Here is a 55,966-nt window from a genome sequence, read left to right on the forward strand (position 1 = left end):
CGCATCATCGACGAGCGCACGGGCTTGCCGTCGCTCTTCTCCAAGCAGCTGGCCGAGTCCACCGTGCAGACGGACCTCATTGGCCCGGTGGACTTCAAGGTGCTCACGGAGACGGGACGCACCGAGTACCTCACCGACGAAGGCATGCTGGGCTCCGAGCACGCCTTCCTGGACGAGGTCTTCGACGGCCGGGACATGCTGCTGCGCTCCATCCTCAACGTGCTGCACGAGCGGGAGCTGAAGCACGGACGCCGGGTGACGACGGGGCGCATCGAGTGCGTCGTCATGACGAGCAACCGGTATCTCTCCGAGGTACTGGCGCGCTCGCCGGAACTGCTCCTGGCCTTCGCGGACCGGCTGAGCTTCATCTGCTTTGTGCCCAAGTCGTTCGCTCGCCGGGAGAGCCGGGCGGCCATGCTGCAACGCTTCTCCCATGGCGCTCGGCCGGATTTGCGCGCGCAGCTGTCGTTGCAGCAGGTGGACCTGCTGCAGGACGCAGTGACGAAGGTGGTGGTGCCCAGCCACGTCATGGAGGGCGTGGAGCTGCTGGCGGATGCGCTGGAGCGCGCGCTGGCGGCCCAGGTGGCGAAGCTGCCGGACTACGTGCCGACGAAGTACTTCTCTCAGCGCTCAGTGGTGAAGGCGCTGTGGGCGCTGAAGGCCGCGGTGGTGAGGGACCAGATATACCGGCGCCCTGAGCGGGCGTTGGAGGCCACTGTCGAGGACCTGGATTCGCTGCGCTGGTTCTTCCTCCTGGGCGGTCCGCCAGCGGGGGAGACGGAGGCGCTGCTCAAGTCCGTGGTGGACCCTCGGGAGCGGGCGCAGCTCGAAATCGTCCGCCTGGAGCAGCGCGCCTTCGACGAAGCGCTGGCCAAGGTACGGCAGGAGCTGGGGGGCGGCGTGGAGCGCGAGGCGCAAGCGCTCGGGTCCTCCGAAGAGGTGAGTTCCGTCGAGTCCGTGAGCCGTAACTGGCAGCCCGGCGTCGTCTCCACCACCGCGCGGGCCTTGTTGGCCAAGCTGGTGCCCGGGCCTCGCCATGTGCAGAACCGGATGCCGTTGGTGGCGGCGGCGCGGGCCCTGGTGGCGGCGCAGGAGCAGCGGCTGGCGCGCGGCATGGCGGGGCACGGTGAGGGGCGGGGCGGCATCGCGCTGCTGACGTCGTTCGGCGACGTGCTGACGCTCTGTCGCGGCGTCCCCGAGCTGCGGCCGGTCTACGGGGCGTTGTGCGACGCCACGGCCCGCTTCCTGGAAGGGGCCCAGGAGATGATTGCCCTGTCCGCGGAGAGCGTGGACTTCGAGGACGGGCTCAAGCTGGAGGGCCTGGTCGGGCTGGCGGACAACCTGGAGGAGGAGCTTTCCCTGACGGCGGAGCTGGCGGGGCAGTTGTCAGAGGGCGCCCCCGCCACATTGGAGCGCCTGCGCACGGCCGATGCTGAGGTCCGGAGCCGGGTCGTGTCCGCACTGCGCCGGCGCGCGGTGTTCTCGTTCCAGGGCAACCTGGCCCGGGGACGTCGGGAGCCGCTTGAAGCGCTGGCGGGAGATTCGCGCCGCCTGACGCAGCTGGAGAACGCCCTGGCCGTCCTGGACCCCACGCAACAGGGCCTCAAGCAGGAGCTGCTGCTCCCGCTGGGCATTGCCTACGCCCGGGAGGTGCTGTCCTCCACGCCCTTCGAACGCATCGAGCAGTACGGGCGCGCGGTACAGTCGGTGGCGGAGAACCTCCGGCGCGAGGGTGTGTCCATCGACGCGGTGTTCGCCGAGTGCCGGGAGATTATCGAGTCCCGGCTGCGTGAGCATGCCCATGTCCTCACGCGCGAGGTGCCCAGCCCGCCGCCCGCGTCCACGTCGGTCCTCAATGGGGATGCCTACGTCTTCTACCGGGGCGACTTCGCGGCGAAGGCGCCTGATGGAGAGCTGGCCGCGCTGCTGGGGTTGGATGGGCAGCTGGCCGCGAACCACGGTGGCGCCGCGCCCGGCTTCCTGTCGGAGGCCGTACGTTCGGCGGTGGCCCAGGCGGAGCTCGGGTTCGTCCAGACGCGCGTCAAATACCTGCGGAGCTGGCTGACCCAGCTGCTCACGTCGCTTCCACCGCCCGAATCCATGACGGAGCGCGCGGATGCCGAGCGCACCGTGGACCGGCTGGTGCGCAGCCGCTTCCCGATGCTCGCGTTGAAGGAAGGCGAGTTGCTTCGGCTACGGGGTGTCCTCGCGCTACTGGGCACCATGCCTGGTGACCTGGGGGAGGGGGCTCGAAAGCTGGAGGGACAGCTGCGCGGCATCGACGAGGACTTCGGGCGCTTCAGCCGGCAGGTGCTGGCTCGGCGGTCCTCGCCATGAACCGGCTCTTCCTCGGACGACAGGTTGAAGCGGAGAGGGGACGCTGAGCGTGTTTGCCCGGCGCCTCGCGGACCTCCGGCAGCGGCTGGATGCGCTCCACCAGCCCGCGCCCGCTCGCGGCGGTTGGCGGGCGTGGACGCTGCTGGGGCGCCGTGCTCGCGGGCCCGAGGATGTCGCGCTGCCAATGCTGGCCTCGCTGGACCGGGACCTGGACCGGGTGGGCGTGCACACGTCGGCGGACGCACGGCTCCTCAAGGAGCTGGGCCTGCGGAAGGGCAGGGCGGGGACACTGGCGCAGGGGCTGCTCGACAGGGCCCATCAAGCGCTCGAAGAGGTGGAGCAGTGCCTGGTGCTCGTGGAGCGGGCCTGGCGCACGGGTGAGCCGCTCCCCGGCGCGGTCGCGGTGCTGGAGAAGGGCTTCATCCAGCTGGCGCGGGTGGTGAAGGTGGCGGACCTCTTCGCACGTCCTCCCTCGTTGGAGCCGGAGGATGACGACATTGCTCTGGAAATCTACGGGCGCACCGACGGGCGCACCTCGCGTCATGCGCCCGCCAGTGCTCGCCTGGCCGTGGCGGAGTTCTTCGCGGAGCGAGCCCGGGCCAACGCCGCCGACGTCATGCAGAAGCGACGGGACCTGGACCTGGCGCACGAGCTGCTTATCCGCCTGGGCGCGGACCACGACCGCGAGCGAGGCATGGTGCTGCGGCGTCAGGTAGCCGAAGCCCGCGAGCGGGTGCGGGCCGTTCCGGCCGTGCGTTCCATGGATGAGCTGCTGCGGCACGTGCGCCACACGGCTCGGCGCGAGCCCCAGGTGGCCTACCGTTCGCTGAAGGGGCTTTACGAGCGGGCCTTGGAGGCGGGGGACGCGGCGCTGGCGGACGTGGCCCGTGCGGCGCTGACGCCGCTGTTGCCGGCACCTCCTCAGCTGTCGTCGCTGATGGAGCGCGCGGAGCTCGATGGCCTGTCGCACTGGTTCGGCGAGACGCCCACCGCGCCTGACGAAGTCCCGGGCCCACCGAAGGCCGATGAGCTGCTGACGGACCTGGCCTTCTCACTGAAGCCCGAGCAGCTCTCCACGTTCGAGCTGGCGGCGGGCTGTGCCCGCTACTTCGACGTGGAGGACTCGCTGTCGGAGGAAATCGTCCTGGCGGATACGCGCACCGCGCGGGCGGTGCCTCGGCGCGTCCCATACCCGACGCAGACGATGACCTACGAGACGACGGGCAGCCTCCACGAGGTGAACAACTTCGTTCTGACGGACCCGCGGATGCTGCTGAGCGACCTGGCTGCCAGTCACCAGTTGGTGCGCGCGTACCTGGACGATGAGCCGCCTCCGCGCCCCCGGAAGGTGAAGCGCACCGCGGTGCGGGTCTACGTCTGCGACGCGTCGGGCTCCATGCACGGCGCGCGCGCCCGCTTCCGGGATGCCATAGTCATCGCGGAGCTCAACAACCTGCGCGTCAAGGCCCGCCGAGGCGAGCACTTCGACCCGCTGTACTTCAGCTTCTTCAACGACGTGCCCACCGAGCTGGCGCGCGTGGACTCCGCGATGGAGGCCACCCGGCAGCTGGAGAAGCTCTTCCGCGATTCACCCGCGGAGGGGCAGACGGACATCACGCTCGCGCTGATGTCCGCGTTCGACTCCATCCGCGCCGCGCAGGGGAGGGACCCTTACCTCGCTCGGGCCACCGTGGTGCTCATCACCGACGGCGAGGACCGCGTGGACCTGGAGCTCATCCGCCGCACGCGCGCGCCCATGGACGCGCTGGACATCGCGTTGAGCTTCGTGTCCCTGGGCGAGGAAAACCTGGACCTCCGCTTCCTCGTCCGTGAGCAACGAGCCGCCGGAGGCCGCGCCTTCTACCACCACCTCTCCGACGAGGAGATTCTGTGGGCGCGCACGGAGTTCGACACGCCCTGGCGCACGTTGCTGCCGCGTGACGTGCCGGCGTCCGGTGACGCGCTGGAACAGCTCACGCCGCACCTGGAGGCGCTGGAGGCTGTCGCCACCGGTCGGGCTGCTCCGCAGACCGTGGCGGTGGACGCTTCGTTCGATGCGCTCTTCCCGGAGAAGCCCGCGCTGCCCCCCGGGGCCGAGCCGCCCGGTGCTGACATCGCGCACCGCGTGGCGGACATCCTGGGCGCGCTCGTGGAGGCGGCCTCGCTGGCCCCCGCGGACCGCCGCGCGGCGGAGAGCCTGCTGCTGCTTCAACACCTGCTGGGTGTGTACGGATTGACCCCGGCGCGCTACCTGTCCGCGCTGTCCGTGGGTGGGCAGGCCACGGAGGAGGCGTTGCAGCGCGTGCGGCTGTTGTGCCGGCCCTTCGGGTAGGCTGCGCCCCACGCCCATGTTCTTCGGCCTGCTGAGGAGACGAAAGAAGGAGCCGTCACGCTTGGCGGACCCGCTGGCTGCTTTCGACCAGCTCATCGAGAACCTGGAGCGCCAGGCCGCCGAGGTCCGCAAGTCCGCGGCCACGCTGCTGGCGCTCAAGGCGGACCTGGTGCGCGCGGAGGAGCGCTATGCGCGCCGGTTGCTGGAGCTCACCTCGCGGCGGGCCACCGCGAAGGAGCGCGGTGACGCCCGGGCGGTACGCGTGCTGGAGAAGGACCAGGCGCAGGCGGAGGACCTCCTGGCCAGCACGCGTGATTCGCTGGAGCGGGCTGAGTCGGACGGGCGGTTGTTGCTGGAGGCCGCGAGCGAGCTGGGCGACCGCGTGGTGGAGCTGCGCCGCGAGCGGGAGAGCGCGTCCGCGCGGCTCACCGTGGGAGGGCTCGTCACCGAGGCCCTGCGCGAGCGCGTGGCCCGTTTCGACCAGGCGCTGGTGGTGGACGCGGCTCGGGATGAAATCGAGCGAGCGCACGCGCTGGCGGACATCTACCGCGAGGAGAAGTCGCAGGAGGAATGAGCGCGGCTTCAGGTCCGGCGCGCCGTCTGGTGCAGCTCCAGGACGATGTTGCCACCCTTGAAGAGCCGCACCGCGCCGGACGTCTGGCTCACGACCAGGGCGATGCAGCCCGTGGTGGACGTCATGCCAGCGGCGGCCGCGTGCCGCGCGCCCAACCCGAGCGGAATCTTCACGGCCTCATCCGCCGCGGACAGGTAGCGCCCCGCGGCCAGGACGACACCGTCCTCGCGGATGACGAAGGCACCGTCGAGCACGGAGAAGTTCTTGATGGCCTCGCGAATCTTCGGGTCGAGCACGTTCCGTTCCGCCTCGGAGAGGCCCTGGAACGGGTTGATGGTCATCTGCCGGCTCTTCTCCAGCACGGTGTTGTGGGCGCCAATGGTGATGATGGTGCCAATGGGGTGGCCCTCGAAGCCTTCCTGGCCAATCTGCAGCGCCAGCTGGATGAGGGCGTCCACCACCTGGGAGTTGAACTCGTCGCCCAGCTTCACGCCTTCAATGGCGACGCGGTCATCGAGCGAGCCGCCGATGCGCATCTGCATCAGCGTGTCCGGCGCGCGGCCCACCTTGCCCGTCATGCACAGGACCAGGTCACCTTCCTTGAAGGCTCCCTGGGACAGCGCGGACACGAGCGCCACTTTCACACGCTCGGTGCGGGAGTAGTCGTACGCGGGGATGACGAGCGCGCGGACCTTCTTGGCGAGGTGCTCCTCCGCCAGCTTGGGCATCGTGACGGCGTAGACGAGCTTCTTGCGAGCAGGCCGGCCGCGAAACTCTTCAGCGGGAATGGGCGTGTCGCAGATATAGAGGAAGTGATCGACTTCGTTCTTGCCGGCCAACGAGAGAGCCGAGCGCAGGAACTCCCGATCAAACTTCGTGTTCTCGGTCAAACGTCCCTCCCTTCACCCTCGGTCATACCCAGGTCAGCTTGACACTGGAAACCGCATGAATAAAGCTTTCGGGCCCTTTTTTTGGGGTGCAGGGCCCCAAAACCTCGCTGAACTGGAGCGAAGGCTGTGAACCAGAAAGATCTCAAGCGTTACAAGAAGATGCTCGAGGACAGCAAGGCGAGCCTGCTCGAGAGCGCCAAGAAGACCCTGGTGGAGGAGTCCAGTTTCGACACGGACGACCTTCCCGATGAGATCGACCTGGCGTCTTCCGAGTATGCGCAGTCAATGGTCTTCCGTTTGCGGGACCGGGAGAAGTTCCTGTTGCAGAAGATCGAAAAGGCGCTGGTCCGCATCGAGGACGGCACCTTCGGTATCTGCGAGCGGTGCGAAGAGGACATCTCGCCCAAGCGCCTGGATGCGCGCCCGGTGACGACCCTTTGCATCCGCTGCAAGGAAGAGCAGGAGAAGAAGGAGAAGTCCTACGGCTAAGCGCCGAGGCAGTGAGGGCCGCGCGGGGGATACCCCGTGCGGCCCTTGGCATTTCAGGCCGTGGGCGCTTGGATTTCCACGCGCAGCAGCTGACGGCCAATGAGGAAGTGGTCCCCGTTGTCCACGAAGGTGGGGCCCGACAGGCGGATGAAGGTGCCGTTGGACGAGCCCACGTCCCGGACCTGCAGCCGGTCCTGCCGCACCTGCAGCACGGCGTGCCGCCCGGACACGAAGCCGTCCGTGGGGAAGGTGAGGTCGCCTTGCTCGCGGCCCAGGAGATTGTCGCCTTCGCGCAGGGGGAAGGCGCCGCCTCGCAGGCCTCCCTCCAGCAGTTGCACCAGCCGCAGCCGGTAGCCGGGATCCGGTGAACCCCAGACCTGGGTTCCGCCCGGTCCGGTGGCCGCGGTGGGAATGGGCTCCAGCACCAGCCGCTGGCGTCCCAGTCGCAGCTCGCCGCCAGGGGACAGCTCTCGCTCCTGGCGCAGGCGGACGAAGACGCCGTTGGCGCCGCCTACGTCCTCCACGGCCAGCCGGATGCCGGAGAAGAAGAACCGGACCTGGAGCGGCATGATGAAGGGGTCGTCCGTGAGCGAGATGTCCGCCTGCTGGCCGCAGGTGAGGGTGTCGCGCTGCATGCGGACGACGGACTCGGGGCCGCCATCGGCGCGCACCACGCGGATGGAGACCTGCGGGCGCGAAGCGACGCTGGCGACGGCCATCACCATTGTTCCGGAGCGCAGCGGCGAGCCGCACGCCCGGCAGACGGAGGCGTCCCGAGGGTTTTCGGTGTCACAGCGGGGGCAGTATTCCATCGCGTCCATGGAGGGCTAGGGGTTTTACCAGGGCCGGGGGCCGGTTGCTCGACTTGCGTTGCACGCGGCTTGCCCCCCACCCGAGCGGCGTGATGAAGTCGGTGTCCCACCCCTTTGGGGATCGTTTCCTTGCACTGCCCCTCCTGCGGCGCTGACGCCCAAGAATCTTCCCGTTTCTGTCCCGCCTGTGGCGCGACCCTCGTGCGTACGCCCGATGCGGACGAGTACGTCGGCAAGACGATTGCCTACAAGTACCGGGTCGAAGCCCTCATTGGCGAGGGCGGCATGGGCAAGGTGTTCCGCGCCCGGCAGCTCTCCCTGGACAAGGTGGTGGTGCTGAAGGTGCTTCGGCACACGCTCCTGTCGGACGAGCGCACCGTGGCGCGCTTCCAGCGCGAGGCCAAGGCCGCCAGCCGCCTCAACCACCCCAACTCCATCAGCGTGCTCGACTTCGGCCAGGCCGAGGACGGGGCCTTGTTCATCGCCATGGAGTACGTGGCGGGGCAGGACCTGCACCAGATTCTCAGCCGCGAGTGGCCCCTGAACGAGGGGCGCGTGGTGCGCATCGTCAGCCAGGTGCTGAGCGCGTTGTCGGACGCGCACGGCGCCGGCGTCATCCACCGCGACCTCAAGCCCGAGAACATCATGGTGGAGCCGCGGCGCAACGAGCCCGACTTCGTCAAGGTGTTGGACTTCGGCATCGCGAAGATCACCGACTCCACGGACGACGGTCCGGCGCTCACCCGCGCGGGCTTCGTGTGCGGCACCCCCGAATACATGTCGCCCGAGCAGGCGCGGGGCTCGCAGCTCGACCACCGCTCGGACCTGTACGCGGTGGGCGTCATCCTCTACCAGTTGATGACGGGCTTGCTGCCCTTCGAGTCGGACTCGGCGGTGGGCTTCGCCACCAAGCACCTGACCGAGGAGCCGCCGCCGCCCACGCGCCGCCGGCCGGATGCGCGAATCTCTCCGGCCATGGAGCGGCTCATCCTCCGGGCGCTGTCCAAGAACCCGGCGGACCGGCCCGCCAGCGCCGAGGCATTCAAGGCCGAGCTGCAGGCCGTGGACAAGGAACGCCGCCGGATGGACTCGGCGCCGCGGCGCGCGGCCAACTCGTCGGCGGTGCTGGCGCCGTTGCCGCGCAAGTCCGCCGCCGGTCCGCAGAGTGATGTCCGGGATTCCACGCTGACCGGGTGGGGCAACGAAGTGACCATGGAGGCCACGGTGCGCGCCCTGCCGGGTGTGCTCGAGCCGTTGCCCGCGAACGCCGACGCGATGGCCGCCACGCGTGAGCATACGGACTCGCTGGTCCACACGCAGCCGGGTGCCGGCGGCAGCAGCGGGGTGGCGTTCTTCTTCAAGTCGCTGACCATCCTGCTGGTGGTCGCCGCGCTGGGCTTCTTCGCCTACTACTTCTTCACGGGCGCTGGCAGCGGAGGCGTGCAGGACCTGCCCTACGCGCTGCCCACGAATGCGCCGGTGCCAGCGGGGGCCAACAACTCCGCCGTGGGCGCGAGCCCCGACGTGCCGCTCTACGACCGGGCCATTGTCTCGGGCGCGCGCAACGTCGAGCGCGCGCTGGAGCTGGCGCGAGAGGGTGACAAGGCACTGCAGCGCGCGGACGTGGGGCTTGCGGCGACGAAGTACCGCGAGGCCTTCAGCCGCAGTGGTGACCCGGAGCTGGCCCTGAAGCTGGGCGAGGTCTACTGGCACCGGCAGAACCCGGACAAGGAAGAGGCCCGGGGCTGGTGGAATCGTCACCTGCGCGAGCAGCCCTCCTCCAAGGCGCGTGCCCTCATTGAGCAGCGCCTGAGCGGCACCTTGGCGCAGCCCACGTCGCCCTGACGGGTGAGCCCCGAGGGGCGGTGTCGGCCTGCCGCCCTGGGGCACGAAGCTTCATGGCTTCAGGGCACCGGGGCGTATGCCCCACGGCACAGCCTGCCCCGCGTCAGCCCAGCGTCTCCACCTGAAGCACGTGCTGTCCCAGGCGGACGCGGTCTCCCGGACGCAGCGGACGCTCGACGCCGCTCGCGAGGCGCACATAGGTGCCCAGGCCTCCGGACAAGTCCCTCAGCAGGGCACCGGTGGGCGTGGGGGACAGCTCGCAGTGGCGGCCCGCGAGGCCCTCGTCGCCGGGGAAGCTCAAGTCACAGTGGGCCAGTCCGATGGTGAGCAGCGGCGCCGCCGTCATCACCGCGCGTCCCGCCCGGCCACCGACGAGCATCTCCTCCACACCATAGACGGCCTGCCCCAGTGGCACCGGGGCGCCATAGATGACGGGTCGTCCCGTCACGGGGGGCTGGGGCTCCAGTCGGCCCGTGAAACGGAACAGCCGCTGGCCCGCGCTGAAGAGGGTGCGCGGGGTGAGGGCTTCCGTGCCCCCAACAGTGACGAAGACGCCCGAGGCGCTGGACTCGTCCCGCACGTACAGCGCGCCATCCTTCACCAGGAAGGTGGCGTGTAGGGGCGACACGAAGGCGTCGTCCGCGAAGAGGATGGCGCCGCGCTGGCGGCCCACGACGCACCCGGTGACAGGCAGCTTGTAGCGCTGACCCCGGGCGGAGCCCGCGATGACCGCGAGCCCGAACCGGGAGGCGGCCGGAGGGGCAGGGCGGGGCGCCGTGGTGGCCGCGCCGGCCCGGCCGGGCATCGCGCTGTCCGGAACCGGCGGGGGCGGACGGGTGGTGGCCGGGCCTGACGCGCCGCCCGTGCGGGCCATGATGCCCGGGGGCGCCGTGGGGGTGCGCTGCTGCGGCGGCCGTTCCACTGTCAGGCCCGCGGCGGTGGGGGGCGGCGTCCGGGCAGAGGGGCGCAGGCCCGGCGGAATGGCGCTGGGAGCGGGCGGAACCACCGGCTCCGCCACCTTGCCGCCGGGGAAATTGGACACCGCGACCGGCCGGCTGCCGGTCGGCGTACCCGGCCGGGCGACGGCCAGGGGCGGCTTCGTGGCGGCGGGTTCGCCGAGCGCCTGGCCGCAGAGCACACATGCAGCCGCGCGAGGTGAGTTGTACCCGTCACAGTTCGGGCAGACCACGGCGAGGGAGGACAGCAGGAGCTGTGACATGAGCGGAGGCGAATCTACGGGGCCGTAAAACACCGGGTCAACGAAAGCGAACGCACCAACTGGGGTGTCCCAGAGGGAGGTGACGTCCAGGTGTGGGGCAACGTTGCCCCTCCGTTGGTGCAAAGTTACGATTGCTCCTCATTCGATGATTCGCCTGAACGACATCCTCCAACGGGTTTCCCAGTACCACCCCGACCCCGACCTGGACATCATCAAGAAGGCCTACGTCTATTCGGCCAAGGTCCATCAGGGTCAACTTCGGAAGTCAGGCGAGCCCTACCTCGTCCACCCGCTCGAGGTCGCCGGCATCCTGGGCGAGCTCAAGCTGGACGAGGCGTCCATCGTCACCGGACTCCTTCACGACACCATTGAGGACACGCTGGCCACCGCGGAGGAGCTGACCGAGCTCTTCGGTTCGGAAGTGGCCAATCTGGTGGACGGCGTCACCAAGCTGTCCAAGTTCTCCGCATCCGCCAGCCTGTCGCAGGAGGAGAAGCAGGCGGAGAACTTCCGGAAGATGATCATCGCGATGGCGCAGGACATCCGCGTCATCCTGGTGAAGCTGGCGGACCGCACGCACAACATGCGGACGTTGGATCACATGTCGGAGGAGAAGCAGGCCCGCATCGCGCAGGAGACGCTGGACATCTACGCGCCGCTGGCCAACCGGCTCGGTATCTCCTGGATCAAGACGGAGCTGGAGGACCTGAGCTTCCGCTACGTCAAACCGCAGGAGTTCTTCGCGCTCCAGGAGAAGCTGAACAAGCGCAAGAAGGAGCGGGAGAAGTACATCGAGGACACGTGCGACCTCATCCGCTCCAAGCTGGCCGAGCGCGGGCTGAAGGGCGAGGTGAGCGGCCGCTTCAAGCACGTCTACAGCATCTACAAGAAGATCAAGTCACAGGGCATCGACTTCGATCAGATCCACGACATCATCGCCTTTCGCATCATCGCGCCCACCGCGCCCTCCTGTTACGAGGCGCTCGGTCTGGTGCACGAGATGTGGAAGCCGGTGCCGGGGCGCTTCAAGGACTTCATCGCGATTCCGAAGCCCAACATGTACCAGTCGCTGCATACGACCATCATCGGTCCGCTCAGCGAGCGCGTGGAGGTGCAGATCCGCACCTCGGAGATGCACAAGATCGCCGAGGAAGGTATCGCCGCGCACTGGAAGTACAAGGAGGGCAAGGCCGTCATCTCCAAGGATGACGAGAAGTTCGCCTGGCTGCGGCAGCTGATGGAGTGGCAGCAGGACCTGAAGGACCCGAAGGAGTTCCTGGAGACGGTAAAGGTGGACCTCTTCACCGACGAGGTCTTCGTCTTCACGCCCAAGGGCGACGTGCGCTCGCTGCCTCGCGGCGCCACGCCGGTGGACTTCGCCTACGCCATCCATTCGGACGTGGGCAACCGGTGCGTGGGCGCCAAGGTGAACGGGAAGATCGTCCCGCTCCGCTACAAGATGAAGAACGGGGACACGGTGGAGGTGCTCACCAGCCCCCAGCAGCACCCGTCCAAGGACTGGCTCACCTTCGTCAAGACGAGCCGGGCGCAGCAGCGCATCCGCGGCTTCATCAAGCAGCAGCAGCGGGAGAAGAGCCTGCAACTGGGACGCGAGCTGGCGGACCGCGAGCTCAAGCGCTTCCAGCTCAACTTCAACCGGTTGCTCAAGTCCGGCGAGATGAAGAAGGCCGCCGTGGACCTGGGCTTCCGCGTGGAAGACGACATGCTGGTGGCCATTGGCTACGGCAAGGTGACGCCGCAGCAGCTGTCGCACCGGCTCGTCCCTCAGGAGAAGCTCAACGCCGCGGAGGCGGGGACTCGCGGGGACGCCAACACCGCCGTCTCGGCGTCCTCCGGTGGAACGGGCAACTCGGTGCTGCCGGGCCTGTCCCGCGTCACCGACCTGGCGAAGCGGCTGGTGGGCCGCAGCAACCGCAGCGGCGTGCAGATTGGCGGCGTGGACGATGTCCTCGTGCGCTTCGGGCGGTGTTGCAACCCCGTCCCCGGAGATCCCATCGCTGGCTTCATCACCCGGGGACGGGGCGTCACGGTTCACACGGTCGGCTGTGAAAAGGCGCTGGCAACGGATCCCGAGCGGCGCGTGGACGTGTCGTGGGACGTCCGGGGCGACTTCAAGCGCCCCGTCACCTTGCGCATCCTCACCGCGGACCGGCCGGGCCTGCTGGCGGACATCACCAACACCTTCTCCAAGAAGGGCGTCAACATCTCCCAGGCCAACTGCCGGGCCACCGGAGATGACCGGGCGGTGAACACTTTCGAGGTCATCATCTCCGACCTCAAGCAGCTCACCGACCTGATGCGAACCATCGAGCGGCTTCAGGGCGTCTACTCGGTCGAGCGCATCTAACCGCCTTCGTCTTTCGTGGTAGAGCGCCCGGAAACCCCGGCGGCCCGATTCGGGCCGCTCTCACCCCGAGGTGCGCCGCATGGCTCGCAAGGCAATCCATTCCGACCAGGCCCCCAAGGCCATTGGCCCGTATTCCCAGGCGGTGCAGGTGGACGCCGGGAAGATGACCTTCCTCTCCGGTCAGATTCCCCTCGACCCCGCCACCATGGAGATGGTGCAGGGCGACGTCGTCGCGCAGGCGGAGCGGGTGATGGAGAATCTGAAGGCCGTGCTCGCCGCCAGCGGGCTGGACTTCTCCCACGTCGTACGCTGCACCATCTTCCTCATCGATTTGGGCGACTTCGCCCGGGTGAACGAAGTCTACGGCCGCTACTTCACCGGCGCGCCGCCGGCCCGCGCCACCGTGCAGGTGTCCGCGCTGCCGCGTGGCTCCAAGGTGGAGATTGACGCCATCGCCGTCTCCTGAAGCAAGGGCTGGAAAGACGAAGGCCGCCGGACTCAGAGGAGTCCGACGGCCTTTGTCGCGTCAGGGCACCAGGGCCCCAGCGGGAACTACTTCGAGTCGGCCACCGCGCCGCCGGTCTTCTTCAGCTCCTCGTCGATGACGCGCTTGAACGCGTCGACGGGCTGGGCGCCCACGAGCGTGCGGCCATTGATGAAGAACGTCGGGGTGCCGTTGGCGCCCACGCTGGACGCCTGCGCCATGTCGGCCTCGATCTGCGCGTTGAACTTGCCCTGGTCCAGCGCGGCCTTGAACTTGTCCATGTTCAGGCCCAGCTCCTGCGCGTACTTCTCCAGCGAGGCGCGGTCCAGCGCGCGCTGATTGGCGAAGAGCTTGTCGTGGTACTCCCAGAACTTGCCCTGCTCGTGCGCGGCCAGCGCGGCGGCGGCGGCCGGCTTGGCGTTGGCGTGGAAGGGCAGCGGCTGGTTCTTGAAGGCGACCTTGATCTTCCCGCCGTACTGGTCCTCCAACTGCTTCAGCGTGGGCACCACGCGGCTGCAGAAGGGGCACTCGAAGTCGGAGAAGGCGACGATGGTGACCGGCGCGTTGCTGGCGCCCTTCACCGGGGCGTTGCCCACGTCCACCTTCTGGACCGGGGGCTCGGCGGGGGCGCCAGGGGCCGCGGCGGCCGCCGTCGGGGCGTTGGCGACGTTCTCCGCGTTCAGCTTGGCGTAGAGCTCCTCGGGCTTGGTGCCGGCGGCGAGCAGCTTGTCCGCCTTGCCAATCTCCTCGTCGATGACGCGCTTGAAGGCCTCGAAGGGCTGCGCGCCGACGAACTCACGGCCGTTGATGAAGAACGTCGGGGTGCCGTTGGCGCCCAGGGCGCTGCCGGCGGCCATGTCGGCCTCGACCTTCGCCTTGAACTTGCCCGAATCCAGGGCGGCCTTGAACTTGGCGACGTTCAGACCCAGCTCCTGCGCGTACTTCTCCAGCGAGGCGCGATCCAGGGCCTTCTGATTGGCGAAGAGCTTGTCGTGGTACTCCCAGAACTTGCCCTGCTCGTGCGCGGCGTGCGAGGCCTCGGCGGCCACCTTCGCGTTCGGGTGGAAGGGCAGCGGCTGGTGACGGAACACCACGCGCACGTCCTTGGCGTAGCCGTCCTTGATCTTCGACAGGGTGGGGCCCACGCGGCTGCAGAAGGGGCACTCGAAGTCAGACCACTCGACGATGGTCACCTTGGCGGTGGCCGGGCCGAAGGAGGGCGAGTCCGAGGGGACCTCCACCTTGCGGACCGTGGCGGCGGGCTGCTGCTGCTGCTGCTGCGCCTTGGGCGCGGCGCGCTCGGAGCCCTTCTCGATGATCTTCGCGTACACCTGCGAGGCGGGCACGCCGCCCTTCACCAGGTTCTCCGCCTTGACCAGCTCCTCGTCGATGAGGGCCTGGAAGTTGGCGATGGGCTGCGCGCCCGACAGGAAGCGGCCGTTGATGAAGAAGGCCGGGGTGCCGCTGGCGCCCAGCTGGGTGGCCAGGGCCTGGTCGCGGGTGATGATGTCCTGGAACTTGGGGTTGCCCAGCTCGGCCTTCCACTTGTCCAGGTTCAGGCCCAGCTCCTTGGCGTACTGCTCCAGGGACGCGTCATCCAGCTTCTTCTGATTGGCGAAGAGCTTGGCGTGGTACTCCCAGTACTTGCCCTGCTCGCCGGCCGCCATCGCGGCGATGGCCGCGGGCTTGGCGCGCGGGTGGAAGGAGAGGGGGTTCTGCTTCATCACCACGCGGAGCTTCTTGCCGTACTGCTCCTGGATCTTCTCGATGGTGACGTTCGCCCGGCTGCAGAAGGGGCACTCGTAGTCGGAGAACTCGACCACGGTGATGAGCGCGTCGGCGCTACCGTGGGTCGGCGAGTTCTCGATGGGCACCTTGAACACGGTGGGATCCACCGGTCGGCGTCCACCGGGCGCCGGGGCGGCGGCAGGAGAGTTCGGTGCGGCCTTGGCGACTTCGGACTTCGTGGACGGGCCGGTGGTGACGCGGCCGCCAACGAACCCGAGCACCAGGCCGACCAGCAGGGCCACGATGACATTGGGCTTCATGAGTGGGTCTTGCTCCTTCGCCATGGGGCCGGCATTGTGGGCCCGAGCGGGTTTTCAACGAGGGCAGAGGGCGGCGGTCTTAACAGAGGGAATTCCAGACGCGCAAGCAAGCCGCTCTGGCCTTCCAGGGAGCCGCGCCCCCTCAGGGGCCCCAAAACTTGGGAGACTTCGGAAAAATTCCGTCAGAGTCTCGATCATGGACGCCGCCGTGCGCATCGACACTCGGGGGGCCTTGTGTCCCATGCCCATCCTGGAACTCGCCAAGGCCATGAGAGCCCTGGCGCCAGGGACGCTCGTGGAGCTCGTCTCCACGGATCGCGGGTTGGAGGCGGACCTTCCCGCATGGTGCGAGGCTACGGGGAATCCACTGGTCCGCATGGAGCGCCGGGAGACCCTCTACGTGGGCTGGGTGCGCAAGGCGGGGTGAGCCGCCTGCCGCCACAGCCCACGCCTTGCTTCAGAGCATCTGCAGGACGCGGTCTTCCAGGCGCTGGCCGCGGCTGACGCCCAGGATGAGCACGTCGTGCTGCAGCAGGTGACGCACCACCTGGCTGATGACCTCTTCTGGCGCGATGCCGCCACTGAAGCGCACGCGCAGCACGGTGTCGCTCTCCATGCGCGCGTCCGTGACATGGGGCATCATGGTGAGCTCCGGGATGATGACGCTGCCACGGGCGATCTGGACGCGGAACTCGGCGCCCTGGCCGGTGAGCTCATTCATGCTCCCCGCCTGGGCGAGCGTGCCCTTGTCGAGGATGGCGGCCGCATCACACAACTCCTCCAGCTCCTGGAGGTTGTGGCTGGAGACCACCACCGTCTGGCGGCCCTTCATGTCGCGGATGACCTGACGCACCTGGGCGGCGATGCGTGGATCCAGCCCGGCGGTGGGCTCGTCCAGCAGCACCAGCGGCGGGCTGCCCATGAGGGCCTGGGCCATGGCGGCGCGCTTGGCCATGCCGTGGCTGAGCGCCTGCGTCTGGACGTTCCAGGCCTCCATGAGGCCCACCTTGTCCAGGGCCTCGCGCGCCTCACGCTCCGGCTCGGCCAGGGCGGACAGCCGCGCCCAGTACGTCAGCAGCGCGCCCACTTCCCATCCGGGCGGCAGCACCGCGTCCTGCGGCAGCGCGCCCAGGCGGCCCTTGAGGGCGCCCGGGGTGGTGGGGTCCACGTCCATGACCTTGAGCGAGCCCTCGGACGGGTAGAGGTAGCCGCACATCATGGAGAAGGTGGTCGTCTTGCCGGCGCCGTTGGGGCCGATGAGCCCGTACACCGCGCCCTTGGGCACGGAGAAGCTGACGCCGTTGACGGCGACCTTGGGGCCGAAGCGCTTGGAGACGCCGAACAGTTCAATGGCCACGTCGCTCACAGGTCCCTCGCGCGCAGGATGCCGTAGGCCGCCATCAGGAAGACGAACGCGAAGACCGCGTAGGCGGCTCCGCTCGCGCCGAACTGCGCCAGGCCCGGATGCAGCAAGTCACTGGCGTAGTACGACGGGGACAGGTAGCGCAGGAAGCGCAGGTTGCCCGTGTCACCCGAGGCCCGGCCGATGGTGTCCATCAGCCAGAAGACGAACAGCAGGATGAAGTTGAAGACCAGGCTCACCGCTGGCGAGCGGAACATGCTGGAGCACAGCGTCGTGAGGGCCACGTAGGCCAGCGAGAAGACGATGGCCGCCAGCCAGAACTTCAGCAGGTTGAGCGCCACGGCGGCGAAGCTGAAGTCCGGGTTGGCCACGCGGGCGTAGACGAAGATGGCCAGGTCGATGATGAGCACCAGGCCGAGCAGCAGCGTCGCCTGCGTCAGGAACTTGCCCAGCAGCACCGACGAGCGCCGCGCGCGCACCGTGAGGTAGCGCATGGAGCGTGGGCCCACTTCACCGCTGATCTGATCGAAGCCCATCAGCGCGATGTAGGCGGGCAGGAAGAAGAGGGTGATCTTGAAGACGATCAACACCTCCAGCGGCACCTGCGCCAGGGCCTCGATCATCGCGGAGTCGTTGCTGGTGAGGAATCCCAGCACGCCCTTGCGCATCTCCTCGTTGATCTGCACGGAGGCGCTCGAATCCGCGCCCGCGCCTTCCAACTGCTTGGCGACGGCGCTGCGGACTTCGCCCGCGAGCCAGCCGACCACCAGCAGCACCAACGCGGAGAACATGCTGTAGAGGCCGAGCAGCACCACCGTCCGGCCACTGCGCACGGCCCGGCGGAGCTCGGCGCTCCAGATGACCACCGTTTCTTTCAATCCGTCCAAAGTGTGGGCGAACCTAGCGGAGATGCACACCCCTCCGCCAAGTTTCTGATTTCACCGAGTGGTGGAAGCGACCAGGGAGGCATCCGTGGACAGCGCGCCCCCAGCCGGTAGGATCCAGGCGTCGCTCACCCCCCGGAGCCCCCCGTAGCAATGCGCTTCCACCGCCGTCTCCTGTCCGCCGCCGCGCTGCTCCCCCTGGTCCTCGTCATTGGAGCGACCGAGCCGGAGCAACCCACGTCCGCCGGTGCCTCCGAAGCCGGTGGGGCAGGGGCGGTGGTCGCCGCCCCTGGCACGGCGTCGCAGGCCGCCCAGACGGACGCGGGTATGTCGGGCTCCGCCACGGCGTCCCAGGATACCGCCCAGACAGACGCGGGGACTTCAGGTTCCGCCGCCGTCTCCGCCGCCGCGGTGCTCGGGGGCGAGTCGCCGGACGGAGGACTGGCGGCGCTGGCCGCGGAGCCGGGGATGGTTCCCCCGATGCCCGTACCCTCGCGCGAGAAGGCGCCGCCCATCGCCACGGTGAAGCCGCTGGCCAAGTCCGCGGACCTCATGGCCCGCGCGACGCTGGAGGGCGGGAAGCTGGTGGTGAAGGAGAAGGGCGGCAAGAAGAAGCAGCTCACCATCGACCCGGTGCTGCAAGCGTCGCTGACGCAGATCCTCCGCAACTACGAGACGCCCTACGGCGCGGCCGTGGTGCTGGAGCCGTCCACCGGGCGGGTGCTGGCGCTGGCGGAGCACTCGGCGGCGCGGCCGGAGCTGCGAGGGCTGCCGGTTCGCGCGGTGTTCCCCGCGGCCAGCGTTTTCAAGATCGTCACCGGCGGCGCGCTGCTGGAGGCCGGCGTCACACCGGAGACTGAAGAGTGCTTCCACGGCGGCAAGCGGCGCATCTCCGAGAAGCACCTGCAGGACAGCGAGCGGGACGGCTCCTGCTATTCGCTGGCGCTGGCCATGGGCAAGAGCGCCAACGTCATCTTCGCCAAGCTGACGAACAAGCACCTCACGGTGGACTCGCTGCGCCGCATGGCGGCCCGCTTCCGTTTCAACCGTGAGATTGAGTTCCCCGTGCCGACGGATGTGTCGCTCGCCGCCATCCCCGAGGAGACGTTCAGCCTGGCCAACACGGGCGCGGGCTTCGGGGACGTGTACCTGTCCCCGCTGCACGGCGCGCTCGTCGCCGCGGTGGCCGCCAACGAGGGCCGCTGGGTGGACCCCATCCTCTTCGAGCCCGAGGGCCCGGCGCCGCTGCTCCCGGTGGAAGGTGAGCCCGTCCTCACGCCCGAGGCCGCGAAGGCCCTCACGGTGATGCTGGAGGAGACCGTCACCAGCGGCACCGCGCGCGCCGTGTTCCGCGAGCGCGGCTTCCGCGTGGACGCCGCCGTGGGCAAGACAGGCTCACTGGCGGACCGCGAGCCCTTTCGCGACTACTCGTGGTTCGTGGGCTTCGCGCCCAAGGACAACCCGCGCGTCGCCGTGGCGGCCATCATCGTCAATGACCCGAAGTGGCGCATCCGGGGCACCTGGCTGGGACGCGAGGCGCTCCGGCTGGGCCTGGAGCGGCTGCCCGCGCCGGTGGAGATGACGGCCCCGGCCTCCGCCGCCGGCAAGCACTGACGCTTGCGTCAGCGCGGCGTCAGCTTCACCAGCCCCGCGTCCACGAAGCCGGCGAAGAACTTCAGCGCATCCAGCTCCTGCAGCGGCGACACGTGGACGATGGCGGCCACGTCGCGCCGTCCGTCGATGCGTGACAGCAGGTAGCGCTCCGGCGCGGAGAGCTGGAGCGTCTTCAGATGCCCGGGCGCGACCTGGAGCGTGGGCACCTTCGGCGGGTCGGCCAGCTCCCGCCGCAGGTGCACCAGGAGCTTCTCCTGGGCCGCCTTGACGAACTCCGCCGTGCGAGGGGAGGGCGACATCTCATGCGCCCGCCGCGCCAGCGCCTCGCCGTCCCGCGCGTTGCCCGCGTCGAGGAACAGCTGCGCGGCCTGGAGCACCTCGTCCGACGACGTCTCCGAGCCGATGATGCCCGGCTCTCCGTCCTCCTCCACCACCACGGACATCTCGGACTCGGGCGGCTCGTCGGACACCTTCACCGCGTCCAGGCGGTAGAGCGCATACAGCCGCTGGTAGAGGAAGAAGTCCGTGGCGTGCAGCGCCAGCGCGATGCCGTCGATGGTGAGGCCTTCCTTGATGAGCTGGACGATGCGCTCGTCCATGCTCCCGGGCTTTCGCTCGGGCAGCTTGCGCTCGTCCACCGTGAGCCGGACCGCGCCGGACGGGAAGACGGCGCGGATGGCCTGCCAGGCCGTCTCCCGGAACTCGCCCTCGCGGTGGACGTCCAGCAGGTCCACGCTGACTTCCAGGCCCGCGACCTCCGGCGCCGTGTCCGCCGCCTCGAAGACGAAGTCGCCGTCCTCCCAATGGAAGGCGTCGAGAATCATCTCCCGGAACTTGTGGCTGAGCGTGCCGCGAACGGTGGCTTCCGGCACCAGCCCCGTCATCACCAGGATCTTCCCCAGGAAGATGCGCGTCTCCGCCTGGGTCGAAAAAGCCTTCTCCAACTGGTCCTCAGTCAGGTGCCCCATATTGATGAGGAACTGACCGAAGAACTCGCGCGGCTGGTTGGAACTGGCGCTGACCACATGGCCTTCGCGCAGTTCGAGTTGCTTGCGCACGTCCCCACGCTCCACCTTCAGGGACCCCGTCGCTCGCCGGTTCCCGAGATAGACGACGAGGTCCTTGAGAGGCATCGTCGAGAAGTCGCCAGACAAGCCACGCATTAACCGTTCATCCTGCCCCGCATGCGCGTCGATATCTACTCGAAACCCAATTGCTCTCTCTGTGACAAGGCGGCCGCCGTCGTGGAGTCCGTGCGCGCTCGCATCCCCTTCGAGCTGCGGATCATCTCCATCCTGGAGGACGCGGAGGCCTTCACCGCCTGGCGTTACGACATCCCCGTGGTCGTCATCGAGGGGGTGCCTGCCTTCAAGCACCGCGTGGACGCCGCGGAGTTCGAGGCGCGGCTGCATGAGGTCAAAGGTGGCACAGCCATTGCTAAATCCGCTGCCCAGAATGGGTAGCCAGCTTCCCTTCTCTAGTAAATCCGAGGGGATGAGGAAGTCAGGATGGGGTTCGAGGCTGTAAATCCGGGGTGGGCCTCGAAAAGCGGCAGAGAAAAGTTCACGCGGGAAGGTGGAACGGTGGGTGTGCGAAGGAAGCGAGTGGGCAAGGCCGGACAGCCGCCCACCGTGCTCGTCGTCGAGCCACGAGCAGCAGACCTGGAGCGGACCCGGTTGCTCCTGGCGGAGGCCGGCTTCCGGGTGGTGCCGGTGACGCGCTTCGACGCGGCGGTGCCACTCTTCGAGGTCATCCGCCCGGCAGCGGTGTTGCTGGCCGCGCAGGCGCCTGACTTCGCGGCCGTCCAGGTCGCGCGCCGGTTGCGGCAGCTCAGCCATGGCGCGGTGCCGCTGCTCTACCTGGTGGATGAGCGGGACGCCGAGGCCCGGCAGTACTGCCTGGAGCGGGGGCAGTGCGTGGACCTGGTGCCTCGTTCGGGCAGTGGCTCGGAGCTGGCGACGAAGCTTCACGCCCAGCTGAAGCTGAAGGACGCGGTGCTGCGGGCCGCGGCGGGGGAGGAGGCCGGCACGGCCCAGGCGCTTCATGACCCGGTGACGGGGCTCTACAATCGGCCCTTCCTGCTGGAGTTCATCAGCCTGGAGGCGCGGCGGGCGGAACGCTACGGCGGCGGATTCTCCGTGGTGGCGGCGGAAGTGGGGGGCTGGTCGGCCTTCCGCAAGGAGTTTGGACGAGGCATGGCGGAGCGTCTGCTCGTGTACAGCGCGGTGGTGTTGGGGCAGACGGTGCGCGACGCGGACGCAGTGGCACGGGTGGGTGACTGTCAATTCGCGCTGATGCTCCCGGGAACGCCCGCGGAGTCGGTTCAGGAGGTGGTATCCCGCGTGGCGGCGCGCTTCGACACGGCCCGCTTCCAGGTGGAGGGGAAGGTGGTGCGCACGTCACTGGAGCTGGGAACGGTGAGCTTCCCGGATTCGGTGGGCACGCCCACGCAGCTGTTGAGCGCGGCGCAGCAGGACATGCGACGCGTGCGTGAGTTTCGCCGGATGGTCGGGAGCACCTCCCGGTTGTCGGTGTGAGGGTGGGTAGGACTTCGATGCAGCGGGCGAGTGGAGGCGAGGGGATGGACCGGATCGCGGTGCTGGTGGTGGATGACGAAGAGGCGGTGCGCACGTTTCTGTCCGAGCTGCTCGGAAGTGCGGGGTACCAGGTGCGCTGTGCCGCGAGTGGCGCCCAGGCGCTGGAGATGCTCTCAGGGGGCTCCTTCGACGCGGTGTTGCTGGACGTGGTGATGCCGGAGATGAGCGGCCTGGAAGTGCTGCGCCGTTACCAGTCCATGGGCGGCGGCGCGCCCGTCATCGTGCTCAGCGCGCTGGCGGGGGCGGACGACGCCGTTCGGGCGATGAAGATGGGCGCCAGCGACTACCTGGCCAAGCCGTTCGGCAACGACGAGCTCCAGGACGCGCTGGCCCGGGCCCTGGGGACGCGGGCGCCGGAGCGTCAGGCCGTGGCGCCCGTCCTGCCCTCGCGCACGGTGATGCCGGTGGTGGATTCGGCGCAGGAGCAGCGCGTCCTCATCTCCACCTCGCCGGCCATGCGCCGCGCGCGTGCGCTGGTGGAGCGCATCGCCGACACGGACGTCCCCGTGCTGCTGCTAGGGGAGTCCGGCACGGGCAAGGAGGTCATCGCGCGGGAGATTCACGCGCGCAGCCAGCGGCGCAACCGTCCGTTCATCAAGGTGAACTGCGCGGCGCTGCCCGGTGAGCTGCTGGAGAGCGAGCTGTTCGGCCACGAGCGCGGCGCCTTCACCGGCGCCACCGCCGAGAAGCCAGGCAAGTTCGAGCTGGCCGACCAGGGCACCATCTTCCTGGACGAGATTGGCGAAATGGCCATCCGGCTCCAGGCCAAGCTGCTCCAGGTGCTCCAGGACGAGGAGTTCTTCCGCGTCGGTGGCAAGAAGAGCGTGCGCGTGGACAGCCGCGTCGTCGTGGCCACCAACCGCGACCTGGAGAAGGAAATCGCGCTGGGCAACTTCCGCGAGGACCTCTTCTATCGCCTCAACGTGGTGGCCATCCGCCTGCCGGCGCTGCGCGAGCGCCGCGAGGACGTGGTGCCGCTGACGGACCACTTCCTCAAGAAGTACGGCCGCGGCTACCTCAGCGGCGTGTCCGAGCTGCCCACGGAGGTGCTGCACGCCTTCGCGGACTACGACTGGCCGGGCAACGTGCGCGAGCTGGAGAACATGGTCCGCCGGCTGTGCGTGCTGAAGGACCCGACGCTGGTGCTCGACGAGCTCCGGGCCGCGGTCCGCGCACCCGCGAGCGCGCCGTCCCTGCCCACGTCCTACGCGGGTGACGACGGTGGCCCCTTCGGCCGCGCGCACGACGAGGGCTTCCGCACGCCGCCGCCCGCCGTGCAGGTGCTGGAGATGCCGTCGCGCGGCGCCGCCTTCGGGCTGGCGTCCGTCGCGCCACTGGCTCCTTCCGCGCACGCGCCCATGGTGATGGAGTCCGCGAACGCGGTGGTGCCCGCGCCGCGCTACGTCAATCCCTTCGACGTGCCGCAGCCGCCGCCGCCGCCCGCGCCCACCGGGGAGCTGTCGCTGAAGGACATCGGCAAGCGGGCCGCGATGCTGGCCGAGCGCGAGGCGATTCTCGCCATGCTCCAACGCACCGCGTGGAACAAGCGGCGCGCGGCCACCAAGCTGCGCATCAGCTACAAGGCGCTCCTCTACAAAATCAAGGAGTGCGGCATCATCGACCCGCGCGCGAGCGCGGAGCTGTAGGCGAGCCGTAACCGTCGCTTGCACTGTCCCCGCGGTCTCGCTATCGCGGGGACATGACGCCTCCTCTCATCCTTCTGGGGTCTGGGTACACGCTCACGCGGCTCGCCGTGGCGGAGGCCCGCGCCGGGCGCGACGTGCTGGCGGCCACTCGCGACGCCGCGCGCCGTGCCGAACTTGAGCGCGCCGGGGCCCGCGTCACCGACCTGGAAGACGCGCTGACTCGCACAGCGGGGGCTCACGTCGTCGTCTCGGTGCCGCCCGACGCGGGGTTGGACACGCGCATCGCCTCGGCGCTGGCCGGCCAGGTTCCAGCGCGGCTCGTCTACCTGTCCTCCACCGGCGTCTATGGCCGCGCGCGGGGCCACGTGGACGAGGACACCCCGGTGGAGTTGTCCACGCCGTCGTCGCGCGAGCGCATCGAGGCGGAGTCGCGCTACCTGCCGCTGGGCGCCATGGTGATGCGCATCGCCGGCATCTACGGGCCCGGGCGCGGCATTCACACGCGCCTGCTGTCGGGGGCGCTCCGGCTGCCCGAAGGTGGCGGCGGACGCATCTCCCGCATCTACGTCGATGACCTGGTGGAGTCCATTCGCGTGGTGCTGACGCGCGGCGAGCCCGGCGCTTTGTACTGCGTCGCGGATGACCGCTCCGCGCCCACCGAGGAGCCGGTGGCCTGGCTCAGCCAGCGCCTGGGCGTGCCGATGCCGCCCCGCATTCCCCTGGAGCAGCTCAACGAGACAGTGAGAGGCGACCGCGACATCTCCAACGCGCGCCTGAAGTCGTTGGGCTGGGCACCGCGCTACCCGGACTTCATCTCGGGGTACACGGCGCTCCTGAAGGCGGAGGGCCACGGCGCCGGACCGACGCAGCTCGTCATCCGCAGGCTGGTGGCGGAGGACGCGGAGGCGTTCAAGGCGCTGCGGCTGCGGGGGCTGCGGGACAACCCGGAGTCCTTCGCGGCCTCGGTGGAGGAGGATTCGGCGCTGTCCCTGGAGGCCGTGCGCGGCTGGCTGGTGGGGGCGTCCCAGTGTGTCCTGGGCGCCTTTGACGGTGGGCAGCTCGTGGGCGCGCTGGGGCTGAAGCGCGAGTCCCGGGCCCGGCTGGCGCACAAGGCAGTGGTGTGGGGCATGTACGTGGCGCCGGAGGTCCGCTCGCGGGGCGTGGGCCGGCGGCTGCTGACCGCGCTCATCGACGAGGCGCGGAAGATGGGCGGCCTCAAGTGCCTGCTGCTCGCAGTTTCGGTGGGGAACGTGCCCGCGCACGCGCTGTACCGCTCGCTGGGGTTCCGGACCTATGGCGTGGAGCCCAACGCGCTGAAGGTGGGGGAGACGTTCCTCGACGAGGAGTTGATGGTCCTCACCCTGTGAGCCGAGGCGGGTGACAGATTCTTGAGGGGCCGGTGTTCCAGGAGACGCGCGAGGCCGGAGGCGGCAGGACACGGGAACCGAGGGCTTTTCGCCGCGCTGGAGACGCACTGCGCATGGCCCCTGGCACCCCTGACTGGCTTCTGGAGCGAATCATCCTGCGCGAGCTGCCGCCAGAGGCGCTGTCCGCCGCGCGAGCCCGGCTCGAGCGTGAGCCCGGTGGCGCCGCGAGGCTGGCCCGGCTGGAAGCGGACTCCCGCCAGACGCTGGCGCGTCATCCGCCCGCCGAAGTCGCCGCAGAGGTGGCCCGGCGCGAGCGCGAGTCCCAGGTCCGCACGGAGACAGCGCGGCGCGACAACTCGCAGGGGTGGCATGGGCTGTCACTCAGCGTCCCCGTGGCCGCCTCGCTGGCGCTGCTCTTCATGTCCGCGCCGGAGGAGCAGCCGGAGCCGCCCGAGTCACCGGTGCCGCTCATCGTGATGCTGGATACCGTGCGCATCAAGGGTGGGCCGCGCCTGCGGGTCCACCGCCAGGGCGCGGGCGAGCCGGAGTTGCTCGGTGAACAGGCCCGGGCGCGCCGCGGTGACGTCCTGCAACTCAGCTACGTGTCGGGTGGAAGCCGCCATGGTGTCGTGGTGTCGGTGGATGGGCGCGGCGCCGTGACGCTGCACCATCCCTCGATGCTGTCGGGAAGCACGGAGCTGGGCCCTGGCGAGGCGGTGCCGCTGGCCCATGCCTACGAGCTCGATGACGCACCGGACTTCGAGCGCTTCCTCTTCGTCACGTCCGATGCACCCTTGGAGGTGGCGTCGGTCCTGGAGGCGGCGCGCGCGCTTGCTCGGCAGCCCACCGACGCGCGCACCCTGCCGCTGCCACTTCCGGATACCCTGGGCCAGACGTCCTTCACGTTGGAAAAGGTGCGGTGATGACGCGGTCCCTCCTGTTTTCGCTCCTGCTCGTGCCCGCCCTGGCCGCCGCGGCTCCCGCGTCCTCGGCGCCGCAGGCGTCGGTGCGCCGCTTCGCGCTGCTGGTGGGCGTCAACGATGGGGGCGAGGGACGTGCCCGGCTCCGGTACGCCGTCACGGATGCGCGCTCGTTCGGCGACGTGCTGGAGGAGCTCGGAGGGGTGCAGCCGCAGGACAAGCTGCTGCTGATGGAGAGCGACCGCGCGGCGCTGGAGTCCGCCCTGGTTCGCTTCAAGGCGATGCTGGCGGCGGCGACCACGCCGGGCACGCGCATCGAGGCGCTCATCTACTATTCGGGCCACTCCGACGAGCAGGGGTTGCTCCTCCAGAAGGACCGCTTCGGCTACCGCGAGCTGCGCAAGGCGCTGGAGTCGCTTCCCGCCGACGTGCGCATCGCCATCCTGGATTCGTGCGCGTCCGGCACGCTGGCCCGCCAGAAGGGCGGAGTGCGGCGTCCAGCCTTCATGGTGGATGCGTCCTCCGCGGTGCGAGGCCATGCCATCCTCACGTCGTCTTCCGAGGACGAGGTGTCCCAGGAGTCCGACCGCATCGGCGGCTCGTTCTTCACCCACAACCTGGTGTCCGGCCTGCGCGGCGCGGCGGACGTCTCCGGGGACGGCCGGGTGACGCTGCACGAGGCCTACCAGTTCGCCTTCCACGAGACGCTGGCCCGCACGGAGGAGACGCGGGCCGGGGCGCAGCACCCCGCGTATGACATCGAGCTGGCGGGAACGGGCGACCTGGTGATGACGGACCTGCGCTCCACCGCCGCGGTGCTCGTCCTGGGGGACCTGGTGGATGGGCGGCTCTACGTCCGTGATTCCCAGGGACGCCTGGTCGTGGAGCTGAAGAAGTACGCGGGCCGCACCACCGAGCTGGGGTTGCAGAAGGGCCGTTACTCGGTGATGCGCAAGGTGCTGGACCAGACTTCGCAGGCGGAGTTCGAACTGGGGGAGGGCGGCCGTACGGTGCTGGCGGCCTCCGCCTTCCGTGCGGTGCAGGGGGAGCTGACGGCCATGCGCGGCGGTGGGCCCCTGCCTGAGACACTCTCCGCGGGCGCTGGCGTGTCGGAGGTCGCGGCGGCGAGCAGCGGTCGCCGGTCGCGCTTCGTCAACGTGGGCCTGTTCCCCGGCCTCCAGACGAATGACCTCATGACTTCCGGCGTGCCCGTGGACAACCACGTCTCCCTGTCCATGGGCGTGTCCCGCATGGCGCGGCTGGACGGCGTGGCGATGGCCCTGGGCGCGAACGTGGCCACGGACAAGGTGGATGGGCTGCAACTGGCCCTGGGCGCCAACGTGGTGCGGGGCGACATGTCGGGCACGCAGCTGGCCGTGGGCGGCAACTGGACGCACGGAAAGGCGGAGGGCATCCAGGCGGCGATCGGGCTCAATGTGGCGCGGACCAGCGGCTCGCTCGGGCAGCTCGCGGTGGGCGCCAACGTGTCCGGCACGTCGCTGGTGGGAGCGCAGCTGGCCGTGGGCGGCAACTGGACGGCGGGGAGCGTCGACGGTGTGCAGGGCGCGGTGGCGTTCAACCATGCGCGGGACCGGATGACGGGCCTCCAGGTGGCCGTGGGATTGAACTGGGCGGCGGAGGCCCGGGGCGCGCAGCTGTCCCTCGTCAATGTGGGTGGTGACGTGAAGGGCGCGCAGGTGGGGATCGTCAACGTGGCGGGGCGGATGAGCGGCCTCCAGCTCGGGCTCGTGAACGTGTCGCGGGAGCTGGATTCCGGTGTTCCGGTGGGCCTGGTGAGCATCGCGCGCAACGGCCAATTCCACGTCGAGGCCTTCGGTAATGACTTCAACTACGCCAACACCGCCATCAAGGTGGGCAGCCGCTACCTCTACACGACGCTCGTGTTGGGCATGGGCACCATGGCGGGCGCGCGTGGCCCCAGCCACTGGTCGCTGGGACTGGGGCTCGGCGCGCACATCCCAATCTCCGAGCGCTTCTTCCTGGACGTGGACGCGGTGTCGAACACCCTCTACGACTGGAACGTGTCCTTCGAAGGCAACCGCCGCCTGCACCAGCTCCGGTTGGTGGCGGGGTTCCAGGTGGCGCGGAACCTGGCCATCATCGGCGGGCCCACGCTCAACGTGTTGCACGACTCCAACGGTGAGCCCGTGGCGAACCTGAGCCGTCTGTCGAACCTGGACGCGGGGGGCGTGCTCCTGTGGCCCGGTGTACAGGTGGGCCTGCGCATCTGACGCAGGGGCCAATGGCTCCCATCAGCGATACGAAAGCGCGCCCGGCAATGACGTCTTTCCATGGGGACTTCCCCGGTGACAGGCTGACCCTCCGGCCCGGGAGCGTGGCCGGTGTCACCCATTCGCTGGGGGAGAGATGTCCAAGTTGCTGTTCGCGGCCTTCAATGACGGCGTGAGCCTGTCCATGGCGGGCAATCACGAGGCGGCCATCCTCGCGTTCGACAAGGTGCTCGCAGTGGACCCCAAGCACGTCCCCGCGCTCACGGGGAAGGGGGCCTCGCTGGCCACGCTGGAGCGCTTCGAGGAGGCGCTGCGCTGCTTCGAGCGCGCCATCGAAGTGGACCCCACCGAGGCCGAGGCCCACCGCGACGCCGCCCTCTGCCAGTTGGAGCTGGGGGAGCCGGAGGCCGCCGCGCAGCTGCTCCAGCGCGCCATGCAGCTCAACCCCACGCCGGGCTACCGCGAGTCCGCCGCCGTTCAAATCTACAACCTGGGCAATTCGCTGCTGACGCGGGGCTCCCGCCGCCCGGACAAGGCCCGCTACCGCCAGGCACGCCACGTCTTCGAACTGGCGCTGACGCTGTCTCCCGGCTCCGCCGAATGCGCCCGGGCCCTGGCCGACGTGTGGGAGCACCTGGGCGACACTGCTCAGAGAGACCACTACGCCCAGCTCGCCACCCGGCTCCGCCCCGTGCCGGCCTAGCAGGCGGCCTGCCGGGGCCTGGACGACACGAATCCCCACTCCGGTTTCAAGTCCGGACGCGGCAAAGCGGTTCGAAGTGTTACATGTGACGCGGCCTTTTTCCGCCATACTTCACGCAATTCGCGTAAAGTCCGACAGCGCCGCCCGGGAGAACCGAAGATGATTGTCATGCTCGAGCCGGACTCGCCGGAGTCCGTGGTGTCCGCCGTCCTCCAGGTTGCTTCCCAGTACAAGGGAGTGACGCCTCGGACGCACGTCATCGGGGGCTCCGAGTACACGATTACGGAGGTCTACCTGCTGGGTTCCACCGCGCAGGTGCCCGTGGAGCCCTTCGAGCAGATTCCCGGCGTGCGGCAGGTGGTGCGCGTGTCACAGAAGTACCGCGTCATCGGCCGGCACAAGGGCCAGCGGACGTCCGCGGGCTTCGAGTACAACGGCATCAACTTCGACGAGCGCTCCGTGAATGTGTTCGCCGGCCTGTGTGCCGTGGACAACCCGGAGAATGTGGACACGATGATGGCGGCGCTTGCTCGCTGCGGCATCCGCACCACGCGCATGGGCGCCTACAAGCCCCGCACCAACCCCTACGAGTTCCAGGGCCTGGGCGCCGCCTGCCTGCCCTGGGTGTTCGAGTCGGCGGGCAAGCACGGCATCAAGGTCATCGCGATGGAGGTGACGCACCCGCGTCACATCGACGAGATTCGCGACGCGCTGGAGCGCTCCGGCAATGCCACGGGCGTCATGCTCCAGGTGGGCACGCGCAACGCGCAGAACTTCGAGCTGCTCAAGAGCATTGGCCAGCAGCGCGTCTTCCCGGTGCTCTTCAAGCGAGGCATGGGCATCACCCTGGAGGAGTCGCTCAACGCGTGTGAGTACGTGGCGAGCGAGGGCAACCCGAAAATCATCTTCTGCCTCCGCGGCGTGAAGACGCACCTGGGTGACCCGCACCGCAACATGGTGGACTTCGCCCACGTGCCCGTGGTGCGCCGGCTGACGCGCCTGCCGGTGTGCGTGGATCCGTCGCACGCCATTGGCCAGGCCGCGCCGCCGCCGGACGGGCTGCCGGACGTCTTCCACGCCATTGGCCAGGGCATCATCGCGGGCGCGTCCATGGTGCTGGTGGACTTCCACCCGCATCCGGAGGCCGCCCTGTGCGACGGCCCCCAGGCCCTGCGCATGGAGCAGCTCTCCGCGCTGCAGCGCTACGTCCAGTTGGTGCGCACCGCGTACGAGACGGCCGTGCAGCACGGTGACGGGCTCCAGGCGACCAGCGCCTGAGCGCGCCTCACACCACGCCGTAGCTTCCGAGCACCCGCAGGGTGATGCAGGCGGCCTGGGCCGCGGCCACCGCCTCGCGCACCCGCGGGTCCTCCAGCGCGCCGTCCACGTCCAGGCACCACACGTACTCCCAGGCGCGGCGCTGTGGCCGGGACTCCAGCCTCGCCACGTTGAGGCCGCGCGAGGAGAAGGCGCTCATCACGCGGTACAGCGCGCCCGGCCCGTTCTCCACGGTGAAGGCCAGCGCCGTCTTCCGCCGCGTCCACGTCCGCTCGGGCGCGGGCCCCAGGGCGATGAAGCGCGTGAAGTTGTCCGGCGAGTCCTCCACGCCTTCCTCCAGCACGGCCAGTCCGTACAGGCCCGCGGACATGCGGCTGGCGATGGCGGCCGTGTGCGGAGGCTTCTCTTCCGCCACCTTCCGCGCGGCGATGGCGGTGTTCGTCTCCGGCATCGGTGTGATGCCCCGCCGGCGCAGGTAGCCCGCGCACTGCGCCAGGGCCTGCGGGTGGGAGAGGGCCTGCTGGACGTCGTCCAGTACCAGGCCTGGTGGGGCCAGCAGGCAGTGGCGGATGCGCAGGGACAGCTCGCCCGTCACCGGCACGTCATGCTCCAGCAGCAGGTCCACCGTCTCCGCCACCGGCCCGCCCAGCGAGCTCTCCACCGGCACCACGCCGCCGTGCACGCGGCCTTCTGCCACGGCCTCGAAGACGGCGCGGAAGGTGAGGCAGGGGACGGCCTCCACGTCGGCGCCATGCAGCGCTCGCAGGGCCTCTTCTCCATAGGCGCCAGGCTCGCCCTGGAAGGCGATGCGCCGCGGCGACTCAGGCATGAGGCGCCTCCGCGCGCGCATACGTCCCCAGCACGCGCAGCGACGAGGTGAGCGGACGGATGTCGTCCAGCGCCGCCGTCACCGCCGCGGAGGCGGCGTGGCCCTCCACGTCCAGGTAGAAGCGGTACTGCCACGGCTGTCCCGGGATGGGGCGCGACTCCAGCTTGCTCAGATTCACGCCGCGCAGGGTGAGCCGCTGGAGCATCTCTCCCAGCGTGCCGGGCTTGTGCTCCAGCACCACCAGCAGGGACGTCTTGCACGGCACGCCGGGCGACAGGGGCGTAGCCTCGCGGCCCACCTCCACGAAGCGTGTGTAGTCGAAGGCCGGCTGCAAATCGCCCGCGAGCACCTCCAGGCCGAAGCGCTGCGCCGCCGTCTCGCTGGCGATGGCCGCCACCGACGCGTCGTTGCGCTCACGGACCTTCTGCGCCGCGCCGCCGGTGTCCACGTCCGGTACCGCGCGGGCCCAGGGCACCTTCTCCCGGAGGAACGTCTCGCACTGCGCCAGCGCCTGCGGATGGGACAGCACCTCCCGCAGTCCTTCCAGCTTCGCGCCCGGCAGTCCCAGCAGGCGGTGGTCCACCTGGCTGACCAGCTCCGCGGTGATGACCACGCCGCCCTCGGCGAGCAGGTCATACGTCTCGTTCATGCTGCCCGCGGTGGTGTTCTCGATGGGCAGCAGCACCAGGTCCTGCTCACCGCGGCGGAGCGCCTCCACGGCCTCTCTCGCATGGTCGAAACCGGACAGCAGCACGCCGCCCGTGCGGTGCCCGTAGCGGCGGCGCGCGGCCAGGTGGCTGTAGGAGCCCTCCACGCCAGGGTAGGCCACGCGCAGGGGCGTGGTGTCCAGGCGGGTGACGAGCTCGTGCTGCCGGGCCACGGACATGTCGATGAAGAGCCGCCAGATGCGCTCCACCTCGTGCGGGTCCAGGCCGTGCTCCGCGGCGCGGGTGCGGATGCGGCGCAGGAGCAGGTCCTCGCGGCGCTGGTCCCGGAAGGGCGCGGCGGCGGCCAGCTTCGCCCGGGCCACGTCGTCCGCCAGCGCCATGCGGCGGCGGAGGGCATCGAGGATTTCCTCGTCGATGCGCTCGATGGAGGTCCGGATGAGGTCGAGGTCGGGGAGGGTGGTCATCACGAGGTTCCAAGGTTGCGCCACATGAGGTGGTGCGGGCCGATGCCGGGCAGGTCGAAGGGCTCGCCTCGCTGCGCGAAGCCCTGCGCGCGGTAGAACCCGGAGGCCGTCATCCGCGCGTTGCACCACACCTGGGAACCGCCCTGCCGCGCCGCATGCTCCATGCAGGCCTTCAGGAGGGCGGCGCCATGGCCGTGCCCACGCAGGGTGGCGTCCACTGCCATGCCTCGCAGACGCCAGGCCGTGGTGGCGCGCAGCGCGTCCGGCGGCGGCTCCCGATATAGAGAGGCCACGCCCACCAGGCGGCCCTCCGTATAGACGCCCAGGTGGAGCGTGTCCCCGTCGTCATCTCCGGGGTAGACGGCCATCTCCGGAGGCTGGTTGGGACGGAGGATGGCGTGGCGGAGGCCGCGCGTCTCCTGAGCCGGAATCTTGCGGATGTCAGTGGGACTCACGGCGCCGGAGTATGCCTTCGGGGGTGGCGCCCCACCAGCGTCACCGTACTACTTCGGTAGTACTGTCTTCCCCATCTTCAACACCTGCTTGAAGTGCGTGGCGGTGACGGGAGCCACGCTCAGCCGGCCGCGGGTGACGAGCGGAAAATCCTTCAGTGCGGCGGTGGCCTTGATGGTGGCCAGGTCCACCGGCTGCGTGAAGGCGACGACGGGCCCCATGAAGGTGGCGGCCCAGTTCTCATCGGGAACGGTGGAGTCCGGTCCCGGCGGCGTGAGCACCTGGGCCACGCCCACCACCGCCTTGTCCTCGTTGGAGTGGTAGTAGAGGCAGAGGTCTCCGGGCTTCATCGCCCGGATGTTGTTGCGCGCCTCGAAGTTGCGCACGCCGGTCCACTCCGTCTTCCCGTCCTTCTCCAGTTGGGCGTAGGCGTAGACGGAGGGCTCGCTCTTGATGAGCCAGTACTGTGGCTTGGCCATGGTGGCGCACCTTATTTGTCCGAAACCGTGCGCGCCAAATGAAAGAGGCCGGCGCCACGCGTGGGCACCCGGCCTCTTTCATCACATCCGGACTACGCCTGCTTCGCGACGCTGGTGGCCGCCGTCGCCGGCGCCTTGTTCGTGAGCAGCGCGCTGCTCGCGTACAACGCCAGGCCCACCACCGCGACCACCGCGGCCTCCATCTGCGTTGCGAAGGCCACACCCATCAGGGTCATGGCTCCCGTGCCCATCGCGAACGACGCCGCTACCGCCCCAGCCGCCTTCCTCATCCGACCATCCCCCGTTCTCGCGAACTCATCACGCGTTGTGGACTTCATTGCCTCGCGCGAACCTCAATCCAATACGCGTGCCAGCCTCCAGCCCCGGGAAATGGGAAGCGGGAGGGGCCGCGGAGGGAAAAGTCGTTCCCTGCTCAGCGCAATGCCTGAAGAAAGCACCGGGTGCGACGCGGGTACGATGCCGGAAAAATTTCCTGAACCCCATGGGGTCTCCCAGGAGGGCACTTCGTAACCCACTGCTATCCAAGGGCTTTCCCTCCCTCCAGTACGTGGCACACGCGCTGCTAAGGCATCGCCGCCGGAAGCAACGTCCGGCCGCGGTAGGGCCGGGAGCGCGACACACGCTTTTGAGGGAGAGCTGACGATGGGCAAGACGAGCGCGGGGTTCTGGACGGTGTTGGGCGTGATGCTCCTGGGGGGCTGCGCGCACCAGTCGCAGGTGAAGGTGGACAACACGGAGCAGCCCTACCGGATTGGCCGCGAGGACGTGCTGGACATCGCGGTGTGGCGTGACGCGGAGCTGTCCCGGACGCTGCCGGTTCGTCCGGATGGCTACATCTCCATGCCCATGGTGGGCGAGGTCCACGCCGCGGGCAAGACGCCCACGGAGCTGGCCGAATCCCTGAAGGAGGCCTTCCAGCCGTACGTGCAGGATCCGCGCGTGACGGTGATTGTCCGCGAGGTGAACAGCAGCCGCGTGTTCGTCACCGGCGAGGTGGCCCACCCGGGCGCCTATCCGCTGCGCGGCCGCGTGTCGCTGCTGCAGGCCATCGCGCTGGCGGGTGGCTTCACGGACTTCGCCAACTCGGACGGCATCGTGGTCATCCGCACCGACAGCAAGGGCGGCCAGATTCCGGTGCGCTACAGCGACCTCATCTCTCCGGATGGCGGACACGAGGTCATGCTCCGGCCGGGTGACACCGTCGTCGTTCCGTGAAGGGTGATGACGCAGTGGGCGTCGTGGACATGGGCGGTGGTTGGCGTGCGGGACGGAGGGCGACGGTGAAGGGTAACTGGAAGAAGTGGCTACTCGCGGGCCTCATGTTCGGTGCGCCTGCCACGCAGGCCGCGACGGTGTGGGAACCCCGGCTTCGGCTGACGGCCGAGGAGCGGTTCGACGACGACCTGCGACTGGGCGGTGGTGATGGCACCGGCCAGTTGATGACGAAGCTGACGCCGCGGCTGGGACTGGAGGCGAAGGACGCGCGGCTCACGCTGGACAGCTTCTACGCGGCCGACCTGCTGATGCGGCATGGGTCGGGCAGGACGACGCTGGACCACCGGGGCGGGCTGGCGGCCCGGCACCAGATGACGCGTCGCCTGCGGCTGGATACGGCGATCCAGGTGTTCCGTGTCACAGACCCCAGCTCGCTGCCGCGTGACGGCCTGGCGCGCTCCACACAGCCCACGTTCTTCACGCAGGCGACGCTGGGCGTGACGAACCGCGTGGCGGAGCGGCTGGACGTGCGCGCGGGCTACCGCTTCGAGGCGGTGCGCATCATCGACGTGGGGCAGCGCGCGGGGTACGCGCACACGCCCTCCATCGAAGGCTGGTACCGCGCCACGCGCCGGCTCAGCCTGGGCCTGGAGTACCGGTACCAGGGCTTCCTCTATGAGGGGACGCTGACCCAGTCGCACGGCGCGGCGCTGGGGTTGCGGTATCGGCTGACGCGGCCTACCACCTTCACCGTCCGGGCGGGCCCCGTGCGGTACCTGGCGCCGGTGGGCCAGCAGGGTGGTTGGGTTCCGCGAGTGAACGTGGAGCTGCAGCGCGAAGGGGAGATGTTCGACGTGGGCGTGTCGACGGGACACGACCTGGTGGGCGCGAACGGCTTCACCAACGCGCTGTGGGCGGACTACGCGTCGGTGATGTTGGCGCGCCGGTTCACCCAGAAGTTCTCACTTTTTGGCGCGGCCAGCTTCTTCCGCAACGGGCAGGCCCCGTCGCTGGATTGGGCCGTGTTCAGAGGAGCGCCGCGGGTGTCGCAGGGCTACGCGGTGAGTGGTGGTGTGGAGTACCGCATTGACCGGCGCCTGTCGGCGCAGGGTGCGGTGGATCGGATCGCTCAGGTCGGGCTGGCGGATTCGGCGAGCGCGGTGGACCTGACGCGCAATGTGTTCGCCGTCCGTTTGGTGGTGACGCCTTGGTAGCTACAGCGCGTGGGATGGAGGAGGAGCGGAACATGGAGCGAGGGATGACGGCAGACCAGCTTCTGGGTGCCCTGTGGCGGCGCAAGGCCCTGGTCGGTGCCATCGCAGCAGCGGTCTTCTTGGTGGGCGCAGCCATCGTGATGACCCGGCCGAGCATGTACGAGGCTTCAGTGGTGGTCCGCGTGGAGCCGCAGCGGCCGGGTGAGGAGATGGTGCAGCGCACGGTGAGCGAAATCATCGAGCAGCGGCTGCTCACCGTTCGACAGGAGCTGCTGGCGCGTCCGGTGCTCCAGAAGGCCATCGAGGAGATGAACCTCTATCCGGACATCGTTTCGGAGAAGGGCATGGAGTCCGCGGTCACGCAGATGCGCAAGGACCTCACGGTGCGCGTGGAGGGTGAGACGGCCTTCGAGCTCACCTACGCCAACCGCGACCCGCAAGTGGCGTCGCAGGTCGCCAACCGCCTGCCGACCATCTTCTCCGATGAGACGCTGAAGATTCGTCAGGCGCAGGCGGCTCGCGCCACCGACCTCTTCAACGAGGAGATGGTGCAGCTGGGCAAGGCGGTCAGCGCCTGGGAGGGCAAGATCTCCCAGTTCAAGGTGGACCACCTGGGCGAGTTGCCCGAGCAGATGGAGATGAACATGCGCGGCCTGGAGCGCGTGTCGCACCAGCTCCAGACGAAGTCCGAGGAGCTGCGTGTCGCTGAGGGCCGCCGCTCCGACCTGGCCCGGGCTCGCAACGCCGTGGACAGCGAGGCCGGCAGGCTCGAGGCCGCGGAGAACGGGCTCACCCGCTCCCTGGTCAACGCGCGCACCACCTGGACGGAGGACCACCCGGAGGTGAAGCGCCTGCAGACGGAGCTGGACGGCATGTCGACTCGCCGCAAGGAGGCCGAAGGGCGGCTGTGGGCCGAGCGCGCCGAGCGCACCCGCGTGGCCACGCTGATTGGCAACATCCAGCAGGAGATTCAGGACCTCCAGAAGCAGGCCGAGGCGTACCAGGGCCGGCTGAACAACACCCCGCGCTGGGCGCACGAGCTGGCGGTGATGAACCGCGACTACGAAATCGCGCGCACCAAGTACCAGAGCGTGGTGAGCCGCAAGGTGGAGGCGGAGATTGCGCAGGAGCTGGAGGCCAAGAGCGCCAAGAGCCTGTTCAACGTCATCTCCCCGGCGGGCGTGCCGGCGGCCCCGGCCCGGCCGGATCGCATGGCGGGCATGCTCATCGTCTTCCTCCTGGCCTTGGGCCTGGGTGTGCTGACGGGGGCGGTGCTGGAGATGCGTGACGACAGCCTGCGCGATGGCACCGAGGTTCGCCAGCGCCTGACGCTGCCAGTGCTCGCGGTGGTCCCGGAAATGCAGGGCAAGACGGAGCGGCGGATTCTGATGCCGGCTTCGGGGGCTCGAAACAGCGTGTCTAACCCCACGTCGTTGAACTGAGTCTCGCCGGAAAAGGACGGAGGACGGACATGGATCAGACGATGGAGCGGGCGGGCAACTTCCTCCCCCGAGTGGACGACAACCCGACGGGCGGCAACGCGGTGGACCGCCGGGTGGTGACGCTGACGGCGCCGGCATCGGCCGCGGCGGAGCAATACCGTAGTCTTTACTACAGGCTCGAGCGGATGCGGGACCTGCGGCCGATGAAGGTCGTCGCGCTCACCTCGGCGATGCCGGGGGAAGGCAAGACGGTGACGAGCGTCAACCTGGCGCTCGCCGCGGCCCGGGCGAACCCGGAGCGCCGCATCCTGCTGGTGGATGCGGACCTGCGCCGGGGCGGCGTGGCGGCCACGCTGGGCATGCGCAACAAGACGGGCCTGGCGGAGCTGCTGGCGGGGGACTGTGAGGTGCGGGACGTGGTGCGGCGGTTCAACTCCACGCGCCTGGCCCTCATCCCCGCGGGCGTCACGCCCGAGGACACCGCGCAGGTGCTGGCGAGCGGCCGGATGAAGCAGTTCCTCAAGGCGGTGCGTGAGGGCTTCGACGAGGTCTACATCGACCTGCCGCCCACGCTGCCCTTCGCGGACGCGGCCATCCTGGGCCACCAGGCGGACGGCGTGCTGATGGTCATCCGCGCCAACGTGACGTCGGGCAAGGCGGTGCACCAGGCGGTGGAGAGCCTGGGCGGCGCGCCCATCGTCGGGTGCGTGCTGAATGGCGCGGAGGTCCACTCGGCGCCGTACCTGAAGAACTACGAGAAGAAGTAGCGGCGGGTGGCTTTGGTTTCGGTTCCCGCCTCCTGGTGACAGGGGGCGGGGCCGGAGGTGGAAGAGGGTCGGGCGGGTAGGTTGGAGGGGCACGTGCTCCGCGTTTTTCACCACTATTTCTCTGCAAAGAAACTGACGTTCTTCCTCGCCGAGAGTTCGGCAATCGCGTTGGCCTGCGTGATGGGCGCGGCGGCCTGCGCGGCACTCTTCGCGCCTGATGGGACACACACGCCGCTGTCGCAGCTGTGGCCCACGCTGCTGTGGCTGGGCGCGGCGTTCGTCATCACCTTCCAGTTCACGCTGTACCTGTTGGACTTGTATGACCTCCGTGTGGCCGCGGAGGACCGGGTGCGGGGATACCGGTTCCTCAAGGCCGCGGGTGTCACGGCGATGGTGGCGGGCGGCGTCATGCTCGTCACCCCGCTGGTCGTGCCGATGCAGCTTCCGCCGGGCACGCTGCTGGGCGGGGCCATGGGCGCCCTGGCCGGGACGTTGATGGTGCGGGTGTCCATCCGCGCCCTGGTGGGAGCGCCGCACTCGGTGCTCCTCGTGGGCGAAGGGCCCAAGGCGCGCGCGGTGGCCAGCGCGATTGATGCCGGCGGGGAGGGCACCTACCGCATCGTGGGCCTGACGGACCCTCGCACCTCGGGCGAGGCGCTGGAGCAGACGGCGGCCCGGCTGAACGCGGCTTTTGTCGTGCAGGCCGCGGATGACATGCGCGGGGCCAACTGGGTGGACGGCCTGCTGCGCTGCCGGCTCCAGGGCCGGCGGGTGTATGAGGCCACGGGCTTCTGCGAGCGGGTGCTGCGCCGGATACCGGTGCAGTTCCTGAGGGCGAGCGACTTCGCCTTCGCGGACGAGCTCACCGTGTCCCCGCTGCGCCGCACGCTGAAGCGGGGCTTCGACATCGCGGTGGCATCCCTCCTGCTAATGCTGTCCGCGCCCTTCCTGTTGCTGGTCGTGGTGGCCATCAAGCTGGATTCGAAGGGACCCATCTTCTACCGGCAGGAAAGGACCGGGCTGTTCGGGAGCACGTATCACCTGTGGAAGTTCCGCAGCATGCGCACGGACGCGGAGAAGCATGGCGCGGTGTGGGCGAAGGCGAACGATGACCGTGTCACGCGGGTGGGCCGCTTCATCCGCCGCACGCGCATCGACGAGATTCCCCAGGTCTTCAACATCCTGACGGGAGACATGAGTTTCGTGGGGCCCCGCCCCGAGAGGCCAGTGTTCGTCGAGCAGTTGAAGCAGCAGATTCCGTTCTACGGCCTGCGGGAGGCCGTCAAGCCAGGCCTGACGGGGTGGGCTCAGATTCGCTACCCCTACGGCGCGTCGGTGGAGGATGCGCGGAACAAGCTGGAGTTCGACCTGTACTACGTGAAGAACGGTTCGCTGTTCCTGGATGTGGGAATCATCTTCCACACCGTGAGGCATGTGCTTCTCGGTCGTGGGGCGCGGTAGGGCATTTCGCTTTCCCGGCCTCCGCTGAGGCAGGCCGGGAGGTGGGCTCGCCTGGGGAGGCGGGCTGGGGCGTCGTGGATGGGGGTTAGCGTCATGGTGGGAATGGACATGGAAGCGCCGCTGCCCGCGGAGTGGGCGGAGGCCCGCCGCAGGCTGGAGTTGGAGCGCCAGGGCAACGAGGTGCTTCAGGGGCAGGTGGATCGGCCGACGCGCATCGTCGCCATCGGCGGAGGCACGGGGTTGCCCATGGTGCTGCGCGGCCTGGCCCGGCGCGCGACACCGAAGGCCCGGGAGCCCGGCATCGACATCACCGCGGTGGTGGCCATGAGCGACGACGGCGGCAGCTCGGGCCGTTTGCGGCGCCAACATGGCGCGCTGCCTCCGGGCGACATCCGCAACTGCCTGGTGGCGCTGGCGGGTGGAAAGAACGCGCTCAAGGACGTCTTCCAGTTCCGCTTCGGCGGGGCGCGCGGCCTGGCGGGCCACGCGGTGGGCAACCTGCTCATCGCCGCGCTCGCGGAGCTGAAGGGGGACTTCATGGAGGCGGTGCGCATGTCCGGGGAGCTGCTGGGCGCCAGGGGCCACGTGCTGCCGTCCACGCTGGCGTCCGTGCAGTTGGTGGCGCAGATGCATGACGACACGGAGGTGGTGGGGGAGCGCAACATCTGCCGCGCGCACGGCCGGGTGCGCCGCGTCACGCTGAGTCCCCGCTCGCCACCGCCCACCGAGGGACTGCTGGAGGCCATCTACACGGCGGACCTCATCGCCATCGGTCCGGGCTCGCTGTACTCGAGCGTGCTGCCCAACCTGCTGGTGGACGGCGTGGCCCAGGCGCTCAAGGAGACGCGCGCGCTGAAGGTCATGGTGGCCAACCTGATGACGCAGCCGGGTGAGACGGACGGCATGTCCTGCCTGGACCACGTGCAGGCCGTCACGGACCACGTGGGGCCGGTGCTGGACGCGGTGCTCGTCAACGGCACGCTGCCCACGGAAGAGGCGACCCGGCGCTATGCGCGGCGCGGCTCGTTCGTGGTGTCGGCCAACCCGCGGGACTTGATTGGCGCGGGCGTGGTGCCGGTGCAGGCGGACCTCCTCAAGGCAGGGTCCAGGATTCGACACGACAGCCGCAAGGTCGCCGCCTGCCTGCTGAAGATGGCCCGCAGCGGGTTGTAGCCGCGAACCTCCATCACCACCTTGGGCGCCCGACACCTCATGGAAGCAAGAGACCTTTCTGCATCGCCGCGCGTCACCGAAGTCACGGGACGCGCGGCCTTCATGGCCCTGGAGTCCGAGTGGAACGCGCTCGTGGAGGCCACCTCCAACGAGCTGTTCTTCCGACATGAGTTCATCCGCATCTGGATGGACAACTTCGTACCCGGTGTGAATCCGCGCGTGCTGACGCTGCGGGACACGGACGGGAGCCTCGGCGCGGTGCTCCCGCTGTGGGAGGAGCGCACGACGCTGCTGGGGGTGCCGGTGCGGCAGCTGTCCGCGGCGGCCAATGCCCACTCCTGCCGGTTCGACCTGGTGGCGAGGGAACCGGAGGTCGCCGCGGCGGCCTTCGTGTCCCACCTGCGCTCGGCCGGTGGCTGGGATGTGCTGCGGCTCACGGACGTCCCCGACAGTGGGGCCGCCTGCCGGCTGCACGCGGCGGCGCGCGAGTCCGGCCTGCCCGTGGGCGAATGGGAGTCCCTGCGCTCGCCCTACGTGCCGCTGCCGGCGACCCGCGACGCCTTCCAGAAGACACTGCAGTCCAAGTTCAAGGCCAACTGCCGTCGCCGCCGCCGCAAGCTGGAGGAGAAGGGCCAGCTCACCTTCGAGCGGGTGGACAGTGGGCTTGGCCTGGAGGGCACGCTGGAGGAAGGCTTCCTGCTGGAGCAGAGCGGCTGGAAGGGCGCGCGGGGTACGGCCATGGCGCAGGATGCGCGCACGCGCGGCTTCTACACGGAGCTGGCGCGGGACTCAGCCTACCGCCAGCGGCTGGCGCTGTACTTCCTGCGGCTGGACGGCCGGCCGGTGGCCTTCCAATACGGCCTGGAATACGGCGGGCGCTACTTCCTGCTGAAGCCCGGCTACGACGAAACCCTGCGTGAGTGCAGCCCGGGCCAGCTCCTGGTGGATGAGGTCATCGCGACCTGCATCGACCGGGGCCTGCACGAGTTCGACTTCCTGGGGCCGGACATGGTGTGGAAGCGCGACTGGACGAACGAGGTCCGGCGCCACACCTGGCTCTACGTGTTCAATGACTCCCCCTTCGGCCAGGCGCTGTGTGCGACCAAGTTCCGGTGGGGGCCCGCGGTGAAAGAGGTGGTGTCGCGATGGAGACGATGAAGCACTCTGGCCGGCTGTTCGTGCCGTCACTGCCCACGCTGTGGCCGCACATGCTGCTGTCTCGGCCGAAGCCCGGCGCGCTGCCGCCGTTCTCCTCGCCCAACGTCCGCTACTTCTACTTCGCCCGCAACGCCATCTGGCTGACGGTGAAGATGCTGGGGTTGGATTCGGGGGAGGTGTTGATGCCCGCCTACCACCACGGCGTGGAGGTGGAGGCCTTGGTGGACGCCGGCTCCACGCCGCGCTTCTACCGCGTGGGCAGCCGCTGGGACGTGGACCTGGACGACGTGGCCCGGCGCATCGGCCCGAAGACGCGGGCCTTGTACCTGACGCACTACGCGGGCTTCCCGGGCCCCGTCGCGGAGATGCGCAAGCTGGCGGACCAGCACGGCCTCATCCTCATCGAGGACTGCGCGCTGTCGCTGCTGTCCTCCGACGGCGCGGTGCCCCTGGGGTCGACGGGAGACGTGAGCATTTTCTGCCTCTACAAGACGCTTCCGGTTCCCAATGGGGGCGCGCTGGTCGTCAACGGCCCGCGCCAGTACAGCCTGCCGGAGCCGCCCGCGCCGCCGTCCGTGTCCACCTTCAGCCACACGGTGTCCGCGCTGCTGCAGAACCTGGAGCTGCGCGGCGGCCTGGCCGGCCGGGCCCTGCGCGGCGCCGTGCGCACGCTGGGGCATGGCACCGTGAAGGCGGCCAGCATCGAGCGCGTGGCCACGGGGACGCAGCACTTCGACCGCAAGCACGTGGACCTGGGCATGAGCCCGCTGACGAAGCGGATTGCCCTGGCCCAGGACCTGGAATCCATCGTCGAGCAGCGGCGCCGCAACTACTTCTTCCTGCTGGGCCGGCTGCGCGACATCTCCGCGCCGCTGTTCAACCAGCTGCCGCCGGGCGCGTGCCCGCTGTTCTACCCGCTGGTGGTGCAGGACAAGGCGGAGGTGCTGGCGCGGCTGCGCGCGAAGGGAATCGACGCCATCGACTTCTGGAAGCGCTTCCACCCGGCCTGTGACGCATCGGCCTTCCCGGAGGTGGCGCAGCTTCGTCGCTCCATCGTGGAGATTCCGTGCCACCAGGACCTGACGCCGGAGGTCATGGCGGACGTGGCGCAGGCGGTGCGCGAGGCTGTGAAGTCGGACCATCGGTCGAAGAAGCGCGCGGGGTGAAGTTCATTCGGGGCACAGGGGAGGGGCGGCTGCCCCTCCGGGAGGACGGGTGTTGATTCGGGAGGATGAGCTGTCGCAAGGACCGTGGGCCGCGCACCCGTTGGAGGTAGGCGCCGTGGGCAGCCTCTCCACCCTTGCGGGGATGCGGGAGGAATGGGCCACGCTGATGGACGCGAGCGACGCGGGGCCCTTCAACGCCTGGGAGTGGGTGTACCCGTGGTGCCGGCGCATCGCCACGGGCCGGCGCCCGCTGGTGCTGACCGCGCGCGACGCGGCGGGCACGCTGGTGGGTCTGATGCCGCTGGGCGTCGAGTACCTGGGCGTCACCGGCGTGCCGGTGCGGCGGCTGAGCTTCCTGGGGGAGACACACGTTGGCAGTGACTACCTGGACGTCGTGGCGCGGCGGGGCCGTGAGCGCGAGGTGGCGGGCGCCTTCGCGCGGATGCTGCACGCGCTGCGCGACGAATGGGACGTGTTGGACTTGTCGGACCTGCGCGAGGACTCGCCCACCGTGGACGTGCTCCGGGAGACCTTCTCCAGGGAGGACGTCCGAGTGGCGCCGCGCTACGTGTGTCCGTATGACACGCTGCCGCCGGACGAGCCCTTCGACGCGTTCCTCAAACGCACGGGACGCCGCGACAACTTCCTGCGGCGGCGCAAGTGGCTGGAGAAGCAGGAGGGCTACCGCATCGAGCGCACGGACGTCCCGGGCGAGCTGGCGGCGCCGCTGACGGACTTCTTCCGCCTGCACTCGGCGCGGTGGGCCGCGGATGGGGGCTCACAGGGCATCAAGGGCTCGGGCGTGGAGGCTTTCCACCGCGATGCCACGCAGTTCCTGGCGGAGCGGGGACGGCTGCGCCTCTACACGATGAAGGTGGGCGGCCTGGCTGTGGCGTCGGTGTACGGCATCCTCCACCGCGACACCTTCGTGTACTTCCAGTCCGGTTATGACCCGGCGTGGCGCAATCGCAGCGTGGGCCTGGTGCTGGTGGGCGAGACGTTCCGCGACGCGATGGAGGCCGGCCTCAAGGAGTACGACTTCCTCCGCGGCACCGAAACGTACAAATCCGACTGGGTGTCCAAGCAGCGGCGCACGCTGTCCGTGCGCGTCCATGCCGGGACGTGGGAGGGGCGCTGGTTCTCCCAGTCCGAATCCCTGGCGCGCCTGCTGCGCAACGGCGCCAAGGCGGCGATGCCGGACACGTTGGTGGAGAAGGTGCGGCGCTTCCGCCGTCGGCGGGCCGCGGTGCACTGAGCGTCGAAAACGCCAGCGGCGCCTGCCTCGACCACTCCAGGTGGTTGGGGCGGCGCCGCGGGCGCTTGCCGGTGAGAGCGGGGGGCTGGGCGTCAGGGAATGCCGCCAGCGACCTCCGCGCGAAGCTGGGCAATCGCGGGGCCGAGCTGCGGCGGCTGCATGTTGCGCGGCACTTCCACGGAGAAGCGCTCGAAGTGGGCCAGCGCGGCGGCCTTGTCGCCGCGGCGCAGGGCGAGGCTGCCCAGGAAGATGAGCGCCTCCTGCGCGTCCGGCCAGGTGTCCACCAGCTCTGTCAGCTCCGCCTCGGCGCCGGCCATGTCGCCCTGGGTGGCGCGAAGCACGCCGCGGTGGACCTTCAGCTCGACGTTGAAGGGGTCCGCCGCCAGGCCCTTCGCGGTGACCTTCACCGCCTCGTCGAACTGCTGACGGCGGATGAGCTCGTGGCTCAGCAGCGCCGCCGCGTCCACATCTCCGGCGTTGGCGTTCAGCCGCGCGCGAGCCTCCTGCATCTCCGGGCCTTCCTGCATCTGCTCGTCCATGCCCGCGCCCTGCTGCTGCGCGGCGGCGCCGCCCGGGGGCATGCGGCCAGTGGCCTCCATGCCGTCGGTGCGCGTCTGCTGCTCGGAGACGAGCAGGTAGCCCAGCCCACCAAAGAACACCACGATGCCCGCGCCCCACAGCGCGCCCACCAGCTGCGGATTGCGAGACGCCCACCCGGTGGGGGCCGGAGCCTGGGGACGGGCGCGGACGCCCTCGCCGGAGGCCTTGCGCTTGAGGTGCTCGTCCTTCGCGCGCAGCGCCGCGGCGGCCTCGCGCTCCAGGCGGGACTTCTCGGCGGCATACTGCTCGGCGCTCTGGTTGTGCTTCTCCGCTTCCAGCGCGCGGAGCTGATCGATGAGGGACTGCGCGCGCTGGGTCAGGTCATCGAGCACGCCGTCGCGGGGCTCGGCCGACGCCAGGGAGCCCTTGCGGCGCTGCAAGAGGATCCAGCCCGCCGCCAACACGAAGGTGACGGCGAGCACGATGATTCCGGGCAACCAATTCGTCGTCTGCGGCTGCATGGCCTGGCGCTCCTAGCGCTCGAGCTCCCGGCGCACGGCCTGGAGGTACGGGTCTTCTTCATCCGCCGGAGGCGTTCCAGCGGGCGCGGCCGGGGCCGCCGTTTCTTCTGAAGTCGTGGCCGCGGGCGAGGTCTGCTCCGGGGGAGCCGCGCCGCGCTGGAGCTGCCGCCAGATGACGAAGGCGCCCACGGCGACGAGCCCCACCGGGCCCAGCCACACGAACCAGTTGAAGCCTTCCGCGCGGGGGGACAGCAGCACCCACTCACCGTAGCGGGCGACGAAGTACTCGACGATTTCGGCGTCGCTCTTCCCCTCGGAGACGAGCTCGCGAATCATGTCGAGCTGGGCGCGCGCCATGGAGGACGGGCTGTCCGCCACGGACAATCCCTGGCACACGGCGCACCGAAGCTGCTTGCCCAGCGTCTGGGCACGCGCCTCCAGCTCCGGCGCGAGCGGGTCGCTTCCCGCCTGCTGGGGCGCGAACTGGCCGGTGACGAGCGTGAAGGCGAGGGACAGGGTCAGGAGGGCAGCGGTCATCGAAGCTCCATCGAGCCGTCCCTACCTAGCGCCCCAGGCCGTGATTGGACAGTGAAACCTGAGCGGCGGGGGCCCGGCCCGCCGCCCGGCCCGCTGTGCCTACATGGCCGCTTCGGGGTTCAACTGCGCCTGGGCGGCCGCCCGGTGCTCTGGCAGGCCGGTGGTCAGCGCGAAGAGGGCGTAGCCGGCGGGTGAAGCCGCGAGCAGTTCCACACAGTGGTCGCCCAGGCGGTCTGGGACCTGTCCGCCCGCCTTCACATAGGCGTCCACGGTGGCCTCGAACACGGCGTCCACGCCGAGCATCTTCTGGAAGACGAAGTCGCGCGCCGGGTCTCCTACCTTCGCGGTTGTCCAATCGAGGACGCCGGTAATGGTGTCGTCCGGCGCCAGCAGGACATGGGCGGGGTACATCTCCCCGTGCGTCAGCACGACGAAGCGGGGCCAGTAGGAGTCGTCGCCCAGCCAGCGTTCCCAACGCTGGAGGAGGGCGGGCGCCACGTCGAAGGCCTGATTGATGCGGGCGATGTCGGAGGCCCAGTTGGCGCGGACCTGGTCGGGCGTCTCGACGATGAGGCCCGCTCGCCGGGCATCCTCGACGTCGATGGCATGCATCCGGGCCAGGAGCTGGCCGAACTGGCGGGCATAGACGGGGGACTCGCGGTCGAAGTGCCACACGGGCTCGCCCGAGGCGGGGGCCAACGTCAGCCCGGGTCTGCCCGGCAGCGCCGGATAGGCGATGAGGTCCCGGTGGGCGACATGCCACCTGGGCACCGCCACGCCGAGCCGGGGACCGACGAAGTCGAGAATCTTCTTCTCGTCCGGGAGCTTCGCGGAGACGTCTTCACGCCGGGGGATGCGGAGGACCCACTGGGTGTCTTCGAGGTCGCGCGCCATCACGACGCGATAGTCCAGTCCGGCCTCGTTGACCGACAGGGTGTCGGGTTTGAGCTTCAGTCCGTGGTGGCCGGCGAGCTCGACAATCTGGGGGGCATCGTTCGGGGCGGAGGGCATCCAGGGCGTCCTTTCGGGCCTGCACGGTCATCACGCCGGCAGCGCGGGCCACGGCTTCGGGGGGACCACGGTCGCCGGGGAGACGGGCTCGGGCGGGCCATGGGTGAGGCGCCCCGACCCGGCCGGGGCACTCTTCCTGACATCGCGGCCGGGAATCAGAAGCGCCCGTCCACCAGCAGTCCCCCGGAGTTCGGGCCGATGACAGGCGTCAGGCGTGCCTGGATGACGTTTGGCCGCTTTCGTGGGCCTGGGGCTGGAGCGGGGACATCCGACAGGCCCAACTCCTGGCGAAGGCGCTTGTTGTGGCCATCCGCCAGTTCGCGGGCCTCGCTGGCGCTGATGGGATGGGGGTCGTAAAAGATGCCCCACCCCAGCAGCCCTGCTCCCACCAGGCTCACGCCCATTCCCACGAGGAACATGTTCCGCTCCCGGCGGTTGGTCGCGAAACTGCGGTCGATGCAGGCCGAGAAGTCGGGGCCGAGCTCGCAGTCTTCGGACTGAACGCCTGGCGAGGCGATTCCGTAGACGAGCCCGCCAACCATCACGATTCCCCCGACGATCTTCAGGGTGAGCTTCGTGGCGCTTCTCGACTGATACTCCGCCACGAGGTCGTCTCGGCCGAGCTTCTGATAGAACGCCTCACCCTCCAGTGGCTTCTTGTATTTCCCCTCGTACGGGACGGTCCAGCGGCTCGGCGGGCTCCTGACGGCCAGTGGCGAATACGAAAGCGTCACGGCGATGTACTCATCGAACCCGATGTGCCGGAGCTCATATTGCTCCAGCGCCTCTTCAGGACTGAGGGTCGGGCCGCTCTCGGCGATGGGGGCGGGGCTTTCCGCCTCCTCGTTCGCGAGCGTAGGAGTGGTGAACAGGAGGGCAATGATTGCCACGAATCGGAGCATGAGCGCGCGCTTCATATGGGAAGTGCCACGACGACTGCAAGGCCATGGCCTGACGTGCTTGCCTGCCGCGATGTGCGAGGATTTGCCTCGGTGTACAGGTCCTGAAGAGCTCGGGTGGGGCGCCTCCACCGTTTCCAGCTATGGTCCGCCCCAAGATGAAGACCGGACCCTCGGAGCCGCTGCACCTGCCGGAGTACCTTCCCGCGTTGGACGGACTGCGCGGCGTGGCGGTGCTGATGGTGATTGCCTATCACTCACTGACAGGGCTGCGCAGCGCGTCACTGGGCTCGCTCTTTCAGGTGGGCTGGGCGGGCGTGGACCTCTTCTTCGTCCTCTCTGGCTTCCTGATTACGCGCATCCTCGTGCAGACGCGTGAGCGTGGAGGCTACTTCCGTACCTTCTACGCGCGGCGGGCGCTGCGCATCTGGCCCCTGTACTTCCTGGTGCTGGCCTTCACCTTTGGCATCATGGGGCGGCTGCTGCCGGCCCTGGCCTTCGATACCCAGCGTTACTCCTGGACGACCTACGCGCTGTACCTCCAGAACCTCTGGATGACGGACTTCGGTCCCGCGCCCATCAACGTGACGTGGTCCCTGGCCATCGAGGAGCAGTTCTACCTGGTGTGGCCGCTGCTCGTGTTCTTCCTCCGGAACGGGCAGCTCCGCGTGCTCCTGTGGGCGTGCGTGCTGCTGTCCCCCGTGGCGCGCCTCGCGGCCTTGTGGGCGGGCGCGGCGCCCATCCAGGTCTACACCTTCACACTGTTCCGTCTGGATGGACTGGCGCTCGGTGGACTGTTGGCGCTGGGCGTGGTGGATGGCCGCGCCACGGCGGACGGCCTGTCACGGTGGGGCGCGCGGCTCGCGGTGCCCGCGTTGCTCGTGGCCTGCGGGTTGTCCCTCGTCTACTTCGGCCAGGGCGCCGCCATTCACATGGCAACGGCGCTCACGGGGCCGGGCGGCCCGCAGGTTCGTGTGCTGCTGGTGGCGGGTCTGTACACGCTTTGGGCGGTGGGCTTCGCCAGCCTGCTGGGGTGGGTGCTCTCCGGGCGCGCGCGGGTGCTCCAGTCCGTGTTGCAATGGCGGCCGCTGCGCTTCGTGGGGCAGGTGAGCTACGGGCTCTACCTGTTCCATGCGCTCGTCATCCCCGCTGGCGGCCATTACACGCGGCCGCTGTTCTACCGCTTCATTCCCTCGACCTTCGTCGCTACCGCGGTGGGCATCCTGTTCGAGTACGCGGTGCTGCTGGCGCTCACGCTCGTGTCGTGGCGCTTCTTCGAGAAGCCCTTGCTGCGTCTCAAGGACCGCTTCACGCATCCGGAAGCCGCGGGGAAGGCCGTGGCTCCCACGGCCTGATGGCTGGCGTTGGCGTGGGGGAGTGCCGTGCTGCGTATCGACGCGCCAGCTACGAGCGTGGTGGTGCCCAGATGGCGCTGTGGGGCTCCGGCGCGTTGGGGGCTTCCTCCGCGGTGTAGAAGTAGGCCGCGACCGCGGCGCGCCCTCGTCCTTCGGGGCACTCCAGCGCGTTGGGGTGTCCGTGCCAGTGATCGTCGCCGTGAGCCATCACGACCAGGCGATCCAGGAGGGGGGCGATTCGCGTCTCGCACCGGGAGAGGTCCGCGCTCCACAACTCGAGGTCCCCTCCCCAGGCGGGTTCCCAGCCGGGGTTCAGGTAGTAGAGGACGGTGAGCCGGCGGGAGAGCGCGCGGAAGCGATCGCGGTTGAAGTCGGCGTGCAGCGCCAGATGCCCCCCACGCAACGTGAGGTGCAGCCCGGCGCCTCGGAAATGGGGATCCGGGATGAGCCCTTGCACCCCGGTGAGTGACTCCAGGAAGTCGATGAACGCCATGCCGGAGAACTCAGAAAGCAGGTGCCGGAGCGCTCCGGGGACGTCTTCGAACGCCTTGCGCTGAAGCTGTCCCAGTCGAGCCGCCTGTTCGGGGTGGTCGCGTCGCTTCCAACTTGCCTCGGTCGCGCCTGGGAAGACCCCGGCCAGTTCGGACGCCAGCGGCCCCCCCAGGAAGCCATCGATGACGGCGTGGGGATGAGGCCGCGCCGCGCCGTAGCTGGCGCGATGGGCCAGCGCGAGCGAGCGGAGCGCCGTGCGGCTGAAAAAGAAGCTCGGTCCTCGCAGCGGGCCTTCTTCGTGGGTCGCGATGCTCACGTGCCCCCTATAGCAGAACGTGCGGCGCACGCTGCCGATGCCAGGGCACCATGGCGCAGGCGACCGAGTCTGGAACTGCTGCCTCCAGGAGCATCATCGCTCCGAAGGCTGGAAGAGGGCTCAGGAGAGCGCCCGCAGTCCAGCCCGAAGGGCGTCGACATCGGTTTGCGCCAGCAATCGCTCCGTCTCCTCGTTCATCCGCTCCCAATGGGGCAGCGCGGATTGAAGGAGCTGGAGCCCAGCGTCCGTCAGCGTCAGCAATCGCCCGCGGCGGTCGGCCGGGTCGACGGTGGTCTTCACCAGCCCGCGCCTTTCGAGCGGCTTCAGGTTGGCTGTCAGCGTGGTCCGGTCCATCGCCAGGAGCTCCGCGACGGGGCCGATGGACGGCGGCTGGGGGCGATTGAGCGACATCAGCAGCGAGAACTGTCCATGCGTGAGGCCCACGGGGCGCAGGGCTTCATCGAAGCGCCGCGCCAGGGCGCGCGCGGCCTGCTGGACCACCAGGCACAGGCAGTGGTCACGGACGTGAAGCGTCGTGGCAAATGGGACGGCTCTGGACATTGACAAGGGTTATTATGTTGATATCAACTCTTTTTGTCAAAGCAAGATTGCCCCCGCTGGAGAGTTGCCATGGCCTACATCGACGGATTCGTGATCGCAGTCCCCTCGGCGAACAAGGAAGCGTACCGGCAGGCCGCTCTTGCCGCCGCGCCGCTGTACAAGGAGTTTGGTGCGACGCGCTTCGTTGAGAACTGGGGGGACGACGTCCCCGAAGGCAAGGTCACCGACCTGCGGCGCGCGGTGAAGGCCGAGCCGGATGAGGTCATCGTCTTCTCCTGGATTGAGTACCCCAGCAAGGCGGTGCGCGACGAAGCGAACGCGAAGGCAATGCGTGACCCAAGGATGGAGGAGATGGGCGCGAACATTCCCTTCGATGGGAAGCGGATGATCTTCGGAGGCTTCGTTCCCAGCCTCCATGAGGGCGGAGCGGGCAGGCCCGGCTATGTCGATGGCTCCCTCGTGCCGGTGCCGGTTGGAGACAAGGAGGCCTACCATGCCATCGCGTCCCGTCTCGCGGCGGTGCTGCTGGAGCATGGTGCCACGCGCGTCGTCGACGCGTGGGGAGACGACGTCCCCGACGGGAAGGTCACTGACTTCAAGGGCGCGGTGAAGGCCACCGCGGATGAGCAGGTCGTCTTCGCTTGGATTGAGTGGCCGTCGAAGGAGGCGCGCAACGCCGGGTGGGGGAAGGCCATGGCCGATCCGCGCATGCACCCGGACAGCGTGCCCTACGACGAGGGCCGCCGGGCCCACGGCGGCTTCGTGCCGATTCTGGTCGAGATGGCGGCGACGGGCACGGGCGCATAGGTTGCCTCGTCATGCGCCTCCGCCTGGTTTCGTGAAGCGCGGAATGGGCGGAGGACACAATCGAGGAAACGCCGGTGGGCGCCAGCGGCCTCACCGGTCCCATTTCATGAACGCCGACGGGTACCAGACTCCGTAGAAGACCGGCGGCGCGATATTGGGCAGCACATGGTTGGGATCGAGGGACGAGACGTCAACGTCCTCGATGATGCGCTCAATGCTTGGCACGGGGCTTTCCTTGAAGACCTGCTGGCCAAGCATTCGCACAGCATCATCCAGGCTGAACGCCGTCACGCCGACGCCGTACCCCAGACCCTCGTGGTGCGCCAGTTGCCGGTCGGAAAACCCAATCCAGTATCGATGGAGCTTCATTCACGCTCTCGGGGATGTCACCGGCGGAGTTGATTCGGACGAACGCCAGGGGGCCGGCCCGTAGGTTTCCAGGCCATCGCCCGATGACGTTCATCCGAATATACCCGCGTTGATGCGCGACCGCTGCTCAGAGGAAGCGGATGAGCCCGATACCGAGGGTGACCTCGACGACCGGCCGGGGGCTGAACCCAAGCCGGATGTCATCCCAGCCACCGCGCCCGACGAGCATGAGGTGCAGCATGTGAAGGCGCGTCTGGAGGCCGAGACTCGCGCGCAGGGGCACTTGGAGCTGTCCCGTCGACGGCGACATCACGGTGGTGCCCTGCACACCCACGAAGGTGCGGATCTCTTGCAGGCACATGCATTCCGGCGGGACGAGTTCGTGTGAGACGGTGAGGCCAACAGAGGGGCCCAGGCCCGCGTCTTCGGTCGTGCGCGTGGCGGTACGGACGTGGAGCCCCAGTTGGGCGGAGACGCCGACAGGGCGTTTCCGGTTCTGATGCGCGAACTGCGTCCAGTATGCCGCGTCGACACTGATGGCGGCGTTGTCGTAGCGCTGGCGGGTCTCGAGGGCGAGGCCGTCAATCTCCTCGGTGCAAGGGAAGGGGAGGACGAGGCCCATCCCCATTTGATGGGAGCCGACGAGCACGTCGGTCAGTATCTCGTCATCGGCCTTGGCTCCGAGCGAGAGCAGCGGGAGTTCCGCCGCGGCGCGGCTGGGGCTCAGGACGGCGAGCCAAAGCACGGTGCAGAGAATGACGCCCCATCGAGATTCAACCCACGAAGCACACGACTCTCGCTGCCAGAACATGGCCTTGCTCCCTCCTGTGTTGGATGAGAACAAGGTAGAGAACTGGTGGGAGCGCTTCATCACCGCAGCCTCATGATTGCGTCATGAGCGCTTCGACCGCAGGGACATGGCAGCCCCTTACCCGCCGACCCTGAAAGGGATAGCGTCGACACCCATGCGTACTTGGATGTGCTGGGTGTTCCTGGCTTGTTGGGCCCTTGGCGTTCCAGCCCTGGGTGCCACCGTGGAGGAAGTGCCGCGGCTCGCGGCCAACGCGTGGTCCGTGGACACGACCAGGACTCTCACGCCGCAGACGCTGGCGGAGGTGGACCAGCTCGGCAATGCCCTGGTCCGTGATGGCCAAGGCCAGCTCGCGGTGGTGGTGGTCGACACGACGGGGAGCCAGCCGCCGCGCGCCTTCGCGCTGGAGCTCTTCAATCGGTGGGGGCTGGGCACGGCCGGTCGCGACGACGGCGCGCTGCTCTTCATCGCGCTCGAGGACCGCGCGGCGGAGATCATCCTGGGTGATGGCGTGGATGGCCCGAATGAGCAGGCTCGCAGTGACGCCATCATGGCGAACGACGTGGTTCCCGCCTTCAAACGGGGCAGTCCGGACGACGCGGTGCTGGAAGGCGCACGCGGGCTGCATCAGCTCATCGTGACCTCGGAGCTCAATCAGCCTCGCAACGCCCAGGAGGCCGCATCGGCATGGGATCCCAGGCTCGCGGAGTCCGCATGGTCGGAGGACTCCGCCGTCACCATCGTGTCTGAAGGACCGAGGGAGTCGGAAGGTGCCCTGAACGTTCCCGCACTGGCGGGAGGGGCGGGGCTCGTGGGGGCCGTGGGGTTGGCGGGCCGGGCGCTGCTTCGACGCAGACCACGCCGGTGCCAGAAGTGCCGCAACCCGAGGACGCGGCTCGATGAGGATGCCGACGATGCCCACCTGATGCCGGGGCAGGTTCGTGAGGAGCAGTTGGGCTCGGTGGATTACGACGTGTGGTGGTGCGAGCCATGCCAGGACGCGGTGGTGGAGCGCTTTGGAACGCTCTTCACGCGTCATGTCCGGTGCAAGAAGTGCCGTTATGTGACAGCGAACAAGACGAGCCGGACGATTCGCAGCGCGACGTACTCCTCGGGCGGAGAAATCGAGGTCACGGTGCGTTGCACGCACTGTCACCACACCGCGACTTCCCGCCACTCGACGCCGAAGCTCACGCGGTCCACGTCGTTGAGCTCATCCAGCCGGAGCAGCTCTTCGAGCGGCGGGCGTTCGTCGGGCGGTGGCTCGAGTGGGCGCTGGTAGTTCGCCGCGTTCACCCGCGCCGCCGCTGACGCCAGGCGTCAGCGGCTTCGACGTGGCCGAGTTCCACGGCGCCCACGGCTACCTGATTGACCGGTTCTTCTGGGGCCCCGCCGTGAATCCTCGCCGCCTGGCCTTCTCCACCACCTCGGTCTCCCTGACCCGAGCCTCTTCCACCACTGCGCTCATCGTTCCTGCCTGGGGCGCCCTGCACACTCAACTGCTGGGTACGAATTGTCTCACTGACGTTGGCAGAGAGGGATTGCCCGTGCACTGGTTGCGCGGATACCTTGCCTCTCATGGGTGACTCCTCTCAGATTGTTGTGGACAGGGACGCATCTGCGGACGTCGCCCCTCCGTCGTGCGGCGCATCATCTCCTGCTGCCCCTCCTCGTCGCTGTGGGCCCGTTGGCGGGCTTCGCCCAGACGCCACCGACCATTCCTGCCGGCAAGGGAGGTGGCGATGCGGGAACGACGGTGCCCGTGGTTCCGCCACCGCAGCCACTGATCTGCCCTGCCGAACGTCGCGTCACGGTGTCACCTGACACGTTGAAGAAGCAGCTGCGCGCCGCGACGACGACCGCCGAGGTGAAGAAGCTGCTCGCGCCACTGCACTTCGAGTTCGGGTGGGACCAGGCCGATTCGTGCAAGGCGGAGAGCGCCCCCGCGGCCGTGACGCTCGATGTCTTCCGTGCGCGCATCATGTCCTCGGAGACGGTGGATGTCGTTCTCCAGATGCGTTGGGGGTGCTGACCGGTGTTTCATCAGCCGTGGTCCGTACCTCCGTCGAGATGAGCATCCGCGCAGAGGGGAAGGAGTTCCCTCGCCGACTCAGGCTCAGGGAGCGGGCGCGGAACTGTGGGAAGGAGGTCACGCTCCCGTCCGGTGCGGTGCAGTATGTCGACGAGTGTTCCGAGGCCTCGAACGAAGTGGTCTATTGCTACAAGCGCACGGGGCCACAATCCCCCGGAGTCTACGTGGAGTGTGGGTGACGGCGCCCTCTGCGCCGCCCGCCACGAATAGCATAGACAGGGCGAACACCTTCTGCTGCTCAGCCTCCTCCTGGTAGCTGCCTAATCTCCTCACGTGTCGGGACGTCCCGCCAGGCGCCGATAGGGTGCTCGCTCACCCAGTGCGTCAAGAAAGCGGAGCGGCCTGACTTGGAAAAGCAGCCCATTGCGTGCCAGGTGGTGGCGGTTGGTTCGAGAGAGGCGCGAGCGGCGAATCGTTGAATGGATGGGGGGGACGGGGTTTCGAAGGCAGATGCCGACGCTGTCAGTGCACATCTCCCGCGCCTTTCGTTGAGTGAAGAACGCGCTCGGCCGTGCACGACTCACCGCTTTCGGACCGTCCCGTGGCACGAGGCCGTCATCGTTGTCACTAGCGTCCTACCTTCATCGCCACCAACTGGGCGTGACGAAGGTGCGACGCAAGTCCGGAGGATGGGGTGAGCGATGACCAGGGGCACGATGGCCGCGCAAGTCACGGAGGGAGAGTCGCTCCAGTTCGCCCTGGATGACATCAAGGACTACGCCATCTTCATGGTTGACCTTGAGGGGCGCATCGCGAGTTGGAACGCGGGCGCGGAGCGAAGCAAGGGATACAGCGCGCAGGAGATTGTCGGCAAGCCCTTCAGCATTCTCTTTGCGCCCGAGGACATCCAGAGCGGGCAACCCGCGCGCGAGATGCGCTTGGCGCTCGAACGAGGCGTCTACATGGGCGAGGGTGTACGCGTCCGGAAGGATGGCTCTCGCTTCGATGCGGAGGTGACGCTGCGACTTCTCTTGGACGATGCCGGCCAACCTCGTGGCTTCGTCAAGGTGACCCGGGACATCACAGAGCGCAAACGAGCCCAGGAGGCCGAGCGAAAGCGCATCGAATTCGAGAAGGAGCTCATTGGCATCGTGAGCCACGACCTGCGCAATCCCCTCAACGCGATCCTGCTCTCCGCCACCCAGCTCCTGCGTCGTCAGGAGATGGACGCCCTACAGGCCCGGGGCCTCGTCAGAATCGTCTCCTCGGCGGAGCGAGCGGCGCGGCTGATTGGCGACCTGCTCGACTTCACCCAGGCTCGCCTCGGGGATGGCTTGGCCATCCATCGAAGACCCACCGACCTTCAAGGGCTTGCCCTGCAGGTGGTGGAAGAGGTGCGCCTGAGCAATCCCGGAAGAGAAGTACAGATGGAACACAGCGGTGATGGCACGGGGAACTGGGACATGGACCGTATTGCGCAGTTGCTCGTCAATCTCCTCAGCAATGCGCTGAAGTATGGAGCGAGTGACCGCCCCGTGCGACTGATAACCCGAGGGGACGCTGATGGCAGCGTGGACATCGAGGTCCACAACTGGGGCGAGCCGATTCCTCCCGGTGAACTCCCGTACTTGTTCGAGCGACTGTCGCGAGGGCCCAGCGTGACGGGCAAGCCCCAGGGAGGTATTGGGCTGGGCCTTTTCATCGCCAATCAGGTCGTGCGTGCTCACGAAGGCACCATTCAGGTGTTCTCAAGCAGGGAGAATGGCACGACGTTCACCGTCCGACTGCCTCGCCAAGCTTCGTGAGCGCGAGCGGCCTGCTCACACGAGCGACTGCGGTGCCCAGATTTATCAGCAGACGGGATGCTACAAAGCGGCTCTCAGATTCAGCTCGCCGGCAGCCCCTGGAGTTGCCCCCGTCAAATCGGA

51 protein-coding genes (1 of these 51 only partly in view) are annotated in these 55,966 nt (G+C 68.9%); 31 read left to right on the forward strand and 20 right to left on the reverse strand.

Translation table 11 applies throughout. From position 1 onward, the window contains the following. The 3 genes in view from BHS09_RS15860 to BHS09_RS15870 are tightly spaced (at most 49 nt apart) and all read left to right on the forward strand, a layout consistent with a single transcriptional unit that may run on beyond the window. Positions 1-2,337 carry the 3' portion of an AAA family ATPase gene (locus BHS09_RS15860; RefSeq protein ID WP_140798282.1) on the forward strand. The gene continues 195 nt to the left of window position 1, outside the view, so only the last 2,337 of its 2,532 coding nucleotides appear in the window; the start codon falls outside the window, past its left edge; the stop codon is at positions 2,335-2,337. Positions 2,338-2,386: 49 nt separating this feature from the next. Beyond that, positions 2,387-4,669 (forward strand): vWA domain-containing protein, encoded by a 2,283-nt coding sequence (locus BHS09_RS15865; RefSeq protein ID WP_140798283.1) that lies wholly within the window; start codon positions 2,387-2,389, stop codon positions 4,667-4,669. A gap of 16 nt (positions 4,670-4,685) precedes the next feature. Beyond that, the gene (locus BHS09_RS15870) at positions 4,686-5,243 is read left to right on the forward strand and encodes a PspA/IM30 family protein (protein ID WP_140798284.1); all 558 of its coding nucleotides are present in this window, start codon (positions 4,686-4,688) and stop codon (positions 5,241-5,243) included. Positions 5,244-5,251: 8 nt separating this feature from the next. Here BHS09_RS15870 and BHS09_RS15875 read toward each other — a convergent pair whose 3' ends face one another. After that, positions 5,252-6,133, reverse strand: a complete 882-nt coding sequence (locus tag BHS09_RS15875; protein WP_140790971.1) for a DNA integrity scanning protein DisA nucleotide-binding domain protein — start codon at positions 6,131-6,133, stop codon at positions 5,252-5,254. Positions 6,134-6,259: 126 nt separating this feature from the next. On the opposite strand from BHS09_RS15875, the gene BHS09_RS15880 reads away from it, so the two are divergent. Beyond that, on the forward strand, positions 6,260-6,622 hold the full coding sequence (locus tag BHS09_RS15880; protein WP_140790973.1) for a TraR/DksA family transcriptional regulator: 363 nt from the start codon (positions 6,260-6,262) through the stop codon (positions 6,620-6,622). Positions 6,623-6,675: 53 nt separating this feature from the next. Here BHS09_RS15880 and BHS09_RS15885 read toward each other — a convergent pair whose 3' ends face one another. Then, the gene (locus BHS09_RS15885; RefSeq protein ID WP_140790974.1) at positions 6,676-7,443 is read right to left on the reverse strand and encodes an FHA domain-containing protein; all 768 of its coding nucleotides are present in this window, start codon (positions 7,441-7,443) and stop codon (positions 6,676-6,678) included. Between the two features lie 120 nt (positions 7,444-7,563). On the opposite strand from BHS09_RS15885, the gene BHS09_RS15890 reads away from it, so the two are divergent. Next, positions 7,564-9,279 (forward strand): serine/threonine-protein kinase, encoded by a 1,716-nt coding sequence (locus BHS09_RS15890; protein WP_140790976.1) that lies wholly within the window; start codon positions 7,564-7,566, stop codon positions 9,277-9,279. Between the two features lie 103 nt (positions 9,280-9,382). On the opposite strand, the gene BHS09_RS15895 is transcribed toward BHS09_RS15890, so the two are convergent. After that, positions 9,383-10,498, reverse strand: a complete 1,116-nt coding sequence (locus BHS09_RS15895) for an FHA domain-containing protein (protein ID WP_237080378.1) — start codon at positions 10,496-10,498, stop codon at positions 9,383-9,385. A gap of 145 nt (positions 10,499-10,643) precedes the next feature. On the opposite strand from BHS09_RS15895, the gene BHS09_RS15900 reads away from it, so the two are divergent. Together BHS09_RS15900 and BHS09_RS15905 are read left to right on the forward strand one after the other, a co-directional pair. After that, complete coding sequence (locus BHS09_RS15900) at positions 10,644-12,866, forward strand: RelA/SpoT family protein (protein ID WP_140790979.1); 2,223 nt, start codon at positions 10,644-10,646, stop codon at positions 12,864-12,866. A 70-nt stretch (positions 12,867-12,936) separates the two neighbouring features. Next, a complete protein-coding gene (locus tag BHS09_RS15905) occupies positions 12,937-13,332 on the forward strand; it encodes a RidA family protein (RefSeq protein WP_171410346.1) in 396 nt (131 codons plus the stop codon). Positions 13,333-13,418: 86 nt separating this feature from the next. Here BHS09_RS15905 and BHS09_RS15910 read toward each other — a convergent pair whose 3' ends face one another. Continuing rightward, positions 13,419-15,398, reverse strand: a complete 1,980-nt coding sequence (locus BHS09_RS15910) for a DsbA family protein (protein WP_140790983.1) — start codon at positions 15,396-15,398, stop codon at positions 13,419-13,421. A gap of 196 nt (positions 15,399-15,594) precedes the next feature. Between BHS09_RS15910 and BHS09_RS15915 the strand changes: the two genes are divergently transcribed. After that, positions 15,595-15,825: a sulfurtransferase TusA family protein gene (locus tag BHS09_RS15915; protein ID WP_140790985.1), complete on the forward strand. Its 231-nt coding sequence runs from the start codon at positions 15,595-15,597 to the stop codon at positions 15,823-15,825. A 30-nt stretch (positions 15,826-15,855) separates the two neighbouring features. Here BHS09_RS15915 and BHS09_RS15920 read toward each other — a convergent pair whose 3' ends face one another. Then, positions 15,856-16,764 (reverse strand): ABC transporter ATP-binding protein, encoded by a 909-nt coding sequence (locus BHS09_RS15920; protein ID WP_140790987.1) that lies wholly within the window; start codon positions 16,762-16,764, stop codon positions 15,856-15,858. Beyond that, a complete protein-coding gene (locus BHS09_RS15925) occupies positions 16,761-17,678 on the reverse strand; it encodes an ABC transporter permease (protein ID WP_140790989.1) in 918 nt (305 codons plus the stop codon). The genes BHS09_RS15920 and BHS09_RS15925 overlap by 4 nt, the downstream gene beginning before the upstream one ends. A 120-nt stretch (positions 17,679-17,798) precedes the next feature. Between BHS09_RS15925 and BHS09_RS15930 the strand changes: the two genes are divergently transcribed. Then, the gene (locus BHS09_RS15930) at positions 17,799-19,259 is read left to right on the forward strand and encodes a penicillin-binding transpeptidase domain-containing protein (RefSeq protein WP_140798286.1); all 1,461 of its coding nucleotides are present in this window, start codon (positions 17,799-17,801) and stop codon (positions 19,257-19,259) included. 8 nt (positions 19,260-19,267) lie between these two features. On the opposite strand, the gene BHS09_RS15935 is transcribed toward BHS09_RS15930, so the two are convergent. Continuing rightward, on the reverse strand, positions 19,268-20,422 hold the full coding sequence (locus BHS09_RS15935; protein WP_140798287.1) for a DUF4388 domain-containing protein: 1,155 nt from the start codon (positions 20,420-20,422) through the stop codon (positions 19,268-19,270). Positions 20,423-20,443: 21 nt separating this feature from the next. Here BHS09_RS15935 and BHS09_RS15940 point away from each other — a divergent pair, with 21 nt between their 5' ends. The 8 genes from BHS09_RS15940 to BHS09_RS15975 all read left to right on the forward strand — a co-directional run bounded on the left by BHS09_RS15940 (position 20,444) and on the right by BHS09_RS15975 (position 30,022). Next, positions 20,444-20,722, forward strand: coding sequence for a glutaredoxin family protein (locus BHS09_RS15940; protein WP_140790994.1), 279 nt, complete (start codon positions 20,444-20,446; stop codon positions 20,720-20,722). Positions 20,723-20,767: 45 nt separating this feature from the next. Beyond that, entirely contained in the window at positions 20,768-21,796 is a 1,029-nt protein-coding gene (locus BHS09_RS15945; protein WP_140798288.1) for a GGDEF domain-containing protein, read from the forward strand. A 44-nt stretch (positions 21,797-21,840) separates the two neighbouring features. Continuing rightward, positions 21,841-23,502 carry a sigma-54-dependent transcriptional regulator gene (locus tag BHS09_RS15950; protein WP_140798289.1) on the forward strand — a complete coding sequence of 554 codons (1,662 nt, stop codon included), beginning with the start codon at positions 21,841-21,843 and terminating at the stop codon, positions 23,500-23,502. A 53-nt stretch (positions 23,503-23,555) separates the two neighbouring features. After that, positions 23,556-24,869: a GNAT family N-acetyltransferase gene (locus BHS09_RS15955; RefSeq protein WP_140798290.1), complete on the forward strand. Its 1,314-nt coding sequence runs from the start codon at positions 23,556-23,558 to the stop codon at positions 24,867-24,869. A 113-nt stretch (positions 24,870-24,982) separates the two neighbouring features. After that, entirely contained in the window at positions 24,983-25,792 is an 810-nt protein-coding gene (locus BHS09_RS15960; protein WP_140798291.1) for an ActD protein, read from the forward strand. Beyond that, the gene (locus BHS09_RS15965) at positions 25,792-28,041 is read left to right on the forward strand and encodes a caspase family protein (RefSeq protein WP_140798292.1); all 2,250 of its coding nucleotides are present in this window, start codon (positions 25,792-25,794) and stop codon (positions 28,039-28,041) included. Before BHS09_RS15960 ends, BHS09_RS15965 begins: the two co-directional genes overlap by 1 nt. Before the next feature lie 136 nt (positions 28,042-28,177). After that, positions 28,178-28,744 (forward strand): tetratricopeptide repeat protein, encoded by a 567-nt coding sequence (locus tag BHS09_RS15970; RefSeq protein ID WP_140791007.1) that lies wholly within the window; start codon positions 28,178-28,180, stop codon positions 28,742-28,744. 159 nt (positions 28,745-28,903) lie between these two features. Then, a complete protein-coding gene (locus BHS09_RS15975; protein WP_140791009.1) occupies positions 28,904-30,022 on the forward strand; it encodes a 3-deoxy-7-phosphoheptulonate synthase in 1,119 nt (372 codons plus the stop codon). A gap of 7 nt (positions 30,023-30,029) precedes the next feature. On the opposite strand, the gene pheA is transcribed toward BHS09_RS15975, so the two are convergent. From pheA to BHS09_RS16000, 5 genes are all read right to left on the reverse strand, one after another. After that, complete coding sequence (pheA, locus tag BHS09_RS15980; RefSeq protein ID WP_140798293.1) at positions 30,030-30,851, reverse strand: prephenate dehydratase; 822 nt, start codon at positions 30,849-30,851, stop codon at positions 30,030-30,032. Next, complete coding sequence (locus BHS09_RS15985; RefSeq protein ID WP_140791013.1) at positions 30,844-31,983, reverse strand: bifunctional chorismate mutase/prephenate dehydratase; 1,140 nt, start codon at positions 31,981-31,983, stop codon at positions 30,844-30,846. The genes pheA and BHS09_RS15985 overlap by 8 nt, the downstream gene beginning before the upstream one ends. Continuing rightward, a complete protein-coding gene (locus tag BHS09_RS15990; protein ID WP_140791015.1) occupies positions 31,983-32,438 on the reverse strand; it encodes a GNAT family N-acetyltransferase in 456 nt (151 codons plus the stop codon). The genes BHS09_RS15985 and BHS09_RS15990 overlap by 1 nt, the downstream gene beginning before the upstream one ends. 48 nt (positions 32,439-32,486) lie before the next feature. Next, positions 32,487-32,915, reverse strand: coding sequence for an EVE domain-containing protein (locus BHS09_RS15995; RefSeq protein WP_140791017.1), 429 nt, complete (start codon positions 32,913-32,915; stop codon positions 32,487-32,489). Positions 32,916-33,007: 92 nt separating this feature from the next. Continuing rightward, positions 33,008-33,205, reverse strand: a complete 198-nt coding sequence (locus tag BHS09_RS16000; protein ID WP_225888882.1) for a hypothetical protein — start codon at positions 33,203-33,205, stop codon at positions 33,008-33,010. 373 nt (positions 33,206-33,578) lie between these two features. On the opposite strand from BHS09_RS16000, the gene BHS09_RS16005 reads away from it, so the two are divergent. From BHS09_RS16005 to BHS09_RS16045, 9 genes are all read left to right on the forward strand, one after another. Continuing rightward, positions 33,579-34,151, forward strand: a complete 573-nt coding sequence (locus BHS09_RS16005) for a polysaccharide biosynthesis/export family protein (protein WP_140791021.1) — start codon at positions 33,579-33,581, stop codon at positions 34,149-34,151. A 65-nt stretch (positions 34,152-34,216) separates the two neighbouring features. Next, entirely contained in the window at positions 34,217-35,365 is a 1,149-nt protein-coding gene (locus BHS09_RS16010; RefSeq protein ID WP_174258793.1) for a porin family protein, read from the forward strand. A 14-nt stretch (positions 35,366-35,379) separates the two neighbouring features. Next, a complete protein-coding gene (locus BHS09_RS16015; RefSeq protein WP_140791031.1) occupies positions 35,380-36,807 on the forward strand; it encodes a GumC family protein in 1,428 nt (475 codons plus the stop codon). Between the two features lie 29 nt (positions 36,808-36,836). Continuing rightward, positions 36,837-37,574 carry a CpsD/CapB family tyrosine-protein kinase gene (locus tag BHS09_RS16020; RefSeq protein ID WP_013939805.1) on the forward strand — a complete coding sequence of 246 codons (738 nt, stop codon included), beginning with the start codon at positions 36,837-36,839 and terminating at the stop codon, positions 37,572-37,574. Between the two features lie 93 nt (positions 37,575-37,667). Then, on the forward strand, positions 37,668-39,035 hold the full coding sequence (exoE, locus tag BHS09_RS16025; protein ID WP_140798294.1) for a polyisoprenyl-phosphate hexose-1-phosphate transferase ExoE: 1,368 nt from the start codon (positions 37,668-37,670) through the stop codon (positions 39,033-39,035). Positions 39,036-39,128: 93 nt separating this feature from the next. Then, positions 39,129-40,208, forward strand: coding sequence for a gluconeogenesis factor YvcK family protein (locus BHS09_RS16030; protein ID WP_140798295.1), 1,080 nt, complete (start codon positions 39,129-39,131; stop codon positions 40,206-40,208). Positions 40,209-40,247: 39 nt separating this feature from the next. Next, positions 40,248-41,366, forward strand: coding sequence for a GNAT family N-acetyltransferase (locus tag BHS09_RS16035; RefSeq protein WP_140798296.1), 1,119 nt, complete (start codon positions 40,248-40,250; stop codon positions 41,364-41,366). Continuing rightward, positions 41,363-42,532 (forward strand): DegT/DnrJ/EryC1/StrS family aminotransferase, encoded by a 1,170-nt coding sequence (locus BHS09_RS16040; protein ID WP_140791041.1) that lies wholly within the window; start codon positions 41,363-41,365, stop codon positions 42,530-42,532. Before BHS09_RS16035 ends, BHS09_RS16040 begins: the two co-directional genes overlap by 4 nt. A gap of 52 nt (positions 42,533-42,584) precedes the next feature. Further along, entirely contained in the window at positions 42,585-43,787 is a 1,203-nt protein-coding gene (locus BHS09_RS16045; RefSeq protein WP_140791043.1) for a GNAT family N-acetyltransferase, read from the forward strand. A 92-nt stretch (positions 43,788-43,879) separates the two neighbouring features. Here the strand turns inward: BHS09_RS16045 and BHS09_RS16050 are convergent, their stop codons facing one another. The 4 genes from BHS09_RS16050 to BHS09_RS16065 all read right to left on the reverse strand — a co-directional run bounded on the left by BHS09_RS16050 (position 43,880) and on the right by BHS09_RS16065 (position 47,313). Then, positions 43,880-44,848 carry a tetratricopeptide repeat protein gene (locus BHS09_RS16050; RefSeq protein WP_140791045.1) on the reverse strand — a complete coding sequence of 323 codons (969 nt, stop codon included), beginning with the start codon at positions 44,846-44,848 and terminating at the stop codon, positions 43,880-43,882. Between the two features lie 12 nt (positions 44,849-44,860). Beyond that, positions 44,861-45,385, reverse strand: a complete 525-nt coding sequence (locus BHS09_RS16055) for a cytochrome c-type biogenesis protein (RefSeq protein WP_140791047.1) — start codon at positions 45,383-45,385, stop codon at positions 44,861-44,863. Between the two features lie 99 nt (positions 45,386-45,484). Next, complete coding sequence (locus BHS09_RS16060) at positions 45,485-46,396, reverse strand: macrolide 2'-phosphotransferase (protein WP_140798297.1); 912 nt, start codon at positions 46,394-46,396, stop codon at positions 45,485-45,487. A gap of 155 nt (positions 46,397-46,551) precedes the next feature. Next, a complete protein-coding gene (locus BHS09_RS16065; RefSeq protein WP_140798298.1) occupies positions 46,552-47,313 on the reverse strand; it encodes a hypothetical protein in 762 nt (253 codons plus the stop codon). Positions 47,314-47,453: 140 nt separating this feature from the next. Here BHS09_RS16065 and BHS09_RS16070 point away from each other — a divergent pair, with 140 nt between their 5' ends. Further along, on the forward strand, positions 47,454-48,650 hold the full coding sequence (locus BHS09_RS16070; RefSeq protein ID WP_237080379.1) for an acyltransferase family protein: 1,197 nt from the start codon (positions 47,454-47,456) through the stop codon (positions 48,648-48,650). Positions 48,651-48,699: 49 nt separating this feature from the next. On the opposite strand, the gene BHS09_RS16075 is transcribed toward BHS09_RS16070, so the two are convergent. Together BHS09_RS16075 and BHS09_RS16080 are read right to left on the reverse strand one after the other, a co-directional pair. Beyond that, positions 48,700-49,458, reverse strand: coding sequence for a 2OG-Fe(II) oxygenase (locus tag BHS09_RS16075; RefSeq protein ID WP_140798300.1), 759 nt, complete (start codon positions 49,456-49,458; stop codon positions 48,700-48,702). A gap of 120 nt (positions 49,459-49,578) precedes the next feature. Then, entirely contained in the window at positions 49,579-50,019 is a 441-nt protein-coding gene (locus BHS09_RS16080) for a MarR family winged helix-turn-helix transcriptional regulator (protein WP_140791057.1), read from the reverse strand. A gap of 69 nt (positions 50,020-50,088) precedes the next feature. On the opposite strand from BHS09_RS16080, the gene BHS09_RS16085 reads away from it, so the two are divergent. Further along, entirely contained in the window at positions 50,089-50,826 is a 738-nt protein-coding gene (locus BHS09_RS16085) for a DUF1428 domain-containing protein (protein ID WP_140798301.1), read from the forward strand. Between the two features lie 90 nt (positions 50,827-50,916). Here the strand turns inward: BHS09_RS16085 and BHS09_RS16090 are convergent, their stop codons facing one another. Then, the gene (locus tag BHS09_RS16090; RefSeq protein WP_140791061.1) at positions 50,917-51,195 is read right to left on the reverse strand and encodes a hypothetical protein; all 279 of its coding nucleotides are present in this window, start codon (positions 51,193-51,195) and stop codon (positions 50,917-50,919) included. Between the two features lie 127 nt (positions 51,196-51,322). After that, complete coding sequence (locus BHS09_RS16095) at positions 51,323-52,066, reverse strand: hypothetical protein (RefSeq protein ID WP_140798302.1); 744 nt, start codon at positions 52,064-52,066, stop codon at positions 51,323-51,325. A 94-nt stretch (positions 52,067-52,160) separates the two neighbouring features. Here BHS09_RS16095 and BHS09_RS16100 point away from each other — a divergent pair, with 94 nt between their 5' ends. The 3 genes from BHS09_RS16100 to BHS09_RS16110 all read left to right on the forward strand — a co-directional run bounded on the left by BHS09_RS16100 (position 52,161) and on the right by BHS09_RS16110 (position 55,843). Next, on the forward strand, positions 52,161-53,288 hold the full coding sequence (locus BHS09_RS16100; RefSeq protein WP_140798303.1) for a TPM domain-containing protein: 1,128 nt from the start codon (positions 52,161-52,163) through the stop codon (positions 53,286-53,288). Between the two features lie 546 nt (positions 53,289-53,834). After that, positions 53,835-54,038, forward strand: a complete 204-nt coding sequence (locus BHS09_RS16105) for a hypothetical protein (protein ID WP_140798304.1) — start codon at positions 53,835-53,837, stop codon at positions 54,036-54,038. Positions 54,039-54,739: 701 nt separating this feature from the next. Next, positions 54,740-55,843, forward strand: coding sequence for a PAS domain-containing sensor histidine kinase (locus BHS09_RS16110; RefSeq protein WP_140798305.1), 1,104 nt, complete (start codon positions 54,740-54,742; stop codon positions 55,841-55,843). Positions 55,844-55,966: the final 123 nt, after the last annotated feature.

Origin of the sequence: Myxococcus xanthus (assembly GCF_006402735.1) — a bacterium.
GTDB classification, from domain to species: Bacteria; Myxococcota; Myxococcia; order Myxococcales; family Myxococcaceae; genus Myxococcus; species Myxococcus xanthus_A.

Bases quoted from the DNA above. Each gene is read 5' to 3' on its own strand.
- BHS09_RS16095 (WP_140798302.1), bottom strand. From the start codon at position 52,066: ATGAAGCGCTCCCACCAGTTCTCTACCTTGTTCTCATCCAACACAGGA.
- BHS09_RS16090 (WP_140791061.1), bottom strand. From the start codon at position 51,195: ATGAAGCTCCATCGATACTGGATTGGGTTTTCCGACCGGCAACTGGCG.
- BHS09_RS15975 (WP_140791009.1), top strand. From the start codon at position 28,904: ATGATTGTCATGCTCGAGCCGGACTCGCCGGAGTCCGTGGTGTCCGCC.
- BHS09_RS16035 (WP_140798296.1), top strand. From the start codon at position 40,248: ATGGAAGCAAGAGACCTTTCTGCATCGCCGCGCGTCACCGAAGTCACG.
- BHS09_RS16030 (WP_140798295.1), top strand. From the start codon at position 39,129: ATGGTGGGAATGGACATGGAAGCGCCGCTGCCCGCGGAGTGGGCGGAG.
- BHS09_RS15910 (WP_140790983.1), bottom strand. From the start codon at position 15,398: ATGAAGCCCAATGTCATCGTGGCCCTGCTGGTCGGCCTGGTGCTCGGG.
- BHS09_RS16055 (WP_140791047.1), bottom strand. From the start codon at position 45,385: ATGACCGCTGCCCTCCTGACCCTGTCCCTCGCCTTCACGCTCGTCACC.
- pheA (WP_140798293.1), bottom strand. From the start codon at position 30,851: ATGCCTGAGTCGCCGCGGCGCATCGCCTTCCAGGGCGAGCCTGGCGCC.
- BHS09_RS15885 (WP_140790974.1), bottom strand. From the start codon at position 7,443: ATGGACGCGATGGAATACTGCCCCCGCTGTGACACCGAAAACCCTCGG.
- BHS09_RS16085 (WP_140798301.1), top strand. From the start codon at position 50,089: ATGGCCTACATCGACGGATTCGTGATCGCAGTCCCCTCGGCGAACAAG.
- BHS09_RS16065 (WP_140798298.1), bottom strand. From the start codon at position 47,313: ATGAAGCGCGCGCTCATGCTCCGATTCGTGGCAATCATTGCCCTCCTG.
- BHS09_RS15970 (WP_140791007.1), top strand. From the start codon at position 28,178: ATGTCCAAGTTGCTGTTCGCGGCCTTCAATGACGGCGTGAGCCTGTCC.
- BHS09_RS15930 (WP_140798286.1), top strand. From the start codon at position 17,799: ATGCGCTTCCACCGCCGTCTCCTGTCCGCCGCCGCGCTGCTCCCCCTG.
- BHS09_RS15940 (WP_140790994.1), top strand. From the start codon at position 20,444: ATGCGCGTCGATATCTACTCGAAACCCAATTGCTCTCTCTGTGACAAG.
- BHS09_RS16110 (WP_140798305.1), top strand. From the start codon at position 54,740: ATGACCAGGGGCACGATGGCCGCGCAAGTCACGGAGGGAGAGTCGCTC.
- BHS09_RS15900 (WP_140790979.1), top strand. From the start codon at position 10,644: ATGATTCGCCTGAACGACATCCTCCAACGGGTTTCCCAGTACCACCCC.
- BHS09_RS15870 (WP_140798284.1), top strand. From the start codon at position 4,686: ATGTTCTTCGGCCTGCTGAGGAGACGAAAGAAGGAGCCGTCACGCTTG.
- BHS09_RS15915 (WP_140790985.1), top strand. From the start codon at position 15,595: ATGGACGCCGCCGTGCGCATCGACACTCGGGGGGCCTTGTGTCCCATG.
- BHS09_RS15995 (WP_140791017.1), bottom strand. From the start codon at position 32,915: ATGGCCAAGCCACAGTACTGGCTCATCAAGAGCGAGCCCTCCGTCTAC.
- BHS09_RS15955 (WP_140798290.1), top strand. From the start codon at position 23,556: ATGACGCCTCCTCTCATCCTTCTGGGGTCTGGGTACACGCTCACGCGG.
- BHS09_RS16040 (WP_140791041.1), top strand. From the start codon at position 41,363: ATGAAGCACTCTGGCCGGCTGTTCGTGCCGTCACTGCCCACGCTGTGG.
- BHS09_RS15950 (WP_140798289.1), top strand. From the start codon at position 21,841: ATGGACCGGATCGCGGTGCTGGTGGTGGATGACGAAGAGGCGGTGCGC.
- BHS09_RS15945 (WP_140798288.1), top strand. From the start codon at position 20,768: ATGGGGTTCGAGGCTGTAAATCCGGGGTGGGCCTCGAAAAGCGGCAGA.
- BHS09_RS15960 (WP_140798291.1), top strand. From the start codon at position 24,983: ATGGCCCCTGGCACCCCTGACTGGCTTCTGGAGCGAATCATCCTGCGC.
- BHS09_RS16060 (WP_140798297.1), bottom strand. From the start codon at position 46,396: ATGCCCTCCGCCCCGAACGATGCCCCCCAGATTGTCGAGCTCGCCGGC.
- BHS09_RS15985 (WP_140791013.1), bottom strand. From the start codon at position 31,983: ATGACCACCCTCCCCGACCTCGACCTCATCCGGACCTCCATCGAGCGC.
- BHS09_RS16050 (WP_140791045.1), bottom strand. From the start codon at position 44,848: ATGCAGCCGCAGACGACGAATTGGTTGCCCGGAATCATCGTGCTCGCC.
- BHS09_RS15935 (WP_140798287.1), bottom strand. From the start codon at position 20,422: ATGCGTGGCTTGTCTGGCGACTTCTCGACGATGCCTCTCAAGGACCTC.
- BHS09_RS16005 (WP_140791021.1), top strand. From the start codon at position 33,579: ATGGGCAAGACGAGCGCGGGGTTCTGGACGGTGTTGGGCGTGATGCTC.
- BHS09_RS16080 (WP_140791057.1), bottom strand. From the start codon at position 50,019: ATGTCCAGAGCCGTCCCATTTGCCACGACGCTTCACGTCCGTGACCAC.
- BHS09_RS16070 (WP_237080379.1), top strand. From the start codon at position 47,454: ATGAAGACCGGACCCTCGGAGCCGCTGCACCTGCCGGAGTACCTTCCC.
- BHS09_RS16015 (WP_140791031.1), top strand. From the start codon at position 35,380: ATGGAGGAGGAGCGGAACATGGAGCGAGGGATGACGGCAGACCAGCTT.
- BHS09_RS16100 (WP_140798303.1), top strand. From the start codon at position 52,161: ATGCGTACTTGGATGTGCTGGGTGTTCCTGGCTTGTTGGGCCCTTGGC.
- BHS09_RS15965 (WP_140798292.1), top strand. From the start codon at position 25,792: ATGACGCGGTCCCTCCTGTTTTCGCTCCTGCTCGTGCCCGCCCTGGCC.
- BHS09_RS16000 (WP_225888882.1), bottom strand. From the start codon at position 33,205: ATGAGGAAGGCGGCTGGGGCGGTAGCGGCGTCGTTCGCGATGGGCACG.
- BHS09_RS16020 (WP_013939805.1), top strand. From the start codon at position 36,837: ATGGATCAGACGATGGAGCGGGCGGGCAACTTCCTCCCCCGAGTGGAC.
- BHS09_RS15895 (WP_237080378.1), bottom strand. From the start codon at position 10,498: ATGTCACAGCTCCTGCTGTCCTCCCTCGCCGTGGTCTGCCCGAACTGT.